This is a genomic window from Rhizobium sp. Leaf311 (genome assembly GCF_001423445.1).
In the GTDB taxonomy this organism is placed as follows: Bacteria; Pseudomonadota; Alphaproteobacteria; order Rhizobiales; family Rhizobiaceae; genus Agrobacterium.
This window is the reverse complement of sequence record NZ_LMNZ01000021.1, coordinates 230,983-288,653: the sequence shown is the minus strand read 5'-3', so window position 1 is coordinate 288,653 and position 57,671 is coordinate 230,983. Positions and strand designations below refer to the sequence as shown.

Genomic DNA, 57,671 nt, shown 5'->3' with positions numbered 1-57,671 from the left:
CTGAAGTGATTGGAGCGATCATGGATCCGGCGGCGGTGGCAAACCAGTTGCGCGTCGTGATCTGGGATATCCGTATGCCGATCGCGCTGATGGCGGTGACGGTTGGCGCATCGCTGTCGGTGGCCGGTGCGCAGATGCAGACGATCCTTTCCAACCCGCTTGCCAGCCCCTTCACGCTCGGCATTTCCGCTGCCGCGAGCTTCGGTGCGGCGCTCGCCCTTGTCGGCGGCGTTGCGATTTTCCCAGGTGCCGTCGAATATATGGTGCCGATCAACGCATTCCTGATGGCGATGCTGGCGGCGATGTTCATTCACTTCGCCTCGACGATGCGCGGCGTTTCCGTCGAAACCATCGTTCTGCTTGGTATTGCACTCGTTTTCACCTTCAACGCCGCCCTTTCTCTGCTGGAATATCTGGCTTCCGAACAGGCGCTTGCCGCCGTGGTATTCTGGACCATGGGCAGCCTGACCAAGGCGACGTGGCCGAAGGTCTATGTGACAGCCGCCATTCTGGTGCTGACCGTGCCGCTGTTCATGAAAAATGCCTGGGCGCTGACGGCGCTGCGGCTGGGCGATGACAAGGCCGCCAGCATGGGCGTGAATGTGCGCCGCCTGCGGCTGCAGACCATGCTGACAGTGAGCCTTCTGGCCGCAATTCCGGTTTCCTTCGTCGGCACCATCGGTTTCATCGGCCTTGTCGGACCGCACATTGCCCGCATGGTCGTTGGCGAGGACCAGCGGTTCTTCCTGCCCGGCTCGGTCATTTGCGGAGCCTTGCTGCTGTCCGTCACCTCGGTTGTGAGCAAGGTCCTGATCCCCGGTGCCATTCTGCCGATTGGCGTCATCACCGCGCTGGTGGGCGTGCCCTTCTTCTTTGTCCTCATTTTCTCCAACAGGAGACGCGCATGGTAGCCCTTGCCCTTCAGGATGTCGGTGCACAATACGGGCGCACCACCGTTCTTGCCAATGTGACCATGGACATGCTGGAAGCCGGGAGCGTGACGGCAGTCATCGGCCCCAACGCAGCCGGAAAATCCACGCTGTTCAAACGCATTGCCGGTCTTATCAAGGGCCCCGGCGTCGTAACGCTTTCGCAGACCGAACAGGGTCCGCGCACCATCTGTTACATGCCGCAGGACACCGGCGCCAATGCCGTGCTGACCGTTTACGAATCCATTCTGCTTTCGGCAAAGCAGGGCAGCGGCTGGAAAGTCCATGACGACGAACTGGCCGAAATCGATGCGATCTTGAAGGCGCTGAACATCCACAACCTTGCCTTCCGGGGGCTTGGCGAACTTTCCGGCGGCCAGCGGCAGCTGGTATCGCTGGCGCAGGCGCTGGTGCGCAAGCCGGAAGTGCTTTTGATGGACGAGCCGACATCGGCGCTTGACCTGCACCGGCAGGTGGAAGTGCTCGACTTCATTACCCAGCTTGCCCGCCGCAACGGCATGATCGTGCTGATTGCCCTGCACGACCTGAACCACGCCCTGCGCTATTGCGAGCACACGATTGTCATTTCGAATGGCGAAATGGTTGTGAGCGGCCAGACCGGGACCGTGATTACACCGGACATGCTGCGCGACATCTACAAGGTGGATGCCCGCATTGAAATGTGCTCGCGCGGACAACCCTTCGTTCTCGTGGATGGCACGGCCTGAGGCCAGTACGTCGCACACCTATTCAACAAAGACCCTGACGCTGGTGGCTCTGCCATCTGCGTCGATGACGGTAAGAGTGGAAAAGCCCTGCCCTTCCGGCACCCATTCGCTGCTGCGGCGGCGGGTTGGCTGTGGCAAGGGCTTGCCATTGGCCAGCCAGTGAAACGGCGCACGTCCGCCCTGCAACTTCAAAACCAAGGGCGCCAGCGCGCCATCCTGGCTGGACAGTTCGATGCGGGCACCCTCCGGCGGATAGACGATCTGCGGCGACGGCTCACGCCGCGAGGCTGACAAAAGCCCACCCGATGTGACGCTGAAACGGCGCTGGTTTGCGGGCAGGTCCCGATAGGCAAGCCGGGAGACGCCCGGCGGTGGCGGCTGAAACGGCGTGATGGCGACACCTGATCTGGCAAAGGCTTCAAACAGGATGGGGGCTGCGGAGGCATAGCCGGCAAGACCCGGAACGGAGCCATTATCGGCACGCCCGGCCCACACGCCAATGACATGACGTCCATCAAAGCCGACCGACCATGCATCACGATAACCGTAACTCGTGCCCGTCTTGTAAGCGATGCCGCGTTGTTTCATGCCGAGCGGCGGCAGAACGCCGGAGAGGACATCGGTAACATTCCAGATTGCCGCCCTTGAAAACAGCAGATCGACATCCAGCCTCGCGGGGCGTGCCCGCACTCCATCTCCCAGTTGCACCGGCTGCCCACCATGGGCAAGAGCGGCATAGAGCTGGACGAGATCCACCAGCGACAGGCCGACGCCGCCAAGCGCAATGGCAAGCCCCGGCGCTTCTGCCTTTGGCAACACCATCTGCACCGAGGCACGGCGGAAGCGCACCATAAGCGCGGCCGGGCTGACGGCATCCAGCAGGCGCACGGCGGGTACATTCAAGGACAGTTGCAGCGCCTGACGAATGGAGACATCGCCCTGATACTGCATGTCGAAATTTCGCGGCCTGTAGCCCGCAAAATCCGCCGGGCGGTCTTCAATAATGCTTTCCTGCGCAACGAGCCCATTTTCGAAGGCAAGGCCATAGATGAAGGGCTTTAACGTGGAGCCGGGAGAGCGTACCGCGCGGGACATATCCACCCAGCCCCGGCGAGCATGATCGAGAAAATCCGAGGAGCCGACATCCGCAATGATTTCACCGGTGGCGCTATCGGCCATGATGATGGCGACCGAGACCCTGTCCCCCAGCTTTTCGGCGGAATGCTGTGCGAGAGCTTCAAGCTCTCTTTGGACAGGCAGGCGAAGCGTCGTGCCGATGCTCAACGCGTTGGGAGACCTGACGCGGGCCGCCTGAGCCAGATGTGGTGCGAAAGACGGCAGGTCCAGCCGTTTTGCGGGAATGGCCGCTACAGAAGCGCGGGCGGCTTCACCCTGCCCCACGACCTGCGAGACGGCGAGGCGTTCCAAGACGCGCTGCCGGGCAAGCGTTGCAGCCTGCGGAAAACGATCCGGGCGGCGCTTCTCGGGCAATTGCGGCAGCGATACCAGAAGGGCGGCCTCTGCCGTTTCCAGCCGCCGGGGTTCCTTGCCGAACCATGCGAGGCTTGCCGCGCGCACCCCCTCAAGATTGCCGCCATAGGGCGCGATGTTGAGATAGAGCTCAAGGATCTGCTGCTTGCTGAGCCGCCGCTCTATCTGCCAAGCCCGTACCATCTGCAGAAGCTTGGCATTGAGCGAACGGTCCGCGCGCGGCTCTATCAGCCGTGCGACCTGCATGGACAGGGTGGATGCGCCCGACACGATGCGACCGTTCGTTAGCAACTGCCATGCGGCGCGACCCAGCGCCTGAAAATCCACGCCGCCATGATCGAAGAAGCGCTGGTCCTCATAGGCGACAAGCATTCGAACGAACTGCGGATCGACATCTGCAACCGAGGTCTTGAGCCGCCAGCGGCCCTGCGGCGTTGCGAAGGCACGAAGCAACCGGCCATCCGCATCCAGCACCTCCTGCGAAACGAGGCGGGCGTTGCGCAGTGGCGGAGGATAGGCACGGTCCAGCCGCTCAAGCCCATAGAGGACGGCTCCTGTCGCGACCGCGGCGACGACAAAGCCGCTGATGAACGCCCACCACCTGATCATTGCTGCGCCGCGCGGACCTCCATGCGACCGGTTGCAGTGCGCGCGGAAAATTGCGGCCGGTACATATCTTCCACCGTCGCTGCCGGATTGTCGTAGGTGCCGGGGGTGACGGCGCGCACGACATAGGCAAGGGTCATCTCGGACGCATCGCCTGCGGAACGGTCGAGAGCAGCTACGAAGCGGTCATAGCGGAATTCGGTATGGGCTGCCTGGGTTTCCGGTAACCAATCGAAATTGCTCAAGGCCGCGCTGTTGACGAGGCTTGGATTGTCGATTTCGAAGCCGGAGGGCAAGAGGTCCGTGACCATGATGCGCGATTGCCAGTCGTTTTTCGGCACGACGTTCAGGACGACGACGTAGCGTTCATTCTGCGTGGCTTCGCTGATATTCACCTCTTCTCCATCCATGGAGTAGTAGGTCTTCTGGATATCGAAGCCTTCGCCGCCTGCAGGCAATGGCTGGGCCGGTGGCGCGACCGTGGTGACGACCGCCGTCACCGTATCCTTCGAGGCATTGGTTATTTTGATGGGAGATTGCAGCAACTCGTCACCACTGACGCTTTTGCTATAGCCGCCCTGTTCCAGCGTGCCGTTGATATCCAGCCGCACATCCTTGTCTTCACCCTTCAGCGCGCGGGCGGCAAGCAGCATCCAGGCCTGTTCCTGGGTGCTGGTGTGGGGTTTGGCATCCCATGCCCTGGCCACGGTGCTGGCGAGTTGCGGAACGACCGCCGGTACCGGGCGGCTTTCTGCGGCAAGTGCGAGCGAGGCCGCGCCATCTCTCAAGGCCGAGCCATAATCTGCCCGTGCGAGACTGACCCTGGCGGTGGCAGCCGCCATGCTGAGCGATGCGCCGAAGACGGATTTCGAGCGCGCCGCATCTCCATAAAGAGACAGGGCGGATGCCAGCTGAGCCTTTGCCAAAGGTGTTGGAAAATCATTCAGCGCCGTATCGGCGTAATAGCGCAGATCATTGATGGCGGCCTTGCGATTGCGGGCGAGGACATACAGCGAATAGGCGATCTCGTTGCCGCGATCCTTGACGTTGCTGTCATAGGCCAGACCGTTTTGCAGATTGGTAAGCGCCTGCACCATGGCGGTTTCAGGAACGTCGAAGGATTGCTCGCGCGCCCGCGTCAGAAAATCGGTGATATAGGCGTCCAACCAGAGATCACCCTCTCCCGGAGCCCAGAGGCCGAAGCTGCCCGATGAGGACTGGAAGGACAGGACGCGGTAGATCGCATCCTGCACCCGCTTGCGGATATCTGGATCGTCAGCGCCGCCGCGCTGTTTCATGAGTTCGGAGACATAGAGCAGCGGCAGGGCGCGGCTTGTGGTCTGTTCCGCACAGCCATAGGGGTATTTGTCCAGCATCATGACCAGCCCGGGAACATCGAAGGCAGGCGAGCGCGTGACGTTAACAGCGACGGAGGAGCCGAGCAGCATACTGTCTGCCAGAAGATTTCCATCCACGGAAAGGCTGCTGTTGGGGGCGATCTGGATATTGCGCCTGACGGTGACAGGAAGGACGGCCGGGCGGACCGGAATGTTCAACACCTGTTGCAGGGACATTCCACTTGAATTGGCAAGCGTGATCGTTATTGCACCATTACCGGGGTTCTCGCCCGTCAGCGGCACGGTCAGAGATGTCTTGCCGCCCTTTTCCAGCGCAAGGCTTTGCGAGACTTCACCCTGATCGACCGTGAGCGCCATGTTGCTGGCGATGCCAAGCGTATAATCTCCCGCGGGGCCATCGGTATTGGCGATGTCGATCCGCATTTGCGAGACATCGCCGGGACTGAGGAACTTCGGAGCACTGGCCGTGACGACAAGTGGATCGCGGATGATGACATCCTGCTGGGCATGGCCGACACCGGTCTTGCTCCATGCCACTGCCATGACACGTGCGGTGCCGTTGAACTGGGGAATATCGAACCGGACGACAGCCTTGCCTTCGGCGTCCAGTTCGACCGGACCAGCAAAGAAGGCGACCAGTTTTTCCTTTGGCGGGCTGCCTTGCAAAGCCACCTGACCGCCATCCCCGCCGGTGCGCAGGCGCCCTGTGGCACCAAGCGAGCCATCGATCAGGCGTCCGTAGAGATCGCGGATTTCAAGGCCCAGACGTCGCTGGCCGAAATACCATTCGTCTGGCTTTGGCGCTTCGTAACGGGTGAGATTGAGAATGCCGACATCGACAGCGGCGACGGTGACATAGGCTTTCTCACCAACACCAGCCCCTGAGACCTGCAACGGAATTTCCAAAGCCTGACGCGGCAGGGTCTGTTTGGGAAGCGTGAGCGCAATGCCGAGCTTTCGCTCTGCCGGATCGACGCTCAGCCATTTGATGCCGATGGCTCGCATTGGCATACGGCTTTCCTGCGCATCGCCGGGGCGGAAAAGCGTGGCGGTGACATAGGAGCCCGCGCCCCATTCTTGCGTAACGGGAATTTCGACTTCACCGCCCTTGTCGCCAATCTCGACCGTCTGCACCGAAATCAGCTTTTCCGAACCCGATGTGACCATCAACTGCCCGGAATAGCGGGATGTGACCTGCAACCGGGCGGTCTCGCCGATCCTGTAGCTCTGCTTGTCGAGCGCGATTTCCAACGCATCCGGCGTTTCCGTGGAGCTTGCCGAAACAAACCAGCCAGCATCGAACTCGACGCTTGAGGTTGGGCCATTGGCCTGCGCGCTTTCGACTTCCAGCCGGTAGCGGCCCCATGCGGCGGGGACGGAAATCTCGCCGCCATTCTGATCGACCGACAGTGTGCCGGTCTCAACCTGCTTGGTGTAGACGACCGGCTCATAGCGCCAGGAATTGCCCTGACGGTACCATTGATAATTGCGCTCGACCTTGATCAGTTTCCATGTGAGGCCAGCCATGGGCTGTTTCGCACCGTCTGGCCCAAGGGCGATGACGTGGAAGCGGCCAATGGAATTTTCGGCCAGATCGCCGGAAAATTCCGGCTTTATGCCGATCATCGCGCCCTCGGATTTGACCGGCAGAGTCAGGGACCGCTCAACCGCACGGCCACCGGCCTCGCGCATTCTGACCGTGATATCGGCGGCCAGAAACTGGGTGGTGGAGGGCATGTCGGCAAGGGCGACATCAAACGTGGCCTTGCCGTTTTCATCCAGTGCCGGAAGCGCATCCAGCGTCGTGCGGCTTTCCTCTTCCGTTTCCTCATCGGCCAAGCCGAACATGTAGCCGTCGAAGCCATCACGGATGCGCGTCGGCTTCAGCGCGACCTCGCCCTCAAGCTCAAGCCCGGCAGCGGGCGCGCCATAGAGATAACGGCCATCGACCTCGATGGCCGTGTCGGCGGCAGGGTCGATCTCCTTTGCCTTGCTGGTGAGATCAAACTCGGTCCGATCAGGCACGAAATCATCGACGAGGAAGGATTTCTCGCTGATGGCAGCCGCTTTTGGATCGGTATGGACGCGCATGGTCCATGTGCCGCGCATGGCACTTTCCTGCAGGGAAAGATCGACCGTATGGCCACCCAATGCCTTGCCGTCGCTGACAAAGCGGCGATCCTCGACGCCATCGGGACGGGAGAAGATGAAGGTAAGCGGCAGGTTCTCCACCGCATTGCCCTCGATATCGCGCGCGAGAGCCGCTGCATGGACGATCTCACCGGCGCGGTAGATGCCGCGCTCCGTCCAGCTGAAGACATCGATGACACCGGGCGCGGCGCGGCCCGTCACGCCACGGTCTGACAGATCGAAACCGGCGCGCGTCATATCCAGAAAGACATAATCGCTATCGCCATTGCGCGCGGTGATGATGGCAGGCGCCTGACCGGCAGTACCGCGCATCAGCCCGGCAGAAAACGTCGCGCGGCCCTGCGCATCCGTGGTTGCTGTCGCAAGCACCTCATTGTTCTTGGCCAGGAGCTGAAGCGCCACACCTTCCAGCGGCTTGGCGCTGCTGAGCGCGCGGACGAAGACATTGAGTCCATCCGTTCCGGCATAGGTCGTGATGCCGGTATCCGACACGAGGAACCATTGCGTGGCGCGCGAGTCCCAATTATCTGGCGCGGTGCCGGGCGGCACGGCGGTCAGCACATAGATGCCCGGCTTGCGTTGCGGCAGGGCCTCATCCACCGGAAAGGACGTGACGACATCCTTGTTCAGCTCGTTCTGGATATCGATGCCGCCCTGCCAGACCAGTTCGCCGATCTCGTTTTCGATGCGATCCGTGCCGTAGCCATCCATCTGCGTGAGGAACTGCGAATTGGTCAGCAGCGCCGTGATGTTGCGGTCTCCGACCCGGTACAGCTTGAGATCGGCGTGATCTATGTTGACAGACACAAGTGGAATGCCGCGCCGCGCGGTGCCGGGCAGCACGAAATTTTCGCCCGTAAAGCGGACCGAACCGGACCTGTCGCGGACATAGATATCCAGATCGACCTGCTTTTCCAGCGGCTCATCAACCGAAGAGGGCAAGCCGGAGCGAAGCGCGATCTTGTAGCGCTGGCCATGCACAAGCCCTTCCACGCAGATTTCGCTTCCCTTTGCCTCAATGGCTTTCGGGGCCGCGCCATCCAGCGTGACGAAGGAGGAATAATCGACGCCCTGTTTGACCAGTGGTTCTGAAAACTGGATGCAGGCCCGTGGGCTGACACTATCCGTATCGACCGTATTGTTGGACACGCGGAAGCCCTGGCGAGTGCGCAGATCGACATAGGCCGCCCGCGTCTGTGCGTCATCCGACAAGGCGAGGCTTGCCTTATAGGCATTGATCGCCGCCCGGTAGCTCTGCGTCTTTTCAAATGCCTGTGCGAGCACATTGAGCGCGGTGGCTCGGGCGCCAAGGGTGCGGCTCAACTGATAGGCATTGAGAGCCGCGACCACCGCCTGCCCCCTGATCTCATAATCATTTTCAGCAGCCATGGCCACTTGTGCCATTTCCACCCAGATTGCACCATCATCGGGATTGAGTGCCAGGGCAGACTTGTAGCTCTCGACTGCCTTTGGAACATCACGGGCGGCGACGAACTGTTGTGCTTGCGCAAGGAAGGCCTCGACACCCTGCGCCTCATCACCCTCTGCCGACGACAGCCCGGATTTCAAGCGCCGTGCTTCGCGGTAAAGCGTGTCCTCCACGAAGGAAAGACGCTGTGGCGCGCCGATATCCGGCTCGCTTGCGACAGCCACGACCTTGCCGGCGATCGCTCCCGGGAAGGCGTTGAGCTGGTTGAAATCCGACTTCAGGAAGCACCATTTTACCTTGGGATTATAGGTAAAGGCCTTGCAGGAGGTGTCATTGAGGCAAATGGTTTCGCATTGGGGAAGGGAAACATTCTGTTCCGTGCGAAGATCGAAGCCGAAATAATCACCGTTCTGCGTGGTGACGATTTTTCGCGACGCCTCCTGCGAAAGCGCAGGCTGCGCGACGAGAGTGGCGGCAAAGACAAAAAGACTTCCTAGAACAGCACGCATCGACATCAGGCCCTCCCCGGTATGCATGACCGGGGGACTCTGGTCGGATTTCAAATCGAAAGTCAACGCAAAGGACTATGCTTTTAAGCCATCGCGCAGATTTGCATCGCGACCGCCTTACCCTAGCGCAGGGTGAGGCCCTCAGTCCTCGATATGGCGCGCCTCGGAAATCAGCATGATCGGGACGCCATCGCGGATTGGGTAGGCGAGTTTTGCCTTTTCCGAGATCAGCTCAGCGTTTTCGCGGTCATAGGACAGACGCCCCTTGGTCAGCGGGCAGACGAGAAGATCGAGCAGCTTGGGTTCGACATTGCTGAGCTTCGTGTCCACGCCCCTCCCCTTTACTGCAAAGTGCTTCCGCCCTCGGCGCTGCCTTGGGCAAGGGCGATTTCCGTGATGGCAATCAACGTATCGGCACGCGATTTCAGATCCGGCGCTTCCAGCAGAGCCTGTTTTTCAGCGGGACCGAAAGGCGACATCATGGACAGTGAATTGACAAGCACGCGGTTGCCCGCCCGCTCCACGCTCTCCCAATCCGCCTCAAGCTGGTTGGCATCCAGGAAGGCACGAAAGACGCGCAGCAGGTTTTCGCGGTCTACGGCATCTTCATCATACTCTCCGGACAGATCGGAGATGAAAGGCGCATAACGGAAGGTGCGATAGGGGTTGCCGCTGGAAACTTCCTCCAGAACGCGGAAACGGCAGACGCCGCTCAGCGATACGATGTAGCGGCCATCGCCGGTTTCAGAGAAGGAGGTGATGCGACCGATACAGCCGACCTGGCTGAGCGGACCCGCACCCAAGGCGCCATCCGAACCCTGCAGGGCTGGCTGGATCATGCCGATAAGCCGATCGCCAGCAATTGCCGCATCGAACATGGCGAGGTAGCGCGGCTCGAAAATATTGAGAGGCAGCTGCCCTTCCGGCAAAAGCAGCACACCGGGCAGAGGGAAAACGGGCACCACGTCGGGCAGATCGGAGTCTTTCAGATATCTGGCATTTCCGACATGCATGGATCAATCCCTCTCTTATAGATACATCGCACCATGTTTACAGCGCGATACCGGCGCGTGAGCCTGTGCCATGGAAATGCCAGCACAGGTTTTACGCATCATCCTATAAATGTGGTCTGCGCCCATCAAGCGCAAGCCGATCCTCAAGAAAACAATATCGAAGACAGTTTCCGACGCGCCGTAACCGTTGCCGGGTCCTTGAAGCCCCAGCTTTCGAAGAACTCCACCAGCTGCTTGCGCGCGCCGTCGTCTTCATAAGCGCGGTCCTTGCGCATCACGGTCAGCAACTGATCGGCTGCATCGTCGCGTCGGCCCTGCGCGTTGAAAATCTTGGCAAGCTTCATACGCGCATCGTGATTGTCAGGGTTGGCTGCAAGCTCCCGCTCCAAAGCAGCCGGATCACCCAGGGCACGGGCCTCTTCATATTGCGCCAGCTTCCTGGCAACAGCCTGAACCGCCGCGTCCGCCAAAAGGTCTTCCGGCACCGAGGCCAGGAGATCGCTCGCACGCTGATATTCACCCAGCGCAATCATGCAGTCGGCAATGCCTGCGATACCGGCCGGATTTTCCGGGTCGACCTGCATGACGAAGCCGAAAAGCTGGGCGGCACCCTGATGATCGCCATCGGCGAGCAGCTGCTTTGCTTCCGCCAGAGCAGCCTCGATTTCCGCAGCCGGATCGTCGAGCGCAGGCCCGGCGATCTTGTCGATGAATTCCCGGATCTGGCTTTCCGGCACCGCACCCATGAAACCATCGACCGGGCGACCATCCTGAAAGGCGACGATGGCGGGAATGGACTGGATGCCCAGCTGGCCGGGAATGGACGGGTGGTCATCGATATTGAGCTTGACCAGCTTGACGCGGCCACCGGCTTCATTGACGACCTTTTCCAGAACGGGGGTCAACTGCTTGCAGGGCCCGCACCATGGCGCCCAGAAATCCACCAGCACGGGCTGGCGGCGGGATTCTTCCATGACGTCCTTTGAGAAGGCCGCCGTGGTCGTATCCTTGATGTGGGACGCCTCGGCACTCGCGGGCGCGGGCGTGGGCGAAGACGCTGGCGCGCCGCCGCCATATTGCACGGAGCCGGTCATGTGTCCGCCCATGGACGTTCCGTAGGGGTTGTTGGTTCCGCTCATTCAAGGTCTCCGTTCACTGCGCAGGATCTCGCCACTCACTGGCGCAAAGATCGTACTTTACTCGGTTACTTTCAAGACGAGCGGCGCATGACCCGTCGCTTCCAGAAAGCGAATGAGATCATCCCGGCCAATCGTCGTGGTTGCGTCGTTGGAGAGCGGATGGCCGTTGATGAGGTCATGCTTCATCAACTCGCTGTCCAGCACGAAGGTTACCTGGTTTCCCGTATCGTTGATGGCGCCGAAGACGGTAACGGAGCCTGGAACGACACCCAGATATTCCATCATCTTTTCCGGCCTGCCGAAAGACACTCTGCTCGATGCATCGATCACCTTATGCACCGTCTTCAGATCCACCGTTGCATTTTCCTCGACGGTGAGGACGAAATATCTGTCCTTCTTGTCCTTTACGAAAAGGTTCTTGGTGTGGCCGCCGGGAATACGGTCTCTCAGTGATTCCGACTCTGCGACGGTAAAGACGGGCTCGTGCTCATAGGTCTTATGGGCAATGCCGAGCCCATCCAGCAAAGCAAAAAGGTCCTGTGCTGTCTTGGTGGATTGCTCGCTCATATCGGCTTTCTCGCATCAATGGATTCGTCACTCTGTGCCATTGTCATTAGGCCCTCAAAAGCCCTTTTGCAATGCGGCTTGAGATTTCTTCATCAAAAAAATCAAATGATTTCCGTTACTTGTCCTGTTTTTTGATTTTTTCTGCACCTTTTTGTCATTTCCCTGTTGCATTTAAAAAGCGGTTGAGCGATATAGCCCTCGTCGCCGCAACGCAGCGACCCGCGGTTCAGCGAACTACCCCGAACCAGCGGATTATGAGCGGGTGTAGCTCAGGGGTAGAGCACAACCTTGCCAAGGTTGGGGTCGAGGGTTCAAATCCCTTCGCCCGCTCCAATTTTCCTCAGATGAGAAAAATTGTCTCCTTGGCCCGAGTATCGGGCCACAATTTCCAGACTATTTGCTCAGCGCTTGAGCTTGCTCCGAGTAATTGGGCAAACTTGTCTCGGCAAAATTATTCCAGCCTTTCTGCTTCGGTTTTGTATGCCTGCCTGGGTTTTCTGGGAGCGCTGCCAGAGCTGCGACCGCACGATGAGCACGGTCGCGAGTGATGTTATCAGCTGCCCAGACGCTGCTCTGCCAGCTTTACCCAATAGGACAGGCCGTAGGCGATGGCTTCATCGTTGAAGTCGTAGCCGGGATTGTGCAGGCCTGCGGTTTCGCCATTGCCAAGGAAGATGAAGGCGCCGGGGCGCTGGTTCAGCATGTAGGAAAAATCCTCGCCTGCCATGGAGGGATCGACGTCCGGATCGACATTCTTGTCTCCTGCGACTTCGCGGGCGATCCGAATGGCATGGTCGGTTTCGTCGGCATGGTTCACGGTGACGGGGCAGTATCGCTCATAGACCGCCTCGGCTTCTGCGCCATTGGCTGCGGCAATGCCTTCGGCGATCTGCTTGATTCGAGCCTCGGCCATATCGCGGACGGTTTCATCCAGCGTGCGGACCGTGCCGGCGATCAGGGCGTCATTGGGAATGATGTTGTGGCTGGAACCGGCCTGAAAACGGGTGACGGAAACGACGATGGAGCGGATGGGATCTGCGTTGCGCGAGGCGATAAGCTGCAGGTTGGTGACGATCTGCGCGCCGATGGAAATCGGGTCCACGGTGCGGTGCGGCTGGGCCGCGTGGCCGCCACGTCCTTTGACCACGATGGAGAACTTGTCCGGCGCAGCCATGATGCCGCCCTTGCGAATGGCAAACGAGCCAAGCGGAATGCCCGGCATATTGTGCATTCCATAGACTTCATCGATCTTGAAACGATCCATCAGGCCGTCTTCAACCATGGCAAGGGCACCTGCCCCGCCTTCTTCCGCGGGCTGGAAGATGACGGCCACGGAGCCCGCGAAATTGCGTGTTTCCGCCAGATGCTTCGCTGCACCCAGCAGCATCGCCATATGTCCATCATGGCCGCACGCGTGCATTTTGCCCGGCACTTTCGATGCCCATTCCTTGCCGGTTTCCTCGACAATGGGAAGCGCATCCATATCCGAGCGCAGACCGATGGTGCGGCCCTTGCCGTGCCTGCCGTGGATGACGCCGACGACGCCGGTGCGGCCAATGCCTGTCACGACCTCATCGACGCCGAAGGAGGAAAGCTTTTCTGCAACGAAGGCAGCCGTCTCATGCACATCATAAAGAAGTTCAGGGTTCTGATGGAGATGACGCCGCCACTCGCTGGCCTCTGCCTGCAATTCCGCAGCTCTATTCAATAAAGGCATTTATTTATTCCCGATGTTCCATTCCAGACCTAACAAAGCGCATCCCTGACCGGTAGATATTGCGCCGCATAATTGACGCAATCAATGGAGTTTGCCATTGCTAGGCCATATATGGTGAATATTGCAAATCCCGAAACAAGTTCGGGAATTCGAGGATACGTCTTGCAGGATAACTCCCCACGCCGCCGTGCCGCAGGGCGGTTTGTAAAAACCATTGCCGCGATCTCCGCCAGTGTTATGGCCATGACGTCCGTAGCACACGCCAACCCCAAGATGGTGGTTGATGTGCGCACCGGCAAGGTGATTTCGCACCAGGAAGCTTTTCGCAAGTGGTATCCTGCTTCGCTGACCAAGCTGATGACCGCCTATCTTGCCTTCAGCGCCATGAAATCCGGCAGGCTGAGCCCGACGACGGAAGTTGTCATGAGCAAGAAGGCAGCCGACCAGCCCGCCAGCAAGATGTATTTCAAGCCGGGCTCCAAGCTGACGCTGGACAGCGCGCTGAAGCTGCTGCTGATCAAATCCGCCAATGACGTTGCCGTGGCCATTGCCGAAACGGTTGGCGGCAGCACCGAAAATTTCGTGGCCCAGATGAATGCGCAGGCGGCCCGCCTCGGCATGTCTTCGACGCGCTTCATCAATCCCAACGGCCTGCCCGGCAAGGGACAATATACCACCGCACGCGATCTTGCCCTTTTGGCGCTCATCCTGAAACGGGAATTTCCCGAATATGCCGGATATTTCTCGCTGGAAGGTGTCAGCACCGGCAAGAAGAATTACGCCAACTACAACATGCTGGTGGGCCGCTTCGAGGGTGCTGACGGCATGAAGACCGGCTTTATCTGCGCCTCCGGCTTCAACCAGGTATCTTCGGCATCGCGCAACGGACGCCAGGTCATCACCGTGGTGCTGGGTGCAGACAGCCTTGCCGGACGCACCGACCAGTCTGCGGATCTTTTGCAGATGGGCCTGACCTCGCCCTCCGGCCAGGGCACGTCACTGGCATCGCTGGCTCCCTATGGCGACACCGAAGGCGTCAACGACATCAGCGCCGCCATCTGCAACCCCAAAGCCGCAAAGGTTCGCAGCGAAAGCCGCGACGAGGCGGGACGGATGATCATCAAGTCGCCCTTCGTGCAGGAAATGAGCCGTCCGCCGGTTTACTCCTATGCGGGTCTCATTCCAGGCAGCGAGACCGTTGCCATCAACACGGCTACCAGCCCGGCGACAGGTCCTGCTGCCAAGGGCAGCCCGGCCAATGTGCCTATCCCCATTCCACGCCCGGCATTTTAAGGCTGGCTGGCAGCGGCTCGCACCATCAGCGAGCCGCATTTGCTGCAGATGATGCTTTCTTGCAAGCCGATTGCTGATATAAGACCGCATCAAAATGTAATGTTCTAACACTACAGGTCGCCTCATGGCACTCGATCGTATTCCGGTTTCCATCATCACAGGTTTTCTCGGCGCGGGAAAATCCACGCTGCTCAACAGGCTGTTGAAAGACCCTGCCATGCAGGATGCCGCCATCATCATCAACGAGTTCGGCGATGTCAGCATCGACCATCTGCTGGTGGAACGGTCCGGTGACGGGATCATCGAGTTGGCGGAAGGGTGTCTGTGCTGCACGGTGCGGGGCGAACTCGTCGATACGCTGGCGGAACTGATGGACGGGATCCAGACGGGCAAGCTGAAACCGGTCAACCGCATCGTGATCGAAACCACCGGCCTTGCGGATCCGGCACCGGTTATGCAGTCCATCATCGGCAATCCCGTGATTGCGCAGAACTTCTCCCTCAACGGCATGGTGACCGTCGTGGATGCGGCCAATGGCGCGGCGACGCTGGATCGTCACCCGGAGGCGGTCAAGCAGGTGGCAGTTGCCGACCGGCTGGTATTGACGAAGCGCTCCCTGGCGGGAGAGGCACAGGTGGCTGCGCTGAAGGAAAGACTTTCCGCCCTAAACCCCCGCGCGCCTGTTGAGGATGGCGATGTCGAAGATTGGTCTGCGGTGGCGCTTCTGGAGAACGGACTTTACGACGCAGGCAACAAGCTTGGCGATGTCTCTCGCTGGCTGGGCGACGAAGCTGCGCATGACGATGGGCACCATCACGGCCATGATGAGCATGAGCATGGGCATGGGCATCACGACCATCATGGGCATCATCATCACCACCATCATCATGATGACGTGAACCGGCACAACGCCTCGATACGCTCTTTTTCCATCATTCACGACAAGCCGATCGACCCGATGGCGATCGACATGTTCATCGATCTGCTGCGCTCCGCCCATGGCGAGAAGCTTCTGCGCATGAAGGGTATTGTGCAGCTTTCCGACAATCCCGACCGGCCGCTGGTGCTGCATGGGGTTCAGTCGATCTTTCACCCGCCGCAGCGTCTTGCCGCATGGCCAGACCCGGCGGACCGACGCACGCGCATGGTGCTGATAACAGACGGTCTGCCGGAGGAGTTCGTCAAGGACCTGTTCGGGGCCTTTATCGGCTCCGTGCGCATCGACAAGCCCGACCGGCAAGCGGTGGTGGACAATCCGCTGGCGGTTCCGGGAATGCGTTTCTAAGGCCTCTGGCGTTCAGGCGAAATGTGTCAGTGTCCGCACATGATAAAAGCCCAGCACGGCAGCACCGACGAGGCCTGGCTCTACCGTGCACTGCGCCTTCACGACAAGAGGGCGTGAAAAGCGCCTGAGGATGCGGGATCTCACGGCGTGATCCAGCGCTTCGATCAGGGCCGGCGCATTGGACAGGCCGCCGCCCACAGGCACGATCGTAGCTCCGGTAACATTGACCACCAGCGCCAGCGGGCCAGACAGCATGTCGATATAGATATCGATGGTGCGGCTCGCACCGGCCTCACCGGCCTGCCATTTTTCGACAATCTCCTCGGCCAGCAATTGCTCTCCCGTCAGATGTCGGTGCAGCTTTTCCATGCCGCGCGCGCTGCAGATGGCATCGAGACAGCCTTCCAGTCCGCATCCGCAGGCAAAGCGTGGCAGGTCCACCGGCGGATTTCCCGCGCGGGTGGCGGCAACGGGGGCGTGGCCCCACTCCCCCGCAAAGCCGCCTGCGCTGTTGATGAGCTTGCCGTCGATAACCAGTGCGCCGCCGACACCCGTGCCGAGGATGACACTGAACACGACGCGATGACCACGGGCAGCGCCGACACCATATTCGGCCAGCGCGCAGCAATCCGCATCATTTGCGATGAGGACCGGCAGGCCAAGCGCGGCTTCCAGATCCGCTTTCAGCGGTCTTTGATGGGCGCAGGGAATATTGGCGATGAAGGATTTATCCGTATCTGGATCGATGATGCCGGTGATCGACAGCGCGACACAATCCGGGGCGCCGCCGATGCTGGCGATTTCGGACTTCAACACTGCAACGAAAGCATCGAAATCCTGCGTCGGTGTCTTGCGCCTTGGAAGGGGGCGAACGTCATCCAGCGCATGGGCGGCAGCACCCTTGATGGCGGTGCCGCCAATATCGAAGCAGACGATCAAAGCAAGGCTCCCTTCCAGATTCGGAGACCTTATGCCAGATAACGCTCCGTAAGTCTCGCCCACATGGCGGCACCGACGGTGAGACTCGCATCGGCGAAATCATATTTCGCACTGTGCAGGATCGCCGAATTCATGCCGTTTCCAAGCCGCAGGAAGCTGCCGGGCTTATGCTCCAGAAAACACGCGAAATCCTCGCTGCCGGGAATGAGGTGGCAGGTCGAGACATTGTCCGAGCCAATCAGCTCTTCTGCCACGGCGCGGGCGAACTCGGTTTCCTTTTCCGAGTTGACGACAACGGGGTAGCCGCGTTCGTAATCGATCTCGACGGAGGCTCCGAAGCCTTCGGCAACCGAATTGGTAAGCTTTGTAATTCGCTCCTGCAAAAGATCGCGAATGCCTGCATCAAACGAGCGAATGCTGATGGCAAGCTTGGCATATTCGGGAATGACGTTGACCGCCTCTCCCGCGTGGATGGTGCCGACGGTAACGACGGCGGTCTGGGTGGGATCGATGTTGCGGGCGACCACGGTCTGAAGGGCAACGACCAGATTGCAGGCGACGACAACGGGATCGATGGTCAGGTGCGGGCGCGATGCGTGACCACCCTTGCCCTTGACGGTGATTCTCGCCGTATCGGCCGAGGCCATCATCGGGCCGGACCGCAGGAGAAGCGCACCCTCCGGCGCGCCGGGATGGTTGTGCAGGCCGAAGATGGCGTCGATGGGAAAGCGTTCGAACAGGCCGTCATCGATCATTCTCTGAGCGCCGCTCGGACGCCCCGATTCTTCGGCTGGCTGGAAGATCAGCGTGACGGTGCCGTTGAAACGTCGCGTGCGGGCCAGATGCTGCGCGGCACCGAGAAGAACCGTGGTGTGTCCATCGTGACCGCAGGCGTGCATCTTGCCGGGCACCGTGCTGGCATAGTCAGCGCCGGTTTCTTCCAGAATGGGCAGCGCGTCCATATCCGCACGGATGCCGATGCTTTTCTTGCTTTCACCCACCGTCAGCCGAGCGACAACGCCGTGGCCGCCGACATTGCGGGTGACCTCGTAGCCCCAGCTTTCCAGCTTTTCCGCAACCATACGCGCGGTCTGCGCTTCTTCGAAAGACAGTTCCGGATGGGCGTGCAGGTAACGCCGCGTCTCTACAAGTTCGGCCTCCAGATCGGCAAGATCGGACACGCGTGTATAGGCATTGTCGAGCACTGTCATGGGAACTCCAGTCTGATGAAGCAGGCACGCGAAAAGAGCGCACCGCAATTTCGGTAACGGGCAATGCCCCGACGATGGCGGGGCATTGCTGCGATTGGATCAAAGGAAGCGAGACAGGAATGCCTGCGTGCGCGGATGCTGCGGATTGCCGATGACATCTTCCGGCTTGCCCATCTCCACGATATGGCCGCCATCCATGAAGACGACGCGATCCGCCGCTTCCTTGGCAAAGCCGATTTCGTGGGTAACGACGATCATGGTCAGACCCTGCCGGGCAAGATCGCGCATGGTCGCCAGCACTTCGCCGACAAGTTCCGGGTCGAGTGCCGATGTCGGCTCATCAAACAGCATCAGCTTGGGCTTGATGGCCAGCGCACGGGCAATGGCAACGCGCTGCTGCTGGCCGCCGGACAGTTGCCGCGGATAATTATCCGCCTTATCCGACAGGCCGACCTTTTGCAAAAGCTCCCGGGCATAGGCTATCGCCTGCGCCTTGCTTTCCCCGTGGACGCCGATGGGCGCCTCGATGATGTTCTGCAGGGCTGTCATATGCGGATAGAGATTGAATTGCTGGAAGACCATGCCGATATTGCGCCGTTGCGCGGCAATGGCATTTCCCGAAAGCTTTATCAGCTTGTCCTTCTTCAGCTGGTAACCGATCTGCTCACCATCCACCTCGATGGAGCCGCGATTGATGGATTCCAGATGGTTGATGCAGCGCAGGAAGGTGGATTTTCCCGAGCCGGAAGGACCCAGCACGACGACGACTTCGCCAGGAAAGACATCCAGATCGATGCCTTTCAGCACCTCAAGCTGATCGAACGCCTTGTGGACATTGCGCGCCCGAACCAGCGGCTGCTTGTCTTGAACGGGAGTGATCACGGCGCTGCCTCCTCATGCACGGTGGGCGCCTGAGCGGTGGCGGTGCGACGGTCGCCCCGGCCATAATAACGCTCGATGTAACCCTGCCCGATATTGAGAACCGAAGTGATGAGCAGATACCAAATGACCGCGACCATCAGCATCGGCACAATTTCGAAGGTGCGGTTATAGATGGACTGCACCGAATAGAGCAGATCGGCCATGGCGATGACGCTGACGAGCGAGGTCGCCTTGATCATGCTGAACAACTGGTTGCCGGTGGGCGGCACGATGGAGCGCATGGCCTGCGGAATGATGATGCGCCACAGAGCGCGTGCCTTGGTCATGCCGAAGGCTTCCGCCGTTTCCGACTGTCCACGATCAACCGACAGCAGACCACCGCGAATGATCTCGGCCATGTAGGCGGCTTCGTTGAGCGCAAGCCCGACGATGGCGGCTGTCATCGGCGTGATGACCGAATTCGTCTCCCAGCTGACAAGCGTGGGACCGAAGGGGATGGCGATGGAGATTTCCGGAAAGAGCGTGGAAAGATTGTACCAGAAGATGAGCTGGACCAGCAGCGGCGTTCCCCGGAAGAACCAGACGAACAGCCCGGAGAGCGAACTGGCCAGCACATCCTGCGACATGCGGGCAACGCCGAGCAACAGGCCCAGCGCCACGCCGATCAGCATCGCAACGACAGTCAGTCCAAGGCTGACGGACAATCCCTGCATGACGGTTGGATCGAAGAAATATTGGGCAACGACCGGCCATCCGAAGTTTTCGTTATTGGCGACGATCCAGGCGAAGTTGGCGGCAATCAGCAGCGTGATGAACCACAATGTGGCGCGGCCGGTCTGAAACGGGCGATGGGCATTGGCCACATCGCGCGGGTCCGCACCGCCTGAAGGCGATGCGGTCTCTGCGTTGGCGACACTCATTTCTTTTCAACTCCCACCAGATTGATACCCGGTGTCTTGATGGTGTTGTTTTCCAGGCCCCATTTTTTCATGATGACGTCATAGGTGCCGTTATCGATGAGAACCTTGACGGCATCCCGCAGGAGTTCGCCCAGCGGAGAGCCCTTTGGAACGACGGCACCCTGGAACAGATCGTCAAAGCCGTTCTTTTCGCCAATACCGGTCAACTCAAGCTGTCCATTGGCCTGGGAAACGAAATAGGTGAGCGGTGCCTGCGATGAGAAGAATGCGTCTGCGCGCTTGGAGCGGACCGCCAGAATGGAGCTTGGCTGGTCGGTGTAGGACTGAACCTCGACCGGCTTCTTGCCATCGGCAACACACTTTTCCACCTGCGCCTTGATCACCTTTTCGGCCGATCCGCCAGCCATGACGGCGATGCGGTTGCCGCAGGCCGTATCCAGCGAAACGATTCCCTTGGGGTTGCCCTTCTGGACGGCGAAGACGACGAATTCCTGCACCCAGTCAACGAAGTCGTTGGCTTCCTGACGTGTCTTGAAATCACCAACCGGACCGAAGGCAAACTGGTAGCGACCGGAATTGACGCCCGAAAGCAATGCGGGCAGACCGCCGACGGTGGCGTGCTCGATCCTGACGCCGAGAAGCTGTCCCAGAGCTTCGGTCAGATCGGCACTGGCGCCGGTCATTTCCGTTCCGGTGACGATTTCATAGGGAGGAAAGGAGCCGTTATTGACGGAGACCATGTTGCCTTCGGTGCGGATTTTCTCCGGCAGACGGGCGTTGAGTTCCTTGTTCATCTCCTGCTTCGGTATGGCGGCGTCCTGCGCCATTGCCGGTGCGGCCAGCATCAGGCCGAGAAGAGCGACGGATGTGATGAATTTCGATTGCATGGAATTCCCCTTTTTGTTCAACGCGAAATAATGTCGTGTCCGCAAGGCCGCGTCAGCGGCTGGCGGCCTGGCTTGGAAACAGATCGGCGGGAGACAGAAGCCGCGGCAGGATTTTCTGCTCATGCAGCTCCCTTGCAAAATCACCGATCATCTTTTCATTGGCCGCAAGCCCGTTCAGGTTCCACGAAGGAGAAAGATCGGCAGCGCAGCGGCGCAGCTCATCAATCATCCAGGGTGTCGTATCGGCGTATTTCTCTCTTTTTTCCAGCCACATGCTTTGCGATGCGTCCAGAAGATCGCTCAATTCATCCATGATCCACGGATGTTCGTGCACAACGCCCGCCTTGAAGCCGATGAGATGCATACCCGGCACGTAGCCGACATCGTTGAAGTAATCGACTTCGGCAGAGCGATAATCGTCCAGAACCTGTCGCAGCGCCGAATCCTTGTCGAAAAATCCTTTCGGCATGAAGGGGGTGAATACGGCATCCAGCCCGCCCTCCAGCAGAAGATCGACCATGGGTCGCTCTCCGGGCACCGCCTCGATGCGGCCTGGCCTGCCAAAACCGTCCAGCCGGTCGGTAATCGGGTGATCCTTCGTCAGGCGTCCGGCGTACCACATCGCGTCTTCAACACCGACACCTTCGCGGCGAAGGGCTGCGCGGGTCCATGTGTTGCCGGAATCCCGCCAGCCGGTAACGCCAATCTTCTTTCCTGCAAGGTCCGACAGCTGACGAACCAGGCTGTCCTTGGCAGTGATAATGCAGCGGTGCCGGAAGCCGCGCATGATGAAATTGGGCACACCAACGACCGTTTCATCCCCGTCATGCCGCATCTGCGCATAACGGCTGAAAGACATCTCTGCGGCGTCGAACACAGAATCCGTTCCAACATTGGAAATGAGGGTGCCGACGCGGTCTACGACGACCTTCAGGCGGGGCGAGGATACGTCTCCGAGAACGAGAGGGGTCATATAGTCCCAGTCACGGAGTGCGAGGCGAAGCGTTACGGTCATGCACATGCTCTCAAAAAAATCTCGATAAGAAAAAGTTAAATGTTCAAATTACAAACATCAAATGTTATTACGTTATTGAACATTTAAAAAGGTGAATTTATGGACGATCTCTACTCCGCCAAGTGGCTTGCTGAAAAAATAGGCGATCGGAGCATTCGCGGTATCGCACTGGAAACGAGTGCACTCATCCGCGCGGGCGTTCTGCCGGTGGGCACCCGCCTGCCCTCCATCCGCGATCTGGCCTATGAGCTGGAGATCAGCCCGGCGACGCTTTCAGAAGCATGGGCGGACCTGAGGCGTCACAAGGTGATTACCGGGCGGGGCAGGAATGGAACATGGGTGAGCGGCGACCGCTTTGTGGCCAAGCCGGAGCGATTTGCGAGTGCCGGCAATTACGGACCGAACGCGCTGGATCTGACCCTGGCCGTGCCGGACCCTTCACTCCTGCCACCCTTGGCACAGGCGCTGACCCACGCCGCAACGGTGGAAAAGCTCAATGATTACGAGCGGGTCCGGATCATCCCGGAGCTTCATGAGGCGGCGCTTGCGCGCTGGGCTTATGAGCCGGAGGCCTTTCTGGTGACCAATGGCGGCTACAATGCCGTCTATACAGCCATCCGCGCACTCGTTTCACCGGGCTCAGCGGTTGCCATCGAAAATCCGACAGCCATGCGACTGCTCGATATTCTCGAGGATTTTGGCGTCAAGATCATTCCTGTTCTGTGCGATGAGCACGGACCAACGCCGCAATCCCTTCACGCCGCCCTGCAGCAGCGCCCGACCGCCTTCCTGTTTCAGCCACGCCTGCATTCCGTTACGGGACAGACCGTCAGCCCTGACCGGCTGGCGGAACTGGGCGATATCCTCGCCGGCACCGAGACCCTCATTATCGAAGATGACGGGCTGGGCGATATTGCCGGTATTCCCACTCAATCTCTGGGTGGACGTTTCCCCGAAAGGACGATCCACATCGTTTCCTATTCAAAAACCCTGGGACCCGACTTGCGGCTGGCGGTGCTTTCCAGTTCTGCATCCATTGTCGAGCAGATCCAGTCCTACCGGGCCTTCAGCGCCGGATGGACCAGCCGCGTGTTGCAAAGCGCCACGGCATGGCTGCTGCGAGAGCCGCACAGTTTCGACATGGTGGCGAAGGCGCGCGCGATCTATCAGCAGCGGCGCGATGGGCTTGCCGAAGCGCTCAACTGTCGGGGTGTACCGGTTTCCGCCGGCAGCGGGCTTTGCCTGTGGTTGCCGGTTGCCTCCGAGGGTTTTGCTACTGTGACGCTGGCGGCGCGCAACATTGCCATCAATCCCGGACGAAAATTCTCGCTTTTGCCCGGCGATTATATTCGCGTGGCCACATCTATGCTTGGCGAAGACAAGTGGGACAGCGTTGCCGATGCGATTGCGCTGGCAAGCACAGTGTGAGGTAGCAGGGAACCAGCAGCGCCGCATGTAGTTCCCTGTTTCTGACGGACAGAAAAAGATCGGAACAGCGTGGACGTGTTGGGGACTGTTGAAGAAATCTGGCGATATCCTGTGAGCTCGCTGGGCGGCGAAAGGCTGATGTCGGTGGAGCTTGCGGAACATGGTATTGCGGGCGATAGAGGCTGGGGCATTGTCGATGTCGAAAACCGCCAGATCGCCGCTCCGGAAAAAGAGGCGCGTTGGCGCCCCGCACTCTTCCTCAATGCAAGAATGGCGGGTGATGTGCCGGAAATCGGCTTTCCCGATGGTGACTGGCTGTCCGTGCTTGGCAACAGCATCGGCGTGCGGCTATCGGAACATTTCGGCTTCGAGGTAGCGGCCTGGCCTTACGGACAGGCTGATGTGGGCCAGGAGCCAGACGCACATATCGCAACCAACCGCTATGAGCCCAGCCCACTGCACCTTTTGACAACAAATTCGCTGGAGCAGCTCTCGGCCCTTCTGGGCAACGAGAGCGTGGAGAGCAGACGGTTTCGCCCCAATATCGTTCTTCGTATGCCGAGCGGCGATGACTTCTGCGAGGCCACGTGGCCGGGACAGCGCCTTCGGCTTGGAGATGCGCTTGTTGCCGTGAGCGAAGAGACGAAACGCTGTGGAATGACGTTGATTCCACAGCCGGATTTACAGGAAAACGCCGACATCCTGCGGACCATCCTCAGAAAGAACCGAAGAAACTTCGGCGTCTATGGCTCAACCGAACGCTGCGCCATGATTTCGATAGGGGATGAAGCGGAGATCGTAGGGGCCTGATCAGGCCGCCGACAATTGCAGTTGCGCGTTCGTTTCCAGGATGGCCTTGGACACCACACTGCCAATATCGCGGGCGCTGGTGATGCCCTGAACGAAGGGCAGCTTATGCAGCAGGAAGGCAATGGAGCCGCAATAAAGCCTGTTGGTGAGATTGTCCTGAAAGATGGGGCGGAACTTCTCGTCCAGATCAACGCCGCCCGTGCGCACCAATGCACCTTCGCCATCCACCAGAGAGGGAACCGCGCTTGTTGTGGCCTTGCGCATGACGCCCTGCTGCTTCAGCGTCGGGAAGGGGATGTCACGCGCCGAGAGCGTGTGCTGGCCGGTCGCATCGATGAACGCATCGAAAGTGTAGGTGTTGCCCTGCGCCCGCACGACCGCTCCGCGCTCCACGCTTTCGTTGTCGATCTCGCTTTTGTTCCCAAGTGCCTGGATATCCAGCTTGCCTGCGCGGTAGAGCGCGAGCAGCCGCTGGATCGAAGCGTGCGGCACGGTGGCGTAATCATCCACGAAGACGGTCTTGAAATACTTATGGAAGCGCTCAAGATCCTTCTCGTCCAGATGCGGAATTGCCAGCGCGATCACCTCATGCATCCGCAAGATGGCATAGCGCCATTCCACCGTATATTTGGCCTTCTTGTTGGCTTCCGCTTCCGCCAGATTGCGCGCCGCCCACTGGAAAGGCGGTGTTGTTTCGCGGTCGTTGAAATAGGCCTTGGCAATGGTTTCGACCGTCAAGAATGAGAGGCCGATACGGGAGGCATATTCGGGGTCGCAGAACAGGAGCTCGGCCTTGAACAACTCGAACACCGCATCCAGCAGGTCGTGACGGCGTGTCGCGATGAGGGTTTCGATGGCCGCTTCCGTGCAGAATTGCAGGGGGCGATAGGGAATTTCGCAGTAGAAGTCGGCTTCTGGCAAGACGCCCTTTCGCGACATCATGGTCACGTGCAGACCGTCCGTTTCGGCCATTGGGTGATATTGCAGAACGCCCTGCTCATCCAGCAGGAAGGATCCATGTGCGGTCGCAACGGTAATGAGGGCGTCGATACCGCTGAGCGACGTGCCCAGAATACCGACCCTGCATGGCCCGATCTTTTTCAAGGCGGGAGCCGGCCATGGCGACATGTAGTAGCCCGGCTTGACCTCAGTCGTTTCCGGGAAATCGTGGCCCGTGGCCATCACCACGTGATCGAAGGCGAATTCTTCCGTCGAGCCATCAGGCGCGCTGACGCTCAGGCGTATATCCTTCTGACGCAGCTCGATATCGCGCACGCGATGCGACGCCCTCACGTCGATGCTGTGGCCATTGGCCTTGCCGATCTCGATCAACTGCGAAAACTGCGAGAAGAGAAACTCGCCCAGAACAACGCGAGGATAGAATTCACGGTCTGCAATCAGCGCACGCTCGATGCCGAACCGCTGCAGCTCCTCGTCCGGCTGGCGGCGAAGCCAGTCTGACAAAGTCTCGCAGACAGGTGGCAGTTCGATGCTGGCGATGTTGGACAGCATTGCCTGATCGTTGAGGTCCGGATGGTAGGGCGTGCCCTTGCCCGGATCGGCTTCGCTCTCGAAGATGGTGATCGAAAGCGGCTCAGCTTTGCCCACCAGCCCCTTCAACGTATATATTCCCGTAGGACCGGACCCGATGATAGCAATTTTCGATGACATGGATAGAATGAACCCCGTAAGAAACGCCCGATGGCGTTCTTAGAAACCACGAGGAGCCTTCGAAGTTCCCTTGCGACAGGAACAGCATTGGCGGAATATTAGCAATGCCACGGCATTCGCCGTTTCACATTTGAACCTAGCTCGCCGGAACACGTTTTTCGCCCATGGATTCATCGCACAGCAATCTTCTGACCTCGCTTCCCTCCGGCTACCGGGCCGTCATCATCGGCGCCAGTGGCGGCATCGGATCGGCACTCGTCGACCATCTGCGCAACGACGAGAATTGTGCAGATGTCATCGGCCTTTCGCGGCGGCACGACAGGCTGGATCTGACCGAGGAGCGCAGTATCGAAGCCGCGGCAAAGGGTCTTGGGGCTGAGCCGATCCAGCTTCTGATCTGCGCGACGGGTGTACTCGGCATCGACGGCCATTCGCCGGAAAAGGCCCTGCGTCAGGTCGAACCCGAGGCGATGCTGAAACAGTTCGCGATCAATGCCGTGGGGCCTGCCCTGATCGCCAAGCATTTCCTGCCGCTTCTCGACCGCAAGCAGCGCGCCATCGCCGCCTTCCTGTCGGCACGCGTCGGCTCAATCGGCGACAACAGACTTGGTGGATGGATGTCCTACCGGGCATCGAAGGCTGCGCTGAACCAGATCGTCCATACGACAGCCATCGAATATGCCAGAACCCACCCGCAGGCCGTGCTGAGTGCCATCCATCCAGGAACCGTGCGAACGAAACTTTCCGAACCTTTCGCCGGGGGGCACCGCACCGTGGCGCCGGACGAGGCGGCAGCATCGATCCTGACCGCACTCGATGGATTGACCGCCGAGGCGAGCGGAACCTTCATTGCCTATGATGGGAGTAGCATTCCCTGGTAGTGCGGAGTTTCCGAATGGGGTCGCGTCTCTCTGATAGAGCGAAATCGGCAATCGCCATGGGATGTGTCGCGGCTACCTGCATGGCGGCCAGTCTTCCATCACAAACAGCCTTCGCGAGCGAGGAGCGTGAAAAGTCCTGCCTTTACGAGCGAGCGAACGAAAGCGAACGCCTCTGCCTGCGCCGGGAAACCTTCAACGCCGACCTGTGTCGCACGATCGAGCATTTTGCCCGGGTCCACACGGTCCCACCCGCTTTTTTCGCCCGGCTGATCTGGCGTGAAAGCCTGTTTCGCCCAGAAGCGGTCAGCCACAAAGGGGCGGAAGGCATTGCGCAATTCATGCCCGGCACGGCCAGGCTTCGCGGTTTGAACAACAGTTTCGATGTCATAGACGCGCTGGACGCATCGGCTGCCTATCTTAACGAGCTGAAGAACCGCTTCGGAAATTTCGGTTTTGCGGCAGCAGCCTATAATGCCGGAGAAAACGGGCTTTCGCGTTATCTTGCCGGTGGAAGACTGCCGATAGAAACACGCGACTATGTTTTTGCAATTACCGGGCAGCCCGTGGAGACGTGGAAGGATTCCCCGCCCCAGACGGCAGCACCGGAACTGAACAAGGATCTGCCGTTTCAGGACGCCTGCCTTGTGCTTGCCGACACCCGCCAGATGCAGGAGCCGGTTTTTGCGGGTTCAGCAGATTGGGCGCCATGGGGTGTCCAGCTTGCCGCCCATTATCGACCCGCCATTGTCGAGCGACTGTTTACACGCGCGGTCAGCCGATTGCCTTCACCGCTTAACGAGGAGCGGGCACTGGTGGTGCGACAGCGCGGCGGAAATTTTGGCAACCGACCGCGCTATGCGGCACGGCTTGGACGGGAAACGCGGGCCGAAGCCAACCGCCTGTGTCAGGACATTCGTGCCGCAGGCGTGCCCTGCACCGTATTCAAAAACCGCTAGCGAAACTCTGCTTCAGCACAGTTGAAGCCAGAACACCCCGGCAAAGACGAGGATGGTGGAGGCCAACCCTGCCAGGGCGACATATCTGGCAATAGGCAGGATTGTCTCACCGCCCGACTCGACCTTTCTGTGAGGCAAATACAAGAGCGCCGACACCGAGACTGCGACCACAAAGGCGACGATGGTCGTTAACCGCAGCAGCGATATGCCACCCAGCATCATGGCATCCCATCCCGCCCGACAGCCAACAGCTTGCAGGCCGTAAATGGCGGAGAAATAACCGGCCCAGAGAATGAGCGGGCCTGCGAGAGCAAACAATATCCGGTACCGCATGACTTACCCTCCCGGCTGCAAGGCGGCCAACAGATAGGGATATACGGCAGCAATCAGAACCACGGCGAGACAATAGCCGTGCCAGAGCGTTGCGATAACGAGATCGTTCTGTCGTGTCTCCGAAACATAGCCGCTACGGAGCCGGTAGAGACAGAAACCCGAGAACACCGCGCCCAGGACAAGATGGACCAGCAGATAGCTGGAAACCGCGAATTTGACCGCTTCCAGTGCGTGAGCGCTCGCGGTTGAATTCGTGGAAAGGTCGAGAAGGATGAAAGCGGCGGCGATGACATAAGCCGCGAAAGACGCAACGAGCATGGCCTTGCCGATGATGACCCGGCCAAGCGCGCTGCCACCCGCCCCGCAACAGGTGGCAATAAGGCCAAATGCCAAGGCTGACAGATGCGCAGTTCCGGCTTGTGAGGCCGGAATCCCTTCCCCCGCGGGTGTCGCGACCCACAGGAAAAGTCCGCCGAACAAAAGGGATGAGAACAGGGTTGCGTTGGCAACCAGTGTAAGGCGCATGGCCAATATGCTGGGTGCATCGGCATGTTCGAAATGAAGCGGCAGACGTGACGATGGCGACGCGATCATTTCGCCCCAGTCGGTTCTGGCGGCATTGTTGCGTGTCCAGAGGAGGAAGAGGCCGAGGGTGAGCAGAGCAAAGACAGCAGATGCAGGATAGAGCTTGAAGAGAAGGCTGACGAACACCCCGCCGGTGGCAAGGGCGGTGTAGAGCGGCAGATAGGTCGGCGTCGGGAGAACGATGATCTGGTTGGCCTTTCCAGAAACCGCGTCGACACCGATGGTTTCCATCCAGCCATTTCGGCAAAAGCCGAGAAAGCCTTTTCCAGCGGCCAGTTGTGCGGCGAGGCGATTGATCGGAAGATTGTCGGCACGCGTGGCAATCTGAGGAATGGAGGCAAAACTGTAAGGCGCTGGCGGCGTCGGCATGGCCCATTCCAGCGTCCCTGCGCCCCACGGATTCCGGCGGAAAGGTTTTCCGAAGAGGAAGATCAGCACGATATCCAGCGCCACCAGCATGAAGCCCATGGCCATGATGAAGCTGCCGAAGGACGACAGAAGATTGAGCCATTCCCAAGGCGATGCTTCCGGATAGGCGAAAGTGCGGCGCGGCATCCCCAGAAGCCCCGTCAGGTGCATCATGAAGAAGGTCAGATTGAAGCCGATGAAGATCATCCAGAAGGCGGCGCGTGACAGGTGCTGCACCGGTTGACGCCCGCTGATATGGGGAACCCAGTAATAGATGCCGGCCAGCATGGGGAACAGAAAGCCGCCGACCAGCACGTAGTGAAGGTGGGCAACGACGAAATGCGTGTCATGCGCCTGCATATCAAAGGGCACCATGGCAAGCATGACGCCGGTCAACCCGCCGATGACGAAGACGAAGAAAAATCCGAAGACATGCAGCATGGGAATGTTGAGGCGGGGCTTACCCTGCGCCAGCGTGGCAAGCCACGCAAAGATCTGGATGGCTGTGGGGATGGCGACCAGCGCACTTGCCGCTGAAAAGAACGACAAGGCTACATGCGGAATGCCGACCGTGTACATGTGATGGACCCATAGGCCAAAGGACAGGAAGGCCATGGCCATGAGTGAAGCGACGATGATGTGATAGCCGGTCAGCGTGGTTCTGGCCAAGACCGGGATGATGGTGGACAAGGCGCCCGCTGCGGGCAGAAAGATGATGTAGACTTCCGGGTGCCCGAACAGCCAGAAAAGATGCTGCCACAAAAGCGGGTCCCCTCCCCGGTCAGGATCGAAAAACGGCAGGCCAAAGGCCCGTTCGGCCTCCAGCAGCATTGAACCGAGGATCAATGGGGGGAAACCGACCAGCATCATGCCGCCGACCACCAGCATGTACCAGGCAAAGATCGGCATTCTGACCAGCGACATGCCCGGCGCACGCATACGTATGATGGTGACGACGATCTCAATGGCCGCGCTGATGGCGGAGATTTCGACGAAGGTTATGCCCAGAAGCCAGATATCGGCATTGATGCCGGGGCTGTAACGCGATGAGGACAGGGGCGTGTACATGAACCAGCCGCTATCCGGCGCGACACCGCCGAGCAGGGCGACGATCAGCATCGAGCCTCCGAAAAGGTAGCACCAGTATCCGTAAGCCGACAATCTGGGAAAGGCGAGATCGCGGGCGCCGAGCAGCTTGGGCAACAGATAGATCGACAACCCCTCGAAAAACGGGATGGCGAACAGGAACATCATGATGGTTCCATGCATGGTGAAAACCTGCGAATATTGCGCGGCATCCATGAAGGCATTGGAAGCGGTTGCAAGCTGGGTGCGGATCAACATGCCAAGGAAACCGCCAATGGCGAAGAAGACCAGAGCAGTCACCATGAAGCGGATGCCGATGACATTGTGATTGACGGCGGCGAGCCGCTTCAGACCCTTGCCGCTGCGCCAGACGGCTTCCAGCTGCCGATGCAGGGCAAGCGAGGAGATGGGTTCTATGGTCGTTTCGCGGTCCGTCACGGTTGCAATGTCCTGAGTGTGTTTTGAAAATTCTCAACGCTATGGGCCTGCACGCGGAAATTCATCGCGCTGTGACCTTCGCCGCAATATTCCGCGCAAATGCCGCCGAATGTGCCCTCAACATCCGCTCGCAAGACGATGCTGGTTGTTTGTCCCGGAATGGCGTCGATCTTGCCGCCGAGCCTTGGCACCCAGAAGCTGTGTATGACATCCGTGCTTGTCGTCAGAATTCTGACGGGTTGACCAACAGGAATATGAAGGACGTCCTGAGTGTTGATCTGGTTGCCATCCTGCTCATAGACGAAATCCCAGCCCCACATTCTTGACGTGGCGGTTACGGTGACAGCGGGCTCCAGTGCTTCTGCGCCGAACAGTTTTTCGCCCTGAACGAAGGCATAGGCAAGGAGTGCCAGAAGGACGGGTATGGGCATGGCGAGACCGCCCCATCCGATCCATTGTTTCGGCGTGACGTTTTCAACCAGCCGGGGCGCGAAGAAAACGATGTAGAGCAGCACCATGATGAGGGTAAAAAGGCCAACCGCGCCCGCCAGCATGGCCCACCAGAGACCCGCTATAGCCTGAGACGACGGACCTGCTGGATCCAGGACTGAAAGATCGCCGGAACACCCGGCCAGAACCGCAGCAAGCGGTAAAACTGCCGTTAGCGGTCGGAACCGCATGGGCGATGCGCGTGTTGACCTGACATCAGGAGGTAACCCATGGCAGATACAGGCAGTCCCAACCCCGTCATTTCCAAGGTGGAAGAAAAGACCACGAATTCCGCCGTGGCCGTTGCGGGTCATCCGCTCCATGCCATGACGGTTCATTTCCCTATCGCGCTTGTGATTGCGACACTTGGGACCGATGTTTTCTACTGGTGGAGCGCCGATGACTTCTGGGCGCGCGCGGGGCTTTGGGCTTCCGGTGGCGCATTCTTCAGCGGACTGGCCGCAGGCACGATCGGCACCGCGGAGCTTTTGCTGGTCGCCGGTATTCGCGCCCGCGTCGCAAGCTGGGCCCATGGCATTGCCGCAATGGCTCTGATTGGGGTTATGGGAGCAAACTGGGGTGGCCGCGTAACCGCGACCATCGATGTCTTGCCGCATGGGCTGGGATTGTCCCTTCTGGCTGCTGTCCTGACAGGACTGGCCGGGTGGCATGGTGGGAAGTTGATTTTCGATCACGGCATCGGCCTCATGGTATCGGCCAAGGACTGATCTCCGAGATCATGTTTTTCAGTGCTCCCGGTGCAAAGAAGCCGGGGGGCACCGAAAAATCGACCATGGGACGAGCCAGCACCACGAAAAGAATGCCGCACACGACCCCGCCGCTGAGGATTGTTGCGGTGACGAAACGCCAGACGGGATAGACCTCACCCTCTTCAAAAAGCCTGATGATAACGAGGCCCGTCATGACGTGGATGACGACGAGCATTCCGACCAGCATGAGCTTGACAGAAAACCAGCCGCTATAGGGCTCCTGCAGGAAGATGAGCCCTGTTCCCGACGCAATGGCGACGAATGCTGCGGGCGAAAGAATTCTGACATAGGAGAAGCGGACGATCTTTTGCAGCCGGAAAAGATCCTGATCTTTCCGGATATGAGCACGTTGCACATAAAGGCCGGGAAGGCTGACAATGCCAGCGGCCCAGAGCGCAATCGCCGCGATGTGAATGAATTTAAGCCAGACTGCCATGGGCTCAGTTTCCCAAGGCTTGGTGGCCGCAGAACAATCGCTTGCGCAAGACAAAGACCGCCGCCGCCGCATAAGGCGCAAAGCCCAGCGTCCACATCAACACGCCGGAAAGCTGCTGGTCGCCCAGTGGGGTGAAGCCGAAAACCTGCGTCGTTAAAAGATGCGGCGCAAAAAGCGGCTGGGGTGCGAAGGTGAGGATTGCCCCGAGAAAACCCATCTGCACCATCGTCCCGACCGCTAGCCCCACGGACGACAGCATTGACGTCTTCTCAGACAGGATCCGCAGCCACAGCCACACGGATGAGCCGATCAAGGCAGCCTGCATCAACCAGTAGGGCAGAGCACCGGACAGCGCGAAATCATAGGCGAATGGTAGATGCCACGTCCAATAAACGACGGTGTGAAAAAGAAAGACCGCCTCTGCCGGGACCTTCAAGGCCTTCATAGGAGTGGCAAGCAGCAATGCCGCGGCGATGGGCGCAGCGACCGAACCGACCAGGATATGGTGGATGGTGCGGGCTGAAAACAGTGCAGTTGAGAGAGCGCAAAGAGGGGAGACGAAGGCGATGACGAGGACAAGTGACAGCAGTACGGTCAATCCGCGATGCCGATCATCTGACCGAGCGTGCAGAACTGCGATGACGGATACCATTGCCAGAACGAGAACAGGATCGAGATTCCAAGCATATTGAAGATCCTGGCTGTCTGGAGCAGGCCCGCAATAGGGATCCAGTGTGCTCGGCAAAATATAACCCCCGTGTGCGATGCGTGACGTGTCTCCTCATTCCCGCAACGCGCCCCCTACCCAAGGGTTCCAAAATAGTTCCCTGACAGGATCACAAAAAGTTTTCCGCAACGTCGCCTGTGTGTCCATGACGGCACTGTGATGCAGTTCCGAGCCCGGCATCATCCCACACGTGGAACCATCGCAAGGCTCATCTGTTGGCTCATCAGGCAGAGCCATGAGGTGACCGGGTGGAACAAAAAGTCAAATACAAGCAGTACACGATGCCGACAGGCGGGTGGGGTTCTCTCAAATCAGTCTTTGCCGATGTGATCCAGCAACGCGCCATCAAGACGACGCCGGGGCTTCTGAAAGATCACAACAAGGTCGGCGGTTACATGTGCACCAGTTGCGCATGGGCAAAACCTGGCAAGCCGCATCTGGGCGAGTTTTGCGAAAACGGCGCGAAGGCAACATTCTGGGACCTGACATCCAAGCGAACGACGCCAGAGTTTTTCGCAAGGCACACCGTAAACGAACTTCTCAAGTGGCCGGACTACGATCTGGAAAACGAGGGCCGCCTGACACACCCGATGCGCTATGACGCAACCACAGACAAATATGTGAGCGTGAGCTGGCGGGAGGCGTTTGCAGACATCGGTCAGAAACTCAAGGGTTTTGAGCCGTCATCGGTCGTCTTCTATGCTTCAGGTCGCGCTTCGCTCGAAACATCCTACATGTATCAGCTTCTGGCTCGCCTTTATGGCAACAACAACCTTCCCGACAGTTCCAACATGTGCCACGAGACAACCTCGGTTGCCCTGCCGCAAAGCATCGGCACCCCCGTCGGCACGATACTTCTGCACGATTATGAGCACACCGATTGCATCTTGTCCTTCGGTCAGAATGTCGGCACCAACTCTCCAAGGCTGTTGCACAGCCTGCAGGAAGTGCGTGAGCGGGATGTCCCGATTGTGGTTTTCAATCCCCTGAAGGAGCGCGGCTGGCAGGAATTCGTCAACCCCCAGCGTCCCGGCCAGATGGCCACGAACAAGGCAACGCAGATTGCCACGCAATATTATCAGGTGAGCGCCGGTGGCGATATTGCCGTGATGATGGGCATGGCGAAGTTTCTGTTCACATGGCACGACGAGGCGAAGGCGCGGGGTGAGCCCGGCATTCTGGACGAAGACTTCATCCAGCAGCACACGCATGGCTTCGAAGCCTTCGAGGCGCAGGTTCGCTCAACCGACTGGGCCGAGATCTTGCAGGTTTCAGGACTAAGCTCGGCCTCTATCGAAGCGGCGGCGCGGACCTACTCCAAGGCAAAAGCCGTGATCGCGATCTATGGCATGGGCCTGACGCAGCACAGATATGGCGTGGACAATGTTCAAACGCTGATCAACCTTTTGCTGATGCGCGGCAATATCGGCAAGCCCGGCGCAGGCATCTGTCCGGTCCGCGGACATTCCAACGTTCAAGGCCAGCGTACCGTCGGTATTTCCGAGAAGACCGAACTTGTTCCTCTGGACCATCTTGCGGAACAATACGGCTTTGAGCCGCCCCGCGAAGATGGACTGAACACCATCGAGGCCTGCGAAGGCATTGTGAAGGGAACGGTCAAAGCCTTCATCAGCCTTGGCGGCAACTTTGTGCGTGCCATCCCCGAGAGCGAACTGATGGAGCGCAAGTGGCGTGATCTCGACCTTTCGGTGCAGATTGCCACCAAGCTGAACCGGAGCCATCTGGTAACAGCGGCGACGACTTATATTCTTCCCACGCTGGTCCGCTCCGAAATCGACGAGCAGCTGTCAGGGCCGCAGATCGTGACCATGGAAGATTCGACGACCTGCATCCACGCCTCGCGCGGGAAGTACAAGCCCGCGCATGAGGGGTTGCTGTCGGAACCGCGCATCGTCGCCGAAATCGCCAAACATGCGCTGGAACCCAACCCAAAGGTGCCGTGGGAAGACTGGGTCAATAATTATGCGCTGGTCAGGGACGCCATCGAGGCCACCTATCCCGAGCCATTCAGGGACTTCAACGGGCGGCTCGATATACCCGGCGGCTTCCCCAGACCTGTGCCCGCACGCCACCGCGAATGGCACACGGACACCGGCAAGGCGAACTTCAAGCTGCCGAAATCCTTGAACGCCAGCTTTGCTGCCGCCGAGGACAGCGATGTGTTGCGGCTTATAACGCTGAGGTCCAATGACCAGTTCAACACCACGGTCTACGGTTACGATGACCGCCTGCGCGGCATCCACAAATCGCGAATGATCGTGATGATGAGCGCCGATGATCGCATACGGCTTGGCATAGCGAAGGACGGTCTGGCACGCATTACCACCGCCGTCGATGACGGGATCTTGCGGACGATGACCAATTTTCAGGTGATCGATTACGACCTGCCATCGGGAACTTGTGCTGCATATTACCCGGAATGCAACCCTCTCATACCGCTCTGGCAATATGCGGAAGAAAGCAAAACGCCTGCTGCAAAATCAGTGCCGGTGCGGATTGAGCCTGCCTGACACGACCGCTGCGAGTTGGCCAGCCTTAAGAGCTGGCCTCTCTGGCGAGCTTGTCGGCAAGCTCATTGCCGACATTTCCATCATGGCCTTTGCACCATGCGACCAAGACGCCTGGATTTTGCCGAAGCATGAGGTCCATGCTCTTCCACAGGTCCGCATCCGGAATACTTCGGTTGCGCTTTTTCGGGTTCGGATTGTAACGCTTCCAGCCGTTATTGCTCCAGATGGGGCGCCGCACATTGCACCCTTCCACGACATAGTTTGAGTCAGACCAGATGGTGATGGCGGCAGCGTCTATGCTAGTCATGGCCCACTCAAGCGCCTTGACGGCAGCCACGAGCTCTAGCGTATTGTTGCTATCGCCATCGAAGCTACCGGCGTGGGACGAAGTGATCCTGTTTTCGTCGCTGGTCGCTACGAAAGCCCAGCCGCCCTTCTTTCTGGCAGCATCGTAAGAGCCGTCGATATAAAGATTGAGCATGGCTCCGTTCAACAAGCTCGAGTTTGGCCCGAAAGCACTGCCATGCACCTGTTCTTGTTTTGACGTCAGTGTCACTGCAAAGGCTGCCGCTGAATGCCCGACAGCAGGGTGCGGATGAAAAGCGCGCCGTCCACGCAAAGTCTGAACTTGCCACGCCGCAATGCCCATTCTGTCACGAGCCCACCGATGATTGCGGAAACCATGGAGGCGGCCTTTTCGGGCGTCCATGGTGCCGCGAGACCTGGGCCTGCATCGACAGCGGTAAAAATGCGCAGGAGGAGATCGTTCATTTCTTCTGGAAACGTATCCTGACCTTCCTCGTCAGTTTCCGTCAGCACAATATCGAGCCGCATCATGACAAGCAGCAGACCGCGTTGGCGCGGGTCCTTTTCGAACCGCGCGAACATGTCCTGGATAATGTCGATCAATGTTTCGATGGAAGGACAGCCCTTGCCCTCGGCAAGTTCGTCGGCGAAACGCCGGAACGGCTCCTGCGCACCGTTTCTCAACGCCAGTAAAAGACCCTGCTTGTTCTTGAAATGCCAATGAATGGCGCCGCGGGTAACGCCGGACTGCGTGGCGATTTCCTCAAGGCTGACCTTGTCGTAGCCCTTGTCGAGGAAGAGGGTCTCGGCAGCCTGCAAGATCTGACGCCCGGTTTCCGCAGCCTGATCCTTGGTTCTTCTCACCCTACGCCTCTCTAATCACCTATTTTCGAATATGCTTCTATATGGTGAGATAGGGCAAAGCAAATCAGCGGCATGCTAAAAAATGATTCAGACCCAGCCGCCATCCGCCTCCCGGCTTATGACTGTCCCGACGTGCCTTGCGCGTCGGGACAGTCGGTTCCGTCGTTACACTGTTTTCGGTTCTGCCTGTTTCGCCTTGCGGGAGCGGAACAGTTTCGTGACCAGTACGAAGAACACCGGCACCATGACAATTGCCAGAAGCGTACCCGTTACCGTGCCGAAGAAAGTCGCATAGCCAATGGCATGGCGAGCGCCGGCACCGGCACCGGTGGAAATGACCAGCGGAATGACACCCAAGCCGAAGGCAAGAGACGTCATCAAGATTGGTCTGAAGCGAAGCTTCGCTGCCTGGCAGACCGCGTCGAATGCGCCCTCACCCAGATTGGCCATGCGCTCTCGGGCAAATTCGACAATCATAATGCCGTTCTTGCCGGTGAGACCGACGACCGTCAGCAGTCCCACCTGGAAATAGACGCCATTGGACTGACCGCCGATCCATGCGCCCAGAAGCGCTCCCAGAATACCAACCGGCATGGCGAGCAGGACGGCGACCGGAATTGTCCAGCTTTCATAGAGGGCAGCAAGGCAAAGGAACATGGTTGCGAGCGCCAGACCGTAAAGCGGCAGAGCCCCCGCGCCAGCATCCTTTTCCTCAAGGGACATACCCGTCCACTGCAGGCTGAAGCCGGGCGGCAGCTTTGCCGCAAGCGCTTCCATTTCCGCCAGCGCCTCACCCGAAGAAAAGCCTGCTGCGGGAGACCCTTCGAGCTCCATGGCTGGCAGGGCATCATAGCGGCTGACCTGCTGGGGTCCGAAAACCCAGTTCTGGCTGGCAATGGTCGAAAGATCGACAAAGTCGCCGTTGCCATTGGGAACGCGCCACAGGGCAAGATCTTCAGGCCCGGTGCGGGCATCCGGCTCACCCTGAACATAGACGCGCTTCATACGACCTTCATAGAGAAAGTCATTGACGTAGGAGCTTGACCACACGGTCGTCAGGAACGCGCCGACATCCGCCGCACTCAATCCCACCGCGCCAGCCTTGCCCCAATCGATGTTGAGTTCGAACTGGGAGGCGTCTTCCACACCGTTCGGTCGAACCGCCATGAGCTTGGGGCTCTTGGCAGCCATGCCAAGCAGCATGTTGCGGGCTTCCAGAAGCTGCTCGTGGCTTTGGCCAGCGCGCGCCTGAAGATAGGCGGTAAAGCCGTTGGAGTTGCCCAGTTCCGTGACGGCGGGTGGCACGAGCGGAACGACGATCGCTTCCTTGATGCCGCCCATCAGAGGGCCGAAGGCGCGGGCCGCGATGGCCTGGGCGGAGTTTTCCCTGCCCTCACGCTCTTTCCAATCCTTGAGCTTGACGAACATCATGCCCATGTTCTGGCCCTGCCCGGCGAAGGAGAATCCACGCACCGAGAATACGGACGCAACATTCTTCCCTTCGGCGTTCATGTAATAGTTTTCGACCTTGCGCAGCACGGCTTCCGTGCTTTCGGCAGTCGTTCCGGGCGGGGTCTGGATGATCGTCAGGAGGCTGCCCTGGTCTTCATCCGGGAGGAAGGATGTGGGCGTTTTCTGGTAAAGCGACACCATGACGCCAACCAGAACCAGATAGACGAGGAACATGCGGATCGGTCGTTTCGCAGAGCCGGACACGACCTTGCCATAGCGATCCGTAAGCCAGGAAAAGCGACGCTCGAAAGCGTTGCTGAACCGAACGGCCAACCCGGCCTTGGCATGGGGATCGTGCGCCTTGAGGATCGTGGCGCAGAGAGCCGGTGTAAAGATCAATGCGACCATGACCGACAGCGCCATGGCGGATACGATGGTAACCGCAAACTGCTTGTACATTTCGCCGGTGGCACCGCCGAAGAATGCCATCGGCACGAAAACGGCTGAAACCACCATACCGATGCCGATGAGAGCGCCCTGGATTTCGACCATGGACTTCTTTGTCGCCTCGACCGGATCGAGATGCTCGTCGCGCATGATACGCTCGACGTTTTCCACCACGACAATCGCATCATCCACGAGCAGACCGATGGCAAGGACCATGGCCAGCATCGTCAACGTGTTGATGGAAAAACCAAGCGCTGCCATGATGCCGAAGGTGCCAAGAAGCACGACTGGAACCGCAAGCGCCGGGATAAGGGTTGCGCGGAAGTTATGAAGGAAAAGGAGAATGACGAGAACGACGAGCGCAATCGCCTCGATGAGCGTATGAACCACCGCCTCGATGGAAAGCGATACGAAAGGCGTTGTGTCATAGGGAATGACGTAACTCACGCCCGCCGGAAGATATTCGCCGAGTTCGGCAACCTTCGCCTTGGCCAGCTCCGCCGTTTCCAGCGCATTTGCCCCTGATGCGAGCTGAATAGCCATGCCCGATGCCGGCTTGCCATTGTAGAAACCAGCAATTTCGTAGTTTTCCGTACCCAGTTCAGCGCGGGCGACGTCACGCAGAAGGACCAAGCCTCCATCCGTATCGGCGCGCAGAACGACACGCTCGAAGTCCGCAGGCGTCTTCAAAAGTGACTGTGCGGTCACCGTCGCATTCAGCAGCTGCCCCTTGGGTGCCGGCATTGCGCCAAACGAACCCGCAGAAATCTGCGCATTCTGCGCGCTGATGGCATTGATGACGGTGTTGGGAGACAGGCCGTAATATTTCAGCTTCAGCGGATCCAGCCAGATCCGCATCGCATATTCCGAACCGAAGACTTCAACCTTGCCAACGCCTTTCAGGCGGGAGATCGGCTCGACCATGTAGGAGTTGAGATAATCCGAAAGATCGACCGCGGTGCGAGCTCCGTCATCGGAAATCAGAGCGATAACCATGAGGAAGCCCGTGGTGGATTTTTCGGCCGTAACACCCTGACGGGTGACTTCCGCAGGCAGGCTGGCCTCGGCCTGGCTCAGCTTGTTCTGAACCTGAACCTGAGCAATATCGGGATCGGTACCGAGCGAGAAATTGAGTGTGATGGAGGCGCGACCTGTCGAGGTCGTCGACGACTCGATGTAGCGCAGGCCATCAAGCCCCGTCATTTCCTTTTCGATAATCTGGACGACCGTATCGGCGACCGTTTCAGCCGATGCACCGGGATAGGTTGCGCCGATAACGACGGCGGGTCCGGCAATCGACGGATACTGCGAGATGGGCAAACGCAGGATCGACAGGACGCCGAGCCCCATGATGATGATCGCTATGACCCATGCGAAGATGGGCCTGTCTATGAAAAACCGCGCCATGGATTAGTTGCTCCCTGCCGGAGCGGCTGGCTGTGCCACCGGCTGCGTGTCAATTTCGACCGGTGCGCCTGGCTTCGCCTTCTGGAAGCCGGTCATGACAATCTTGTCGCCTGCCTTGAGACCATCGCTCGTGACCCAGCGATTGCCAGCGCCAGCAACGACTGTGACCGGACGTGGTACGATCTTGCCATCTTCCACGAGCCAAACGGAAGATTGACCCTTGGCGTCGCGCATCACCGCGCTTTGTGGCACGAGTGTCGCATTCTTGGTGACGGCCTGTGGCAGTTCGACTTCGACATAAAGACCAGGCAGCAGCTTATGGTCCGGATTGGAGAAGGAAATTCGAAGGGTCACCATGCCTGTTGTCGGCTCGACACGAGGCTCGGCAGCCTTCAGATCACCCCTGATGGGATAAGTCTGGCCGTTGGGGAGGATCATGGTTGCGACGGACATGGCCTGGCCACCGCCAGCACGCTTGTCGGAATTCCATCGCAAAAGATCGTTTACCGATTGCGTGACGTCGACATAGATCGTGTCGAGCGCGCGGATTGTCGTCAATGCTGTCGTCTGCTGCGCGGCCACAAGCGCACCTGCCGTGGCGTCGGAAAAGCCGATAACACCCGAAATAGGTGCCTTGATGGTCGTTCTGTCGAGATCGATTTCAGCGGTTCTCAACTGCGCAAGCGCCACCTGAAGTGCAGCCTGCGCCTTGTTCCGGTCAGCGATCTTGGTGTCGCGGTTGGACGCAGAGCCGACATTGTTTGCGAATGTTTCTTCCGCACGTCGCGCGTCGACAACAGCAAAGTCATAGCTCGCCTGAGCCTGAGCCACATTCGCCTTGGCCGATTCGACCGCTGCGACATAGGTCTCGTCTTCGATCTTGTAGAGAGCCTGTCCGGCCTCGACCTTCGCGCCTTCCTCGAAAAGACGTTCGCGGATGATGCCGTTGACCTGTGGCCGGACCTCGGAAATCGTGGACGGCTTGATGCGGCCTGGCAGGCGGGCGGTCAGCGTGAAGTCTTCGACCTTTGCCTCCTCCACCGTGACCTTGGGAGTTGGAGGTTGCTGGGCAATGACCTTCCCGGGAAGGACGACGCTTGAGAGGATAAGGGCAAGGCCGACCGTCTGCCCACGCCGGAACTGAGTTTTCTGGACCATTTTCCACCTTTTCGATGCACGGGTGTTGCCGGACGACAAGACGCATCGCCGCATAATCTCGTATACATACATTCTGAATGTAAATATCAAGTGAATTATTTTGTTTGAATATCCGGGCGTTGATTTACGCCCTATTTCGATCATCTGGAGCTGTATCCTGATACGTGCTACGCGCTAGCGGGGATGGCGCAGGACAACCCTGCCGCGCGCAATACGCCAGTGCAATTTGTCAACGGAGGTTTGGATGATCGAGAATATTCTGAGAGAGATGACACTTGAGGAACAGGTCTCGCTGCTATCAGGAGCTGACTTCTGGACGACGGTGCCGGTGGAACGGCTTGGTGTTCCGAAAATCAAGGTGACGGATGGACCGAACGGGGCACGTGGTGCGGGCTCACTGGTGGCTGGCGTGAAGGCAGGTTGTTTCCCGGTAGCGATTGCGCTGGGCGCGACATGGAATCCGGCCCTTGTGGAACAGATGGGCGTGGCGCTGGCGGGGCAGGCCAAAAGCAAGGGCGCGTCCGTTCTTCTGGCGCCCACAGTCAACATTCACCGCTCCGGTCTGAACGGGCGCAACTTCGAATGCTATTCCGAAGATCCGCTGCTGACCGCAGCACTTGCGGTCGCCTATATCAAGGGCGTGCAGAGCAAGGGCATCGCTGCGACCATCAAGCATTTTGTCGGGAATGAATCTGAAATCGAGAGGCAGACGATATCTTCGGATATTGATGAGCGCAGCCTGCGGGAGCTGTATCTCCTGCCCTTCGAACATGCGGTAAAGACTGCGGGCGTGATGGCGGTGATGTCATCCTATAACCGGCTGAATGGCTCCTATACGAGTGAACACGAATGGCTGCTGACGCAGGTGCTGCGCAAGGAATGGGGATTTGACGGCATTGTTATGTCGGACTGGTTCGGATCGCATTCGACCGCCGCCACCGTCAATGCCGGGCTGGACCTGGAAATGCCGGGCCCAAGCCGCGACCGCGGCGAAAAGCTTGTCGAAGCCGTCCGCAAGGGTGATGTCGACGCAGCAACCGTGCGGGAGGCTGCTCGCCGTATTCTCAGCCTTCTTGAGAAGGTCGGGGCTTTTGAAACAACACCCGATCTCACTGAGCACTCCCTCGACCTGCCGCAGGATCGCGCCCTTATTCGCAAGATTGGCGCGGATGGCTGCGTGTTGCTGAAAAATGACGGCGCCTTGCCACTTTCGAAGACCACGCTCGACAGCATTGCCGTTATCGGCCCCAATGCGCGGGAAGCACGCGTCATGGGTGGCGGAAGCGCTCAGATTGCCGCGCATTACACGGTCAGCCCGCTGGAAGGAATAGGCTCGGCGCTTTCCAACGCGAACAATGTTCACTACGCCGCCGGCTGCAGCAACAATCGCCTTATCGACGTGTTTGAAGGGGAAATGGAGGTCGAGTATTTCAAGGGCAGGACGCTTGACGGCGCGCCGGTGTGCCGTGAAACGGCCTCCAAGGGCGAATTCTTCTGGTTTGACCTGCCATCGCCAGAGCTTGATCCGGCCGATTTTTCCGCACGGATCACCGCGCATTATGTAGCCGCGCAAGCGGGCGAGCATGTCTTTGGCATGACCAATGCCGGGCTCGCAAAGCTGCATGTCGACGACGCATTGCTCGTCAACGGATATGACGGCTGGAGCCCCGGCGACAATTATTTCGGCACCGCCAACAATGAGCAGCGCCAGACGCTGACGCTGGAGGCTGGCCGCCGGTATAAGGTGACAATCGAATATTGCTCGCCGGCACCGACCGATGACGGCATCCATCTGACCGCAATCCGTTTCGGCGTCGAGAAACCGCTTGGCGATGACGCCATGGACGAGGCCGTCGCAAAGGCGGCAGGTTGCGATGTTGCCCTGCTCTTCATCGGTCGCAATGGCCAGTGGGACACGGAGGGGCTCGACCTTCCGGACATGCGCTTGCCGGGTCGACAGGAGGAATTGATCGAAAGGGTTGCTGCCGTCAACCAACGCACGATCGTCATCCTGCAAACGGGCGGTCCCGTCGAAATGCCGTGGCTTGGAAAGGTGCAGGCAGTGCTGCAGATGTGGTATCCCGGCCAAGAGTTGGGCAACGCTGTCGCCGATGTCCTTTTCGGGGATCAGGAACCCGGCGGGCGCTTGCCGCAAACATTTCCGAAGTCTCTCTCGGACAACTCGGCGATTACAGAAAATCCACTCGTCTACCCCGGAAAAGAAGGCCATGTTCGCTACGATGAAGGCGTCTTCGTCGGATATAGGCACCACGACACCAGCAATATCGAGCCGCTTTTTCCATTCGGTTACGGTCTGGGATATACGCGCTTTGAGTGGGTGAACGCCAGAGCCTCGGCAGAAACCATGGGTGAAGACGGCTTGAACGTTATGGTGGATGTGACGAATGTAGGCGACCGCAAGGGCTCGGAAGTCGTCCAGCTCTACGTGCGCCCACAAAACTCAGTGGTATCTCGGCCAGAAAAAGAGCTGCGCGCCTTTGCCAAGCTGGAACTTTCGCCCGGCGAGACCCGGACCGTTATCCTGAATATCAAATTGCGCGACCTCAGCTATTACGACGTCGAGGCCGCTGCTTTCCGGTCCGAAAAGGGACAATATGATCTGATACTGGCGGCAAATGCTGGCGATATCCGCGAGACCGTGACGATAACCAATCCGCATGAATGGCGGGGTCCGGTGGACAGCGTTTCTGTTTAAGAAATAAAAGACTGCCCTTGCGAAAGCCCGGGCAGTCTCTGTCAATTTCTGAACTTTCGGTTCTGGAGGGGGTTGCTTCCGCGCCCCTTTATAAACCCTTGTGCAACGATGAGCTTCCTGACCTAGGCCGCCTTCTCGCGATAACCAGTCGATGACGAATAGCCACCCTCCGAGAACCCCATTCCGGTCCTCATCTCGCTGACAGCCATCCGCAATTGATGACTGCTGGCGCCAAGCTGGAACTGCGAGAGGAGGTTGCTCAACTTGCGGCTTTCCAGCGCGAGCCCTGCTCCTGCCGCATTCATTTCCTCGACCATGGCCGCATTTTTCTGCGTGGCCTGATCCATGTGGTTGACTGCGGTATTGACCTGCGCAAGGCCCGACGACTGCTCTTCTGCCGCCGTGGCAATTGCGTCCATATGCGTATTGATGACCTGAACAAGCTCTTCGATTGTGTTGAGCCCCTCGCCCGTGTCGCTGACGAGCTTGACACCTTCGGCAACGGCCAGCGTGGAGTTGTTAATCAGGCCCTTGATCTCCTTGGCCGCTCTGGCCGAGCGTTGAGCAAGCTCACGCACTTCCTGGGCAACCACGGCAAAGCCCTTTCCGGCCTCCCCGGCACGCGCCGCCTCGACACCGGCATTCAGTGCCAGCAGGTTGGTCTGAAACGCAATTTCATCGATGACAGAAATGATCTGGTTGATCTGGCGCGATGCTTCCTCGATCCGCTCCATGGCTGCAACCGCATTGCGAACAACTGCGCCGGATTGTCCCGCATGGCTGCGGGCATCACGGACGATATCGCGGGCTTCGGATGTGCGCTTGGACGTTGAGACAACGTTAGAGGTGATCTGTTCGAGTGCTGCCGCGGTTTCCTCCAGGGATGCCGCCTGCTGTTCGGTTCTCTTGGCGAGATCGTCCGATGCGTCCGATATTTCCCTGGCGCCGCCTGTGACGGTTTCGACAGAGTTTCCGACGGAAAGCAACGCATCCCTCAGTTGACGCAGCGATGTGTTGAAGTCCGCGCGCAAGCCTTCGAACTGTGGTGCCATGGGTGTATCGATTTCACACTGCATGTCGCCTTGCGCAAGCCGCTTCAGGCTGGCAGCAAATGTGCGCGTTGCCTGTTCGAGACGACTTTCCGCCTCTGCCTCGGCCAAAGCTTGCATTTCCGCGCGCTCGGCCTCTGCGCGCAAGCGGCTGGACGTGGCATCTGCCTCCAGTTCCGCGTTGCGAATGGCTGCCTGTCGGAAAATTTCGACCGCATGAGCCATTTCACCGATCTCATCCTTCCGCCCGAGGCTAGGAATAGCGCTTTCTTGATCGCCATCCGCAAGTGCGCCCATACGGCCAGAGATACCGCGAATGGCCGAAGAAAGTGCCTTGAACACTGAAAGAGACAAGGCGACCGTCAGCACGATCAAAAGTCCGAGGCTGGCAAGCATGAAGGTGAGATGGCGGCTCGCCACATCGATTTTCGTCTGTGCCAGATCACCTATGTCGTCCACAATCGCCTTCGACATCGTCGCAAAGGCGTCACGGCGTAGATTCATGGCCGCGTTCCAGGTGCTGAGGTCTGCGGTGCTCGGAGCACTGCTGACATTGTTGGTCATCTTGTCGACGATGTTCCCAATGAATTTGCCATCAGCCGACTGCCAAAAGCGCTCCTGCTCATCCATAATCTTTTGCGGCAAGAATTCCTGCATCGGCTTCAAAGCATTCGTGATCAGCCCCTTGGCTGCAAAAAGATGCTTCAGGTCATCATACTGAAGCGACCCATTCTGGGCGTACTTACGGCCCAGGGTGACATAGATAAGGTAACCATTATTGGCTTGCAGGAACGAATAATAACCGCGGATGGCGCGCGACAATTCCGCGTCCTCGACAAGGCTTCCTGCTCGACTGGTAATGTCCAGACCGACAGCCGATATGGGTTGGAGATGCTTTAAAGGCAGAAGGGTGTCTGTGTCGCCGCTGTCCACCTTTCTGCGATATTCCGAGATATTGGCAAAGATCTGAACCATTTTCGCCTTCAAGGCCGCGAGGCCGGCGTCCTCATCTCCGTCGGAAAATGCGGTATCATATGCATCGATCAATCTTGCATAATCATCATCCGTCTCTTTACGCGCAGCTGCTCTATCGGCCGGAAGCGCACTTGCTTCATTTGGCATGGAGCGCTGAAGTGCGGCACCCGCGCGGGCCAGACGCACCAGGTGGACTGCCTTCTCCAGTCCCAGAAAATTCGTGTAGGCGCTTTGGCTGAGAATACCGCCGAGAACCATGGTTGCAAGCAGCGGCACCAAAGCCAGCATCGTCAACTGTGTTCGAAACGAAAATTTTTTTACCGATATATGCATTCAAGCCCCCTTGACGACCCAGTGCGCTCACCCGCCAAGGAAAATAAAAATCATTGATTGATAAAAAATTACGGATGCCAACTATTGCAAATACAGGAAAGAATATTTTTGAATTAAAACCATTCGCTAAAGCTCACATCACCATTTCGACCGAGCATATTCAAATATTACTAATTGATCTAGATTGAATATAACGGGAGACACTGGTTTGGGCAGATCGCTTTCTACCCTGATATCCGTTCAATTCTGCGAAAACCTGAAGCATCAAAGCATCACTTCTGACCGAGACAGGCTTCCGAGTTCACATTCAACTATTTGAAACCCTGCGCACGATACCGGGGAAGGCACGATACGCCAGTTCAATCAATTTGCCACGGCCTGGATAGTTGACCTCACGCCCGGCCTCCAGAGCTCGCTCGACAGATTCAACGACAACCTCTGGCGTGACCATCTGGGAGATCGATGTCCGGCCATTTCGCAAGAAGTCAGGTCCCGCTTCTGCGACCTGCGATATCAGTGGGGTGTCCACCGCTGGCGGGCATACCAGTTGAAACCGCAGACCGCTGTTGCGGTTCTCATTTATGAGTATTTTCGCATAATGATTGACTGCCGCTTTCGAGGCGCCGTAAGCGCCAAACCGATCGATGGGAACGATACCGGCTGTCGAGCCATAAATGATGATATCACCCTTGCGACGCGGCAACATTCGCTTGAGGAGGATGCCGGTGGCATTGACCATGCCACAATAATTGATCTGCATGACCTTGTTGATCTTCGCCGGGTCGGTCTTTGCGAGTTCACCGCCAGGCATGATTGCTGCGCAAGCGATGAGACATGTTACGGGTCCAAGCGTTTGCTCGATTTCGGCCACGGTCGCCTCGAGCGCATCATGATCCGTCACATCGCATGAGAATGGCTTGATGCGGGAATCATGCCCGCTGACGTCCTGCAATCCTTCCTGGTTGAGGTCGATGATGGCGACGTAGCCGCCTTTCTGAGCCAGACGAAGCGCGTGCAAACGCCCAAGACCGCTGGCGCCACCTGTGATAACAGTTACATCCGTCATGACTAAAGCCTTATCTCCATTGGAGTATCATCACGCTCAAGGCAGAACGCATAGGGACCGGGCATACCCTTCAGGTCCATGATGCCCAGCACACGGCGATCATCAATTTTCGCGAAATGATCAAAGATAGGTTTGCTGTCATAGGCCATGGTCGCTGTCGAGCGCCCTCGAAACTCGATCATCCGCAATCTTGCCTTCGGCAGGCTCGTCTGCAAAAGGGGCCGCGCTACCTTCATTGCCAGACCAAGAACGGATGAACGGGGAAGCGGGGCAAACAATGGCACAAGCATCGGATCGACAGCATAAAGACTGCGCTTCGCAGGACCGTAAAACAGCAGCGGATGCACCGCTTCGGCACTTTCGAACAGTTTGCCGTACCAGCCACTTGGCTCCAGAAGGCCATCTAGCCTGTGGCCGGTGCGGATTTCAAAACCCCGCCAGCGTCCAGTCATGAAATCGAGTGTCGCCGGCTCAAGGCCGTCGAAAGCCGCGAGTATCTCATCCGGGCCGGCGCGTCGCGTCTCAAGTATATGTCTTGTGGTCATACTAATCCAACCTCGGCTCTACCAATAAAATATATATTCCATGCACCGCTTGCGTCGATCATTCAAACGAACAGGCTGCCAACTCCTCTCGCAGTTGCAGATAGAGACCTTCGTGCCTAATTCAAGCGGCGATAGGAAATCCGATCCCCCCAACGCTCTCTGTGAGCAGATCGCCATGGATTGAAAATGAACGTATTTGACCTTCTTGAAGACGATACACGCCCCAGAGCACCACCAATTCCGCAAGCCACTCCGGCAGATCGAATGGCGGGAAAGCGGCTGGCCATGATTCATGCCATGCATATCGACGCGCTCAACGAAACCAAGGCCATGATGCTGAAGGTGGAAGCGGGCGAGCTGGACTCCGGAACGCTTGCGACCAAAATCGAAACGCTGGATATGATGAGAAATTATGTGCGGTTCGGAAACCTCTGCGGGCGCGAATGCGAGTTTCTCAACTATCATCATTCCGCTGAAGATGGTGACATATTCCCTGTCATTCTGGCGGGGGCGAGCGACGGCGTGAAAGCGGTCATCCAACGCCTCATGCAGGAACACGACGTGATCCACGAATTGCTTTTGACGCTTTCGGAAAATGTTGCAGCCCTTCTCGCCGACCCTGGCGCGGAAACATTTGCGCAAGCAAAGGAGACCTTCTGTCTTATCGACCGCGTGGTCCGGTCACATTTCGGCTACGAGCAGACGGAGCTGGAAGAGGCCCTGGGCTATTACCGCGCGCTCTAGTCAATTCCGCATATGCCAATGCTCTGCCCATGATTTCGATGGGCAGAGCATTTTCGTGTGCGCTCACAGAGCGACGCGTAACGTGGCTTACGGCCTCGCTGCGCAGGCGACAGGAAACCTCAGAACTCTTCCCACTCAGCCTTTACCGCTGCATTGCCATTGAATGCGGTGGCGACTTTACGGCCAAGGGCACGAGCGGGTGACTGGACAGGTCTTTCATTGGACGAGGCTGTGCGAACAGGGCTTTCCTGCCCGCTACCCAGCTTGAACTGGGCAAGAAGCTGGTTCAGCGATTCCGCTTCGCGCGCCAGGCTATGGCTTGCAGCGGTCTGCTCTTCCACCATGGCTGCGTTTTTCTGCGTTTCCTGATCCATTTGGTTTACGGCAGTGTTGATCTGCTGCAGACCGGAGGACTGCTCTTGCGCGGCGTCCACGATAGCAACGACGTGACGGTTGATTTCCTGTACTTCAGTCACGATCGTTTCAAGCGCCTTACCCGTTTCACCAACGAGCTGCACGCCATCCTGCACATGGGAGTTGGAGGTCATGATCAGGGCCTTGATGTCCTTGGCCGCACTGGCCGAGCGCTGTGCCAGTTCACGGACTTCCTGCGCGACGACGGCAAAGCCCTTGCCTGCTTCACCGGCACGGGCCGCTTCCACACCGGCGTTGAGCGCCAGAAGGTTGGTCTGGAAGGCGATTTCGTCGATGACACTGATGATGTTGGATATCTCGGAAGACGACTTCTCGATCTGCTCCATCGCGATGACAGCCTTGCGAACCACGTCACCGGATTGTTCGGCGCCAACTCTGGCCTTTGCGACCAACTGACCGGCTTCCTGCGCGCGGTGCGTCGAATCCTTGACGGTGGTGGTAATCTGTTCAAGTGCTGCTGCGGTCTCCTCGACCGACGCGGCCTGCTGCTCCGTGCGCTTGGCAAGATCGTCGGCTGCGGAACGGATTTCATTGGCGCCCGCATCGATGCCCCGCGCATTGCCTGCGACACGGGTAAGAGCGGATTGCAGCTTTTCGGCAGAAGAATTGAAGTTAGCTCTGACGACATCCAGATGCTGGGCAAATGGCTGGCTGATGCGATAGGAGACATCACCGTCGGACAGTCGTGAAAGGGCATCGGCAAGGCTATCGACCGCATGGGACGTATCTGCCGCCTCCTTCGCCTTCTGCTCTTCGCGCGCAATACGCTCCTTTTCAGAAAGACTACGATTGGCGATGGCCTCGGCTTCAAGCCGCTCACGCTCAATTGCGTTGTTGCGGAATACCGCAACGGCTTCGGCCATCTGGCCGACTTCGTCGCGGCGATCGAGGCCACCGACTTCCTGTTCGGTTTCACCCTTGGCGAGCGACATCATGCGTGCCCGCAAGAGTTCAATCGGACGGGTGATGCCCTGCGTAGAAACGAAAAGGGAAGCCGCGATTGCACAAAGGAACATGACACCAAGAGCAAAGAGAGCATTGAAAATCGTCGAGTCCGTAACTTCGGTCAAGGCGTCCGATTTTTCCCCGATCCGCTTGAGGTTACGCTCACTCGTAACACGGATGTCGGTGCGCCACTGGTCTATCATGGGCTGGAGTTCAGTCAGCGTCTTGCGAGCGCCGGCAAAATCGCCGCTACGGGCCAGCTGCCAAACTTTGTCACCTGAAGCAGAAATGGTCTTTACCCGGGCAATGAATGGATCGACATCAGCACTGATTTCAGGCAGCAGTTTCTTTACATTTTCAAGTCTGCTGGACACATTCGCGATGTCATTCTTGTAAACTTCTTCAATCTTGGAGGTGTCGCCACCCTGTTCACGAAGCACCACACCCAGTGTCATGCCATAGCCCATAGAAATAAGTGAGCTATTGGCGCGAAAGAACTCGATCGAGCCCAGGGAGTCTTCGGCAATGAACTTGGAATAGCGGTTATCGGCATCCTTTAAGCTCTTGGCGACATAGGAGACGCCCATAAAACCCAAGAGTGCAACCAGAACTATCAGGGAAAGTATTTTGGTGCGAATTTTCGCGTTTTGAAGAAAAGACATATGGGAGCCTCAGTAAACCAAGATTAATCGACAAACACAGCCATGAAGCGCAACTAATGTTTGCATGGCGATCATCGTGTTGTCGTTAAAGTGGCCACTTCTTCATGAAGCGACTTATGGGAGGCGAGTTTCAATAAAACTGATTTAAACGAGGTTAACAAATTAAATAATTACCAAATAACAAAATGATTTAAATAGCTTAGGCATAAATACGTTGGTGAATAAAACTAATTTCCAGCTTCGGAAAACCAGGTAAAATACTATTTTTGCGATACATAAATAATAAAAATCAATAGGTTGCATATTTTAGAATTTGCTTTGATCATTCTTTGAACGCCCGGTTTATCTGGTCCGATAGTGGCTTCAGGAGGTATGAAAAAGCTGTTCTTTCCCCCGTTTTGATCATCGCTTCGGCAGGCATTCCCGGTACAAGCCGAAGATTGCCCAGCTTTTCCAGCTCGCGTGAATCAACCTTTAGTCGTGCGACATAGTAGGAAGCGCCGGTCCTTTCATTCGTGGTGAGGTCGGCGGGAATGCGCGTAACATGCGCTGATAGCTCTGGCGTGGTTCGCTGGCTAAACGCAGACATGCGCAACTGAGCTGCCTGTCCAGGACTAATCTGATCGATGTCCTTTGGCGCGATCTGCACTTCCAGCGCCATATCCGTTTCGTCCGGCACGATCGACATGATCTTTTCCGCCGGGCCAATTACGCCACCCACGGTGTGAACCGCAAGCTGATGGACCGTACCCGACTGTGGCGCAACGATATCGATCCGTTTCAACGTATCCTCGGCAGACACCTTCCGCTCGACATACTCACCGATCTGCCCCTGCACCTCACGCAATTCTCGACTGACTTCCGATTTCAAATCCTGCTCGATCTGGAGTATCTGAAGCCTTGTCTCGGCGATGCGCCCGTGCACCTGAGCCTGATAGGCAATCTTCTCGCCGCGCTCTCCTCCGAAAGTGGCAATCTGCGTTTTCAGGCCATTCAACCTTTGATCCGAAACCACGCCCTGCTGCCTAAGCCCGCTTAACGACGTTATTTCGCGGTTCAACACGTCGATTCCGTCGGCATATGCAGCTTCCTGCGCCCTCAGCCCCTCAATTTCGTGTTGGAATTGCGCGACGCGCTCCTGCAATTGCGCCTGCTTGCCATCGCGGGCAGCCTTGCGGAACTGAAAGAGCCGTTCCTCACTGCGCAGCGCAGACGCAACATCGGAATCATCAAGGCGAGCCGTCATGTCTTCGGGAAAGGCGATACTCGGCGCATCATCCCGCTCGGCTTCCAGCCTTGCCAGTCTCGCCTTCAGCTCATCAAGTCTTTTGCTGACGATGGACAGGCTGGCATGGGCCTGCGTTGCGTCCAGCCGCATGACGACCTCACCGGCTTTGACTTGATCGCCTTCCTTTACCAGAATTTCACCGACCACCCCGCCCGTTGGATGCTGGACGGTTTTGACATAGGATTCGACCACGAATTGCCCAGGCGCCACGATGGCGCCGGACAGCACGATTGTCGAAGCCCAGGCACCCACCCCGCAGACCAGAAGCGCGCCAACGAAGACACCGGCCTGGAGATGCCTGCGCAGGGAGCGTTGAAGATCAAAGGGCTTGGTTTCAGACATCGCTGGGCTCCCTCGCCTTCACCTCGGCCAATTGCAACTCGGGCACTTTTGCCTCACCCCTCGCCACGGCGCGGATCGGCATCACGCCGTGGCCAGAGGCTTGGTATCCTTGCCGTGGGACATCCCCCTGCCCGTCCTTTTTCAAGACCCTGGACAAAACCTCGTCGCGAGGGCCGAACGCACGTTGCTGCCCATTTTCCATGACCAGAACGAGATCGACCGCGGCCATCGCGCTTGGCCGATGCGCGATGACGATGGCGATGCCGCGCCGCGAACGCACCGCGGCGATGGCCGCAACGACCGCAGCTTCGCCATCGGCATCGAGATTGGCATTGGGCTCGTCCAGCACCACGATGAAGGGATCGCGATAAAGCGCCCGCGCAAGGCCGATACGCTGTCGTTGACCGGAAGACAGTGCCGAGCCGGCCTCGCCCACGCGCGTTTCGTAACCCTTGTCAAAACGCAGGATCATATCGTGCGCACCTGCAGCCTTTGCGGCAGCGACGAGCGCAGCGGGATCTGCTTCGTCATCAAAGCGAGAGATGTTTTCAGCAATCGTGCCATCGAACAGTGCCACATCCTGCGGCAGGTATCCAATGTGGGAGCCCAGACGGTCCGGTTCCCATTGGTCGAGGCTTGCGCCATCAAGCCGGACCTTGCCGGAGGCGGGCACCCAGGCATTGGCAAGCACGCGCGCCAGGGTGGATTTGCCCGAGCCCGAGGCACCGATAACGCCCAGCGCGCTTCCGGCTCCCAAAATGAATTGCACGCCGGTTACCGTCGGCTTTTTTTCACCGGGAGGCACGATGATGAGAGCCTCGGCGCGCAGTTCCCTCTGCGGCGCAGGCAGAGGCGTCATCGCACTGTCCCTCGGGATTTTCGTCAGCAACTCCTTCAGGCGTGCCCAGCTTTGCCGCGCCATCAACAGTGGCTTCCAGCTGGCAATCAGCAGATCGACCGGCGCCAGCGCCCGCCCCATCATGATGGAGCTTGCAATCATCACCCCGCCACTCGCTTCCTGGCGAATGACAAGATAGGCACCGACACCCAGAATTGCCGACTGCAACATCAGGCGCGCCATTCTGGAGATGCTTCCAAACGCGCCAGAAACGTCACCGGCCTTTCGGTTGGCATCCAGATAAGCGCGGTTAACTCTTGCCCAGCGAAACGCAACGCGCTTGCCCATGCCCATCGCCCGAGTAATCTCGGCATTACGTCTGGCATCCTCAAGAATGCCATTGCGCTGCATGTTCTGCGCCGTCACCTCGCGGATGGATTTGCGAGAAAAAAGGTTCGTCAGAAGCGTAAGGGCAATGAGACAAATGGCGCCCACAAGCGCGGTCATTCCAATCCAGAAATGGAACGCGAAGCAAATGAACAGATAGAGCGGCATCCAGGGCAGGTCGAAAAACGCGGTTGGCCCCGAACCGGCCAGGAAGCTGCGAACATTATCCATGTCCCGCAACGGCTGCAGCCCATCTCGCGGAGAGTGCCCCAAAAGCGGCAAACGAACGACAGCGTCATGGACGCGCTTCGACAAACTGGCATCGAAGGCTTCACCGATACGAAGCAGGATGCGGGCACGGATAATATCGAGACCCGCCTGGATGACAAACATGCCCGTGGCAAGGATCGCCAATCCGACCAGTGTCTCCACACTTCCGCTCGCCAGAACCCGGTCATAAACCTGCAGCATGAAAAGCGGCGAGGTCAGTGCCAGCACGTTGACAACGCCGCTGATCAACGCAATCGCCAGAACGACCCATTTCAACGACATAGCGTCGGCATCCGCATCTGACTGCGAAAGAGAATGCTGGAACGATCCGAACACTTTGATTTCCACGAATTCAGGCAAAGACAATGGCGCTACCGGCATCACCGGGAAGGCCCGTTTCCACACTCGCCCCGTCATGCAGCACGGCTACCGAACTCATTCGCCCGGCTCCGCCACACTGACCACACATCGACACGCGAGCTAGCCTCGAAAATAGCCCCACCGGGCAGCCTGTAAACCCCGATACCGTGTGACTACGAATTCAGGTATCGCGGAATAAGGCCAGCAACAAACCATGCGTCGACAGCCGTCACATCCGAGACGCCTCTGCCGGAATGAACGTGGTCAAACGCCGGTTTTTTTCGAGAAACGAGCGGATGAGACGAATTGCACATCAAGGACACGGGCAGCGGTCTGCCGCGGCTGTGCCCGATGTGCAGCACCGGTCGGCGCAAGGGTTTTGGGGTTGCATCACGCAGCTCTCTCCATATTGCTTCGGCCGGCCCGGCGGGCTAATTAACATGAACACAAACCTCATATTTAGGTTCTTCATGCGAGTCGTCGTCTGGGCTTTACTAGGTATTATGCTGTCTACCCCTGTTTTCGCCCAATGCGACGGCAGACTTATCGAGCAAGGCGCTTTTCTCCATCCGCCTCTCTGTGCGCCCAAGGAGCCGCAGCGTATCGTTTCCCTCGTCCCGACTTTCAGCCTGGGCATAGCGCTGGAGCTTGGCCTGCCTGTCGTCGGGGCTCCGCTTTTCGGGATGAGCGACAAAGATCTGAAAGCAAAAGCCGAGGCTGCGGGTGTAGTGGATCTCGGGTCTTTCATGGAGCCCAGCATCGAGAAGATCGTCGCGCTTCAGCCCGATCTCATCATTGGCAGCGACTTCCTGGGTGAGGAAGCGTACCAGATGGCATCGCGGCTGGCACCCACGGCACTGCTGACCGGGGCGAACTGGAAAGACTATTATCGCACGCTGGCAAACATCGCCGGTGTCGACGGTAAAATCGAAGATCGCTTCGCTGACTATGAAAAACGCGTTGCGGCTGTTCGCGAGCGGATTCCAAAGGATTTGCGCGTCTCCGTCGTTCGCATCACGCCTTGGGAATTCCAGGTCTACCTCGATGAACCGGACGCATGGGCACCGTTTGAGGTGCTGCGTGAGGCAGGTGTCAAGCGCACGGATTTCGAAACATCCGAAAAGAAGGTCGGTACGAAACGCCTCGATTTCGAGGGGTTGGCTGGGCTGGATGGAGATATCCTGCTCTATATCGTTGGCGGATCCAACGATTCAGCCACGAGCGGCAGACATGAGGCCGTGCTCGCCAGCCCGTTCTGGAAAATGCTGCCAGCTGTGAAGGCGGGCCGCGTCTACCGCGTGGACGCAGCGACCTGGATGGAGTTCAGCGGTCTGGCTTCGGCCAACAAGGTTCTCGATGACATCGAAACCTATATCATCCCGAGGCCCTGAAATGGAGGTCATCAAGTCCGCGGGACGTAACATCCCTGCGATGCGGATTGTTGCTTTCGGCCTGCTGGGGTTGCTGCTTGCTACTTTAAGCCTGTGGTCACTGACCATAGGGACCACCGCGATACCACTCGGCGATGCATTGTCTGCGATCATTTCAGAGGGAACCACCCATCAGGATCTGGTTATCTCCACAATCAGGCTTCCGCGCGTTCTTGCCGCCATCATCGTGGGTTCGACGCTGGGTGTGGCCGGAGCCCTGATGCAGGCGGTTACGAACAATCCATTGGCTTCCCCGGATTTGCTGGGCATAAGCGCAGGTGCCGCCTTTGCCGTGGTTATTTCCATCGTCTTATTCGACGCTCAATCGCCGCTTGTCTTCCTTTGGTTTGCTTTCGGAGGCGCCGCTGTCGCCGGGGCCATCGTCTACGTGATCGCGTCAGCGGGCGCATCGGGTGTGACGCCAGTGAAGCTTGCCCTGTCGGGCGCAGTGCTGAGCGTTTTCCTCGCCTCGGTATCCGCGTCTATCCTGATATTCGACATGAAAGCCATTGATATCATCAGATTGTGGTCGGTTGGTTCATTGACGGGGAAGGAAATGGCTTCCGTCGCAGCCGTTGCGCCCTTTGCGCTTGCTGGAGTTGCTGCCACTCTGCTGCTTGCACGGGAGGTGACGACGCTCAGTCTCGGGGCGGATGTCGCGCAAGCGGTGGGGCAGAATGTCCTGTTATGGAGACTTGTTGCGGGAGCCCTCGTTGTCCTGATGGCGGGAAGCTCCGTTGCGCTGGCAGGCCCTATCGGCTTTGTCGGACTTGTGGTGCCACACATGGTGCGCTTGAGCCTCGGCACCGATTATCGCTGGATCTTGCCCTTCTGTGCGCTTTCGGGGGCCTTACTGGTTGTTATGGCGGACGGTCTGCAACGAAGTCTGACCGGTATCGACGTCCCGGTTGGCGTGACGCTTGCCCTGGTGGGCGCGCCATTCTTCATCTGGCTGGCGCGGTCGCGCGCCGGTGGGATCGGTTGATGCGCAGCGTTCTCATCCTGTTGGGCTCATCCGTCGCCATGCTGTTTGCGGCTCTGGCGATTGGCGACCACCATGTCGGAATGGCGCAGATCCTTGCGGTCCTCACCGACAGTTCTGCGGCGGATGCACAGTCCATACAGATTATTCGCGATATTCGTCTTCCAAGGGTTGTCATGGGCTTCCTTGTTGGCGCGTCGCTTGCCACTGCGGGCATGATTGCCCAGTCGGTGCTGCGAAATCCATTGGCGGAACCGGGGCTGATCGGCGTCAATGCCGGCGCGGCCCTTGCAGCGGTCATCGTCATCGTCAGGTTTGAGGTGCCTCCCACACACCTGCTGTCGTGGCTTGCTTTTGCCGGAGCCCTCGCAATGTCGCTCGCGATCTATGCCTTGTCATGGAACAGCGGCAGCTCTTCGCTGCGCATCATTCTCATCGGCATCGGCCTCAGTTCGCTCGCCGGGGCAGGAGCAAACTTCATCTCCACCTTCGGGGACCCCCAGGCAGTGCAGCGAGCGATGGTCTGGCTCTCCGGCAGCATCTACAACAGCACCTGGGATAAAATTCGCACACTCGCGACATGGCTGACAATCGGCATGGCGGGCAGTGCCCTCATCGCGCGGGAAATGGACCTGCTGATCTTGGGCGACGAGACCGCAAGGGCGCGAGGGCAACGCGTCGAACTGATCCGTGCCGTGATGTTCGTCCTTTGCGCGATCCTGTCTGGTGCCGCAGTGGCTGCGGCCGGTCTGGTGGCATTCGTGGGTCTCATCGCGCCGCACATTGCTCGCTCGCTCGTCGGGCATTCTCATGGCCTCATGCTGCCGGTCACGGCACTTTCTGGCGGACTTCTGGTGGTGGGAGCTGACCTTGCGGCACGCACATTGTTTACGCCAGCGCCGCTGCCCGTCGGTTTGATGACGGCTATTCTGGGGGCGCCATTCTTTGCTTATCTCATGTGGCGGAAGAGAAATGTCTGAACAGTCTGGCCTCCCTATCCTTCAAACGCACGAGGCGTCGATCGGCTATGGTGCAAGGCTTATCCTGCGCAA

The 57,671-nt window shown here is 58.5% G+C and carries 45 protein-coding genes and 1 tRNA gene (2 of these 46 only partly in view); 17 read left to right on the top strand and 29 right to left on the bottom strand.

The features are described from left to right. Both ASF69_RS20635 and ASF69_RS20630 read left to right on the top strand, forming a co-directional pair. Nucleotides 1-911 carry the 3' portion of an iron ABC transporter permease gene (locus ASF69_RS20635; protein ID WP_062590168.1) on the top strand. The gene continues 157 nt to the left of window position 1, outside the view, so the window shows 911 of its 1,068 coding nt (coding positions 158-1,068); the start codon falls outside the window, past its left edge; its stop codon occupies nt 909-911. Then, entirely contained in the window at nt 905-1,657 is a 753-nt protein-coding gene (locus tag ASF69_RS20630; protein WP_062590166.1) for an ABC transporter ATP-binding protein, read from the top strand. The genes ASF69_RS20635 and ASF69_RS20630 overlap by 7 nt, the downstream gene beginning before the upstream one ends. An 18-nt stretch (nt 1,658-1,675) precedes the next feature. Here ASF69_RS20630 and pbpC read toward each other — a convergent pair whose 3' ends face one another. From pbpC to ASF69_RS20600, 6 genes are all read right to left on the bottom strand, one after another. Next, entirely contained in the window at nt 1,676-3,757 is a 2,082-nt protein-coding gene (gene pbpC / locus ASF69_RS20625; protein WP_062590164.1) for a penicillin-binding protein 1C, read from the bottom strand. After that, nucleotides 3,754-9,207: an alpha-2-macroglobulin family protein gene (locus tag ASF69_RS20620; RefSeq protein ID WP_062590213.1), complete on the bottom strand. Its 5,454-nt coding sequence runs from the start codon at nt 9,205-9,207 to the stop codon at nt 3,754-3,756. The genes pbpC and ASF69_RS20620 overlap by 4 nt, the downstream gene beginning before the upstream one ends. Before the next feature lie 135 nt (nt 9,208-9,342). Next, nucleotides 9,343-9,531: a Trm112 family protein gene (locus ASF69_RS20615; protein WP_062590162.1), complete on the bottom strand. Its 189-nt coding sequence runs from the start codon at nt 9,529-9,531 to the stop codon at nt 9,343-9,345. A gap of 11 nt (nt 9,532-9,542) precedes the next feature. Beyond that, on the bottom strand, nt 9,543-10,214 hold the full coding sequence (locus ASF69_RS20610; RefSeq protein WP_062590161.1) for an LON peptidase substrate-binding domain-containing protein: 672 nt from the start codon (nt 10,212-10,214) through the stop codon (nt 9,543-9,545). 143 nt (nt 10,215-10,357) lie between these two features. Continuing rightward, nucleotides 10,358-11,353 carry a thioredoxin gene (gene trxA, locus ASF69_RS20605; RefSeq protein ID WP_062590159.1) on the bottom strand — a complete coding sequence of 332 codons (996 nt, stop codon included), beginning with the start codon at nt 11,351-11,353 and terminating at the stop codon, nt 10,358-10,360. Nucleotides 11,354-11,410: 57 nt separating this feature from the next. After that, on the bottom strand, nt 11,411-11,920 hold the full coding sequence (locus ASF69_RS20600; RefSeq protein WP_062590158.1) for a prolyl-tRNA synthetase associated domain-containing protein: 510 nt from the start codon (nt 11,918-11,920) through the stop codon (nt 11,411-11,413). 258 nt (nt 11,921-12,178) lie between these two features. Here ASF69_RS20600 and ASF69_RS20595 point away from each other — a divergent pair. Further along, nucleotides 12,179-12,253 (top strand) — tRNA-Gly (locus ASF69_RS20595). 220 nt (nt 12,254-12,473) lie between these two features. Here the strand turns inward: ASF69_RS20595 and ASF69_RS20590 are convergent. Beyond that, nucleotides 12,474-13,637 (bottom strand): M20 aminoacylase family protein, encoded by a 1,164-nt coding sequence (locus ASF69_RS20590; protein ID WP_062590156.1) that lies wholly within the window; start codon nt 13,635-13,637, stop codon nt 12,474-12,476. 237 nt (nt 13,638-13,874) lie between these two features. Between ASF69_RS20590 and ASF69_RS20585 the strand changes: the two genes are divergently transcribed. Further along, the gene (locus ASF69_RS20585; protein ID WP_244475540.1) at nt 13,875-14,930 is read left to right on the top strand and encodes a D-alanyl-D-alanine carboxypeptidase family protein; all 1,056 of its coding nucleotides are present in this window, start codon (nt 13,875-13,877) and stop codon (nt 14,928-14,930) included. 124 nt (nt 14,931-15,054) lie between these two features. Next, nucleotides 15,055-16,215 carry a GTP-binding protein gene (locus ASF69_RS20580; protein ID WP_062590155.1) on the top strand — a complete coding sequence of 387 codons (1,161 nt, stop codon included), beginning with the start codon at nt 15,055-15,057 and terminating at the stop codon, nt 16,213-16,215. 12 nt (nt 16,216-16,227) lie between these two features. On the opposite strand, the gene ASF69_RS20575 is transcribed toward ASF69_RS20580, so the two are convergent. From ASF69_RS20575 to ASF69_RS20550, 6 genes are all read right to left on the bottom strand, one after another. After that, on the bottom strand, nt 16,228-17,154 hold the full coding sequence (locus ASF69_RS20575; RefSeq protein ID WP_062590152.1) for an ROK family protein: 927 nt from the start codon (nt 17,152-17,154) through the stop codon (nt 16,228-16,230). Between the two features lie 29 nt (nt 17,155-17,183). Further along, nucleotides 17,184-18,365, bottom strand: coding sequence for a M20 aminoacylase family protein (locus tag ASF69_RS20570; protein WP_062590151.1), 1,182 nt, complete (start codon nt 18,363-18,365; stop codon nt 17,184-17,186). A 99-nt stretch (nt 18,366-18,464) separates the two neighbouring features. Next, a complete protein-coding gene (locus tag ASF69_RS20565) occupies nt 18,465-19,244 on the bottom strand; it encodes an amino acid ABC transporter ATP-binding protein (RefSeq protein ID WP_062590209.1) in 780 nt (259 codons plus the stop codon). After that, nucleotides 19,244-20,167 carry an amino acid ABC transporter permease gene (locus ASF69_RS20560; protein ID WP_062590149.1) on the bottom strand — a complete coding sequence of 308 codons (924 nt, stop codon included), beginning with the start codon at nt 20,165-20,167 and terminating at the stop codon, nt 19,244-19,246. Before ASF69_RS20560 ends, ASF69_RS20565 begins: the two co-directional genes overlap by 1 nt. Continuing rightward, the gene (locus tag ASF69_RS20555) at nt 20,164-21,054 is read right to left on the bottom strand and encodes an ABC transporter substrate-binding protein (RefSeq protein ID WP_062590148.1); all 891 of its coding nucleotides are present in this window, start codon (nt 21,052-21,054) and stop codon (nt 20,164-20,166) included. Before ASF69_RS20555 ends, ASF69_RS20560 begins: the two co-directional genes overlap by 4 nt. A gap of 52 nt (nt 21,055-21,106) precedes the next feature. Then, the gene (locus tag ASF69_RS20550) at nt 21,107-22,069 is read right to left on the bottom strand and encodes a hypothetical protein (protein ID WP_062590146.1); all 963 of its coding nucleotides are present in this window, start codon (nt 22,067-22,069) and stop codon (nt 21,107-21,109) included. A gap of 99 nt (nt 22,070-22,168) precedes the next feature. On the opposite strand from ASF69_RS20550, the gene ASF69_RS20545 reads away from it, so the two are divergent. Together ASF69_RS20545 and ASF69_RS20540 are read left to right on the top strand one after the other, a co-directional pair. Beyond that, on the top strand, nt 22,169-23,497 hold the full coding sequence (locus ASF69_RS20545) for a PLP-dependent aminotransferase family protein (protein ID WP_062590144.1): 1,329 nt from the start codon (nt 22,169-22,171) through the stop codon (nt 23,495-23,497). Between the two features lie 69 nt (nt 23,498-23,566). Continuing rightward, the gene (locus tag ASF69_RS20540) at nt 23,567-24,307 is read left to right on the top strand and encodes an MOSC domain-containing protein (protein ID WP_062590142.1); all 741 of its coding nucleotides are present in this window, start codon (nt 23,567-23,569) and stop codon (nt 24,305-24,307) included. On the opposite strand, the gene ASF69_RS20535 is transcribed toward ASF69_RS20540, so the two are convergent. Then, nucleotides 24,308-25,978 (bottom strand): FAD/NAD(P)-binding protein, encoded by a 1,671-nt coding sequence (locus ASF69_RS20535; RefSeq protein ID WP_062590141.1) that lies wholly within the window; start codon nt 25,976-25,978, stop codon nt 24,308-24,310. Nucleotides 25,979-26,142: 164 nt separating this feature from the next. Here ASF69_RS20535 and ASF69_RS20530 point away from each other — a divergent pair, with 164 nt between their 5' ends. Both ASF69_RS20530 and ASF69_RS20525 read left to right on the top strand, forming a co-directional pair. Beyond that, the gene (locus tag ASF69_RS20530) at nt 26,143-26,859 is read left to right on the top strand and encodes an SDR family NAD(P)-dependent oxidoreductase (RefSeq protein WP_062590139.1); all 717 of its coding nucleotides are present in this window, start codon (nt 26,143-26,145) and stop codon (nt 26,857-26,859) included. A 14-nt stretch (nt 26,860-26,873) separates the two neighbouring features. Beyond that, nucleotides 26,874-27,815 (top strand): transglycosylase SLT domain-containing protein, encoded by a 942-nt coding sequence (locus ASF69_RS20525; protein WP_244475536.1) that lies wholly within the window; start codon nt 26,874-26,876, stop codon nt 27,813-27,815. A 12-nt stretch (nt 27,816-27,827) separates the two neighbouring features. Here the strand turns inward: ASF69_RS20525 and ASF69_RS20520 are convergent, their stop codons facing one another. From ASF69_RS20520 to coxB, 3 genes are read right to left on the bottom strand one after another with little or no spacing between them, the layout of a single operon-like run. After that, a complete protein-coding gene (locus ASF69_RS20520; protein WP_062590135.1) occupies nt 27,828-28,148 on the bottom strand; it encodes a hypothetical protein in 321 nt (106 codons plus the stop codon). A gap of 3 nt (nt 28,149-28,151) precedes the next feature. Beyond that, nucleotides 28,152-30,665 carry a cytochrome c oxidase subunit I gene (gene ctaD / locus ASF69_RS20515; protein WP_082469809.1) on the bottom strand — a complete coding sequence of 838 codons (2,514 nt, stop codon included), beginning with the start codon at nt 30,663-30,665 and terminating at the stop codon, nt 28,152-28,154. After that, nucleotides 30,662-31,345 (bottom strand): cytochrome c oxidase subunit II, encoded by a 684-nt coding sequence (coxB, locus tag ASF69_RS20510; protein ID WP_062590133.1) that lies wholly within the window; start codon nt 31,343-31,345, stop codon nt 30,662-30,664. Before coxB ends, ctaD begins: the two co-directional genes overlap by 4 nt. 39 nt (nt 31,346-31,384) lie before the next feature. Between coxB and ASF69_RS20505 the strand changes: the two genes are divergently transcribed. Continuing rightward, nucleotides 31,385-31,882, top strand: coding sequence for a DUF2231 domain-containing protein (locus tag ASF69_RS20505; protein ID WP_062590132.1), 498 nt, complete (start codon nt 31,385-31,387; stop codon nt 31,880-31,882). On the opposite strand, the gene ASF69_RS20500 is transcribed toward ASF69_RS20505, so the two are convergent. Both ASF69_RS20500 and ASF69_RS20495 read right to left on the bottom strand, forming a co-directional pair. Next, nucleotides 31,860-32,360, bottom strand: coding sequence for a CopD family protein (locus ASF69_RS20500; protein WP_062590130.1), 501 nt, complete (start codon nt 32,358-32,360; stop codon nt 31,860-31,862). The genes ASF69_RS20505 and ASF69_RS20500 overlap by 23 nt on opposite strands. A 4-nt stretch (nt 32,361-32,364) precedes the next feature. After that, entirely contained in the window at nt 32,365-33,105 is a 741-nt protein-coding gene (locus ASF69_RS20495; RefSeq protein WP_062590129.1) for a cytochrome c oxidase assembly protein, read from the bottom strand. Nucleotides 33,106-33,335: 230 nt separating this feature from the next. Between ASF69_RS20495 and ASF69_RS20490 the strand changes: the two genes are divergently transcribed. Further along, a complete protein-coding gene (locus ASF69_RS20490) occupies nt 33,336-35,618 on the top strand; it encodes an FdhF/YdeP family oxidoreductase (protein WP_062590127.1) in 2,283 nt (760 codons plus the stop codon). A 25-nt stretch (nt 35,619-35,643) separates the two neighbouring features. On the opposite strand, the gene ASF69_RS20485 is transcribed toward ASF69_RS20490, so the two are convergent. The 4 genes from ASF69_RS20485 to ASF69_RS20470 all read right to left on the bottom strand — a co-directional run bounded on the left by ASF69_RS20485 (nt 35,644) and on the right by ASF69_RS20470 (nt 41,252). After that, nucleotides 35,644-36,099, bottom strand: a complete 456-nt coding sequence (locus ASF69_RS20485; RefSeq protein WP_062590125.1) for an RNase H family protein — start codon at nt 36,097-36,099, stop codon at nt 35,644-35,646. A gap of 71 nt (nt 36,100-36,170) precedes the next feature. Beyond that, nucleotides 36,171-36,788 carry a TetR family transcriptional regulator gene (locus tag ASF69_RS20480; RefSeq protein ID WP_062590124.1) on the bottom strand — a complete coding sequence of 206 codons (618 nt, stop codon included), beginning with the start codon at nt 36,786-36,788 and terminating at the stop codon, nt 36,171-36,173. A 165-nt stretch (nt 36,789-36,953) separates the two neighbouring features. Beyond that, nucleotides 36,954-40,094, bottom strand: coding sequence for an efflux RND transporter permease subunit (locus ASF69_RS20475; RefSeq protein ID WP_062590123.1), 3,141 nt, complete (start codon nt 40,092-40,094; stop codon nt 36,954-36,956). 3 nt (nt 40,095-40,097) lie between these two features. Then, nucleotides 40,098-41,252 carry an efflux RND transporter periplasmic adaptor subunit gene (locus tag ASF69_RS20470; protein WP_062590122.1) on the bottom strand — a complete coding sequence of 385 codons (1,155 nt, stop codon included), beginning with the start codon at nt 41,250-41,252 and terminating at the stop codon, nt 40,098-40,100. 244 nt (nt 41,253-41,496) lie between these two features. On the opposite strand from ASF69_RS20470, the gene ASF69_RS20465 reads away from it, so the two are divergent. Next, nucleotides 41,497-43,968 carry a glycoside hydrolase family 3 C-terminal domain-containing protein gene (locus tag ASF69_RS20465; RefSeq protein ID WP_062590121.1) on the top strand — a complete coding sequence of 824 codons (2,472 nt, stop codon included), beginning with the start codon at nt 41,497-41,499 and terminating at the stop codon, nt 43,966-43,968. A 122-nt stretch (nt 43,969-44,090) separates the two neighbouring features. Here ASF69_RS20465 and ASF69_RS20460 read toward each other — a convergent pair whose 3' ends face one another. The 3 genes from ASF69_RS20460 to ASF69_RS20450 form a co-directional block, all read right to left on the bottom strand. Then, complete coding sequence (locus ASF69_RS20460) at nt 44,091-46,325, bottom strand: methyl-accepting chemotaxis protein (RefSeq protein ID WP_082469807.1); 2,235 nt, start codon at nt 46,323-46,325, stop codon at nt 44,091-44,093. Between the two features lie 307 nt (nt 46,326-46,632). Beyond that, nucleotides 46,633-47,391, bottom strand: coding sequence for an SDR family oxidoreductase (locus ASF69_RS20455; protein ID WP_062590119.1), 759 nt, complete (start codon nt 47,389-47,391; stop codon nt 46,633-46,635). Between the two features lie 2 nt (nt 47,392-47,393). Beyond that, nucleotides 47,394-47,936 (bottom strand): DUF4334 domain-containing protein, encoded by a 543-nt coding sequence (locus ASF69_RS20450; protein WP_062590118.1) that lies wholly within the window; start codon nt 47,934-47,936, stop codon nt 47,394-47,396. Between the two features lie 186 nt (nt 47,937-48,122). On the opposite strand from ASF69_RS20450, the gene ASF69_RS20445 reads away from it, so the two are divergent. Then, nucleotides 48,123-48,680, top strand: coding sequence for a hemerythrin domain-containing protein (locus ASF69_RS20445; RefSeq protein ID WP_062590117.1), 558 nt, complete (start codon nt 48,123-48,125; stop codon nt 48,678-48,680). 119 nt (nt 48,681-48,799) lie between these two features. Here the strand turns inward: ASF69_RS20445 and ASF69_RS20440 are convergent, their stop codons facing one another. The 3 genes from ASF69_RS20440 to ASF69_RS20430 all read right to left on the bottom strand — a co-directional run bounded on the left by ASF69_RS20440 (nt 48,800) and on the right by ASF69_RS20430 (nt 54,129). Further along, a complete protein-coding gene (locus ASF69_RS20440; protein ID WP_062590116.1) occupies nt 48,800-50,722 on the bottom strand; it encodes a methyl-accepting chemotaxis protein in 1,923 nt (640 codons plus the stop codon). A 322-nt stretch (nt 50,723-51,044) separates the two neighbouring features. Continuing rightward, on the bottom strand, nt 51,045-52,352 hold the full coding sequence (locus ASF69_RS20435) for an HlyD family type I secretion periplasmic adaptor subunit (RefSeq protein WP_062590115.1): 1,308 nt from the start codon (nt 52,350-52,352) through the stop codon (nt 51,045-51,047). Further along, a complete protein-coding gene (locus ASF69_RS20430; protein ID WP_062590206.1) occupies nt 52,345-54,129 on the bottom strand; it encodes a type I secretion system permease/ATPase in 1,785 nt (594 codons plus the stop codon). Before ASF69_RS20430 ends, ASF69_RS20435 begins: the two co-directional genes overlap by 8 nt. Nucleotides 54,130-54,647: 518 nt before the next feature. Here ASF69_RS20430 and ASF69_RS20425 point away from each other — a divergent pair. The 4 genes in view from ASF69_RS20425 to ASF69_RS20410 are tightly spaced (at most 1 nt apart) and all read left to right on the top strand, a layout consistent with a single transcriptional unit that may run on beyond the window. Continuing rightward, complete coding sequence (locus ASF69_RS20425) at nt 54,648-55,598, top strand: iron-siderophore ABC transporter substrate-binding protein (RefSeq protein ID WP_062590114.1); 951 nt, start codon at nt 54,648-54,650, stop codon at nt 55,596-55,598. A gap of 1 nt (nt 55,599) precedes the next feature. Next, nucleotides 55,600-56,622 carry an iron ABC transporter permease gene (locus ASF69_RS20420; protein WP_062590113.1) on the top strand — a complete coding sequence of 341 codons (1,023 nt, stop codon included), beginning with the start codon at nt 55,600-55,602 and terminating at the stop codon, nt 56,620-56,622. Continuing rightward, nucleotides 56,622-57,599 carry an iron ABC transporter permease gene (locus ASF69_RS20415; protein WP_062590112.1) on the top strand — a complete coding sequence of 326 codons (978 nt, stop codon included), beginning with the start codon at nt 56,622-56,624 and terminating at the stop codon, nt 57,597-57,599. Before ASF69_RS20420 ends, ASF69_RS20415 begins: the two co-directional genes overlap by 1 nt. After that, nucleotides 57,592-57,671: the 5' end (the start) of an ABC transporter ATP-binding protein gene (locus ASF69_RS20410; protein ID WP_062590111.1), read on the top strand. 727 nt of this gene lie beyond the right edge of the window; 80 of the gene's 807 nt are visible here — the first part of the coding sequence; its start codon is at nt 57,592-57,594; its stop codon lies beyond the right edge, outside the window. The genes ASF69_RS20415 and ASF69_RS20410 overlap by 8 nt, the downstream gene beginning before the upstream one ends.

Bases quoted from the DNA above. Each gene is read 5' to 3' on its own strand.
- ASF69_RS20535 (WP_062590141.1), bottom strand. From the start codon at position 25,978: ATGTCATCGAAAATTGCTATCATCGGGTCCGGTCCTACGGGAATATAT.
- ASF69_RS20530 (WP_062590139.1), top strand. From the start codon at position 26,143: ATGGATTCATCGCACAGCAATCTTCTGACCTCGCTTCCCTCCGGCTAC.
- ASF69_RS20505 (WP_062590132.1), top strand. From the start codon at position 31,385: ATGGCAGATACAGGCAGTCCCAACCCCGTCATTTCCAAGGTGGAAGAA.
- ASF69_RS20585 (WP_244475540.1), top strand. From the start codon at position 13,875: ATGGCCATGACGTCCGTAGCACACGCCAACCCCAAGATGGTGGTTGAT.
- ASF69_RS20620 (WP_062590213.1), bottom strand. From the start codon at position 9,207: ATGTCGATGCGTGCTGTTCTAGGAAGTCTTTTTGTCTTTGCCGCCACT.
- ASF69_RS20630 (WP_062590166.1), top strand. From the start codon at position 905: ATGGTAGCCCTTGCCCTTCAGGATGTCGGTGCACAATACGGGCGCACC.
- ASF69_RS20520 (WP_062590135.1), bottom strand. From the start codon at position 28,148: ATGCGGTACCGGATATTGTTTGCTCTCGCAGGCCCGCTCATTCTCTGG.
- ASF69_RS20470 (WP_062590122.1), bottom strand. From the start codon at position 41,252: ATGGTCCAGAAAACTCAGTTCCGGCGTGGGCAGACGGTCGGCCTTGCC.
- trxA (WP_062590159.1), bottom strand. From the start codon at position 11,353: ATGAGCGGAACCAACAACCCCTACGGAACGTCCATGGGCGGACACATG.
- ASF69_RS20610 (WP_062590161.1), bottom strand. From the start codon at position 10,214: ATGCATGTCGGAAATGCCAGATATCTGAAAGACTCCGATCTGCCCGAC.
- ASF69_RS20570 (WP_062590151.1), bottom strand. From the start codon at position 18,365: ATGACAGTGCTCGACAATGCCTATACACGCGTGTCCGATCTTGCCGAT.
- ASF69_RS20525 (WP_244475536.1), top strand. From the start codon at position 26,874: ATGGGGTCGCGTCTCTCTGATAGAGCGAAATCGGCAATCGCCATGGGA.
- ASF69_RS20420 (WP_062590113.1), top strand. From the start codon at position 55,600: ATGGAGGTCATCAAGTCCGCGGGACGTAACATCCCTGCGATGCGGATT.
- ASF69_RS20475 (WP_062590123.1), bottom strand. From the start codon at position 40,094: ATGGCGCGGTTTTTCATAGACAGGCCCATCTTCGCATGGGTCATAGCG.
- ASF69_RS20555 (WP_062590148.1), bottom strand. From the start codon at position 21,054: ATGCAATCGAAATTCATCACATCCGTCGCTCTTCTCGGCCTGATGCTG.
- ASF69_RS20560 (WP_062590149.1), bottom strand. From the start codon at position 20,167: ATGAGTGTCGCCAACGCAGAGACCGCATCGCCTTCAGGCGGTGCGGAC.
- ASF69_RS20465 (WP_062590121.1), top strand. From the start codon at position 41,497: ATGATCGAGAATATTCTGAGAGAGATGACACTTGAGGAACAGGTCTCG.
- ASF69_RS20445 (WP_062590117.1), top strand. From the start codon at position 48,123: ATGAACGTATTTGACCTTCTTGAAGACGATACACGCCCCAGAGCACCA.
- ASF69_RS20590 (WP_062590156.1), bottom strand. From the start codon at position 13,637: ATGCCTTTATTGAATAGAGCTGCGGAATTGCAGGCAGAGGCCAGCGAG.
- ASF69_RS20485 (WP_062590125.1), bottom strand. From the start codon at position 36,099: ATGCTCAATCTTTATATCGACGGCTCTTACGATGCTGCCAGAAAGAAG.
- ASF69_RS20425 (WP_062590114.1), top strand. From the start codon at position 54,648: ATGAACACAAACCTCATATTTAGGTTCTTCATGCGAGTCGTCGTCTGG.
- ASF69_RS20430 (WP_062590206.1), bottom strand. From the start codon at position 54,129: ATGTCGTTGAAATGGGTCGTTCTGGCGATTGCGTTGATCAGCGGCGTT.
- ASF69_RS20455 (WP_062590119.1), bottom strand. From the start codon at position 47,391: ATGACGGATGTAACTGTTATCACAGGTGGCGCCAGCGGTCTTGGGCGT.
- ASF69_RS20450 (WP_062590118.1), bottom strand. From the start codon at position 47,936: ATGACCACAAGACATATACTTGAGACGCGACGCGCCGGCCCGGATGAG.
- ASF69_RS20500 (WP_062590130.1), bottom strand. From the start codon at position 32,360: ATGGCAGTCTGGCTTAAATTCATTCACATCGCGGCGATTGCGCTCTGG.
- pbpC (WP_062590164.1), bottom strand. From the start codon at position 3,757: ATGATCAGGTGGTGGGCGTTCATCAGCGGCTTTGTCGTCGCCGCGGTC.
- ASF69_RS20580 (WP_062590155.1), top strand. From the start codon at position 15,055: ATGGCACTCGATCGTATTCCGGTTTCCATCATCACAGGTTTTCTCGGC.
- ASF69_RS20460 (WP_082469807.1), bottom strand. From the start codon at position 46,325: ATGCATATATCGGTAAAAAAATTTTCGTTTCGAACACAGTTGACGATG.
- ASF69_RS20415 (WP_062590112.1), top strand. From the start codon at position 56,622: ATGCGCAGCGTTCTCATCCTGTTGGGCTCATCCGTCGCCATGCTGTTT.
- ASF69_RS20435 (WP_062590115.1), bottom strand. From the start codon at position 52,352: ATGTCTGAAACCAAGCCCTTTGATCTTCAACGCTCCCTGCGCAGGCAT.
- ASF69_RS20440 (WP_062590116.1), bottom strand. From the start codon at position 50,722: ATGTCTTTTCTTCAAAACGCGAAAATTCGCACCAAAATACTTTCCCTG.
- ASF69_RS20550 (WP_062590146.1), bottom strand. From the start codon at position 22,069: ATGACCGTAACGCTTCGCCTCGCACTCCGTGACTGGGACTATATGACC.
- coxB (WP_062590133.1), bottom strand. From the start codon at position 31,345: ATGCGGTTCCGACCGCTAACGGCAGTTTTACCGCTTGCTGCGGTTCTG.
- ASF69_RS20545 (WP_062590144.1), top strand. From the start codon at position 22,169: ATGGACGATCTCTACTCCGCCAAGTGGCTTGCTGAAAAAATAGGCGAT.
- ASF69_RS20600 (WP_062590158.1), bottom strand. From the start codon at position 11,920: ATGAGCGAGCAATCCACCAAGACAGCACAGGACCTTTTTGCTTTGCTG.